Source organism: Bradyrhizobium sp., assembly GCF_004799445.1.
GTDB lineage: Bacteria > Pseudomonadota > Alphaproteobacteria > Rhizobiales > Xanthobacteraceae > Bradyrhizobium.
The window spans coordinates 1-44,128 of sequence record NZ_SSNA01000108.1 but is presented as its reverse complement, the minus strand read 5'-3'; the positions used below and the strand labels follow the sequence as shown (position 1 = coordinate 44,128).

Annotated in this window: 41 protein-coding genes and 3 pseudogenes; 16 read left to right on the top strand and 28 right to left on the bottom strand. The window is 64.0% G+C overall.

Features of this window, described 5'->3' with window-relative positions; genetic code table 11:
- Both E8A46_RS15005 and E8A46_RS15000 read left to right on the top strand, forming a co-directional pair.
- Positions 1–517: tetratricopeptide repeat protein (locus tag E8A46_RS15005; protein WP_291561961.1), on the top strand; the 517-nt coding region annotated here is incomplete at its 5' end.
- A 110-nt stretch (positions 518–627) separates the two neighbouring features.
- Positions 628–852, top strand: a pseudogene (locus E8A46_RS15000) (phosphoribosylglycinamide synthetase C domain-containing protein); the annotation flags it as partial.
- 226 nt (positions 853–1,078) lie between these two features.
- Here the strand turns inward: E8A46_RS15000 and E8A46_RS14995 are convergent.
- Entirely contained in the window at positions 1,079–1,819 is a 741-nt protein-coding gene (locus E8A46_RS14995) for a 3-oxoacyl-ACP reductase family protein (RefSeq protein ID WP_291561958.1), read from the bottom strand.
- A gap of 67 nt (positions 1,820–1,886) precedes the next feature.
- A complete protein-coding gene (locus E8A46_RS14990) occupies positions 1,887–2,471 on the bottom strand; it encodes a TetR/AcrR family transcriptional regulator (protein WP_291561955.1) in 585 nt (194 codons plus the stop codon).
- A gap of 944 nt (positions 2,472–3,415) precedes the next feature.
- On the opposite strand from E8A46_RS14990, the gene E8A46_RS14985 reads away from it, so the two are divergent.
- Positions 3,416–4,321 carry an alpha/beta hydrolase gene (locus E8A46_RS14985; protein WP_291561952.1) on the top strand — a complete coding sequence of 302 codons (906 nt, stop codon included), beginning with the start codon at positions 3,416–3,418 and terminating at the stop codon, positions 4,319–4,321.
- Positions 4,322–4,495: 174 nt separating this feature from the next.
- Here E8A46_RS14985 and E8A46_RS14980 read toward each other — a convergent pair whose 3' ends face one another.
- Entirely contained in the window at positions 4,496–4,942 is a 447-nt protein-coding gene (locus E8A46_RS14980; RefSeq protein WP_291561950.1) for a nucleoside deaminase, read from the bottom strand.
- A 164-nt stretch (positions 4,943–5,106) separates the two neighbouring features.
- Here E8A46_RS14980 and E8A46_RS14975 point away from each other — a divergent pair, with 164 nt between their 5' ends.
- Positions 5,107–7,266, top strand: coding sequence for a pseudouridine synthase (locus E8A46_RS14975; protein ID WP_291561947.1), 2,160 nt, complete (start codon positions 5,107–5,109; stop codon positions 7,264–7,266).
- Positions 7,267–7,459: 193 nt separating this feature from the next.
- Positions 7,460–8,023 carry a 16S rRNA (guanine(966)-N(2))-methyltransferase RsmD gene (gene rsmD / locus E8A46_RS14970; RefSeq protein WP_291561944.1) on the top strand — a complete coding sequence of 188 codons (564 nt, stop codon included), beginning with the start codon at positions 7,460–7,462 and terminating at the stop codon, positions 8,021–8,023.
- A gap of 213 nt (positions 8,024–8,236) precedes the next feature.
- Here the strand turns inward: rsmD and mutL are convergent, their stop codons facing one another.
- From mutL to E8A46_RS14930, 8 genes are all read right to left on the bottom strand, one after another.
- A complete protein-coding gene (mutL, locus tag E8A46_RS14965) occupies positions 8,237–10,045 on the bottom strand; it encodes a DNA mismatch repair endonuclease MutL (protein ID WP_291561943.1) in 1,809 nt (602 codons plus the stop codon).
- Positions 10,046–10,203: 158 nt separating this feature from the next.
- Positions 10,204–10,623, bottom strand: coding sequence for an alternative ribosome rescue aminoacyl-tRNA hydrolase ArfB (arfB, locus tag E8A46_RS14960; protein ID WP_291561940.1), 420 nt, complete (start codon positions 10,621–10,623; stop codon positions 10,204–10,206).
- A gap of 237 nt (positions 10,624–10,860) precedes the next feature.
- The gene (locus E8A46_RS14955; protein ID WP_291561937.1) at positions 10,861–12,171 is read right to left on the bottom strand and encodes a pitrilysin family protein; all 1,311 of its coding nucleotides are present in this window, start codon (positions 12,169–12,171) and stop codon (positions 10,861–10,863) included.
- 65 nt (positions 12,172–12,236) lie between these two features.
- Entirely contained in the window at positions 12,237–13,625 is a 1,389-nt protein-coding gene (locus E8A46_RS14950) for a pitrilysin family protein (RefSeq protein WP_291561968.1), read from the bottom strand.
- Positions 13,626–13,727: 102 nt separating this feature from the next.
- Entirely contained in the window at positions 13,728–14,552 is an 825-nt protein-coding gene (locus tag E8A46_RS14945) for a hypothetical protein (RefSeq protein ID WP_291561934.1), read from the bottom strand.
- A gap of 100 nt (positions 14,553–14,652) precedes the next feature.
- Complete coding sequence (gene lspA / locus E8A46_RS14940) at positions 14,653–15,150, bottom strand: signal peptidase II (RefSeq protein ID WP_291561931.1); 498 nt, start codon at positions 15,148–15,150, stop codon at positions 14,653–14,655.
- 156 nt (positions 15,151–15,306) lie between these two features.
- Complete coding sequence (ileS, locus tag E8A46_RS14935) at positions 15,307–18,306, bottom strand: isoleucine--tRNA ligase (protein ID WP_291561928.1); 3,000 nt, start codon at positions 18,304–18,306, stop codon at positions 15,307–15,309.
- Positions 18,307–18,532: 226 nt separating this feature from the next.
- The gene (locus E8A46_RS14930; RefSeq protein WP_291561926.1) at positions 18,533–19,510 is read right to left on the bottom strand and encodes a bifunctional riboflavin kinase/FAD synthetase; all 978 of its coding nucleotides are present in this window, start codon (positions 19,508–19,510) and stop codon (positions 18,533–18,535) included.
- A 238-nt stretch (positions 19,511–19,748) separates the two neighbouring features.
- Between E8A46_RS14930 and E8A46_RS14925 the strand changes: the two genes are divergently transcribed.
- Positions 19,749–20,144, top strand: a complete 396-nt coding sequence (locus E8A46_RS14925) for a response regulator (RefSeq protein ID WP_291561924.1) — start codon at positions 19,749–19,751, stop codon at positions 20,142–20,144.
- A 200-nt stretch (positions 20,145–20,344) separates the two neighbouring features.
- On the opposite strand, the gene E8A46_RS14920 is transcribed toward E8A46_RS14925, so the two are convergent.
- From E8A46_RS14920 to uvrC, 8 genes are all read right to left on the bottom strand, one after another.
- Entirely contained in the window at positions 20,345–21,199 is an 855-nt protein-coding gene (locus E8A46_RS14920; protein WP_291561921.1) for a TIGR01459 family HAD-type hydrolase, read from the bottom strand.
- Positions 21,200–21,214: 15 nt separating this feature from the next.
- Positions 21,215–22,690 carry an EAL domain-containing protein gene (locus E8A46_RS14915; RefSeq protein ID WP_291561918.1) on the bottom strand — a complete coding sequence of 492 codons (1,476 nt, stop codon included), beginning with the start codon at positions 22,688–22,690 and terminating at the stop codon, positions 21,215–21,217.
- Between the two features lie 230 nt (positions 22,691–22,920).
- Positions 22,921–24,267, bottom strand: a complete 1,347-nt coding sequence (locus E8A46_RS14910; protein WP_291561914.1) for an aspartate aminotransferase family protein — start codon at positions 24,265–24,267, stop codon at positions 22,921–22,923.
- 134 nt (positions 24,268–24,401) lie between these two features.
- Positions 24,402–25,364 (bottom strand): 50S ribosomal protein L3 N(5)-glutamine methyltransferase, encoded by a 963-nt coding sequence (gene prmB / locus E8A46_RS14905; RefSeq protein ID WP_291561911.1) that lies wholly within the window; start codon positions 25,362–25,364, stop codon positions 24,402–24,404.
- On the bottom strand, positions 25,364–25,831 hold the full coding sequence (locus tag E8A46_RS14900) for a molybdenum cofactor biosynthesis protein MoaE (protein ID WP_291561909.1): 468 nt from the start codon (positions 25,829–25,831) through the stop codon (positions 25,364–25,366). The genes prmB and E8A46_RS14900 overlap by 1 nt, the downstream gene beginning before the upstream one ends.
- 27 nt (positions 25,832–25,858) lie before the next feature.
- Entirely contained in the window at positions 25,859–26,110 is a 252-nt protein-coding gene (gene moaD, locus E8A46_RS14895; protein ID WP_291561907.1) for a molybdopterin converting factor subunit 1, read from the bottom strand.
- Positions 26,107–26,724 (bottom strand): CDP-diacylglycerol--glycerol-3-phosphate 3-phosphatidyltransferase, encoded by a 618-nt coding sequence (gene pgsA, locus E8A46_RS14890; RefSeq protein WP_291561904.1) that lies wholly within the window; start codon positions 26,722–26,724, stop codon positions 26,107–26,109. The genes moaD and pgsA overlap by 4 nt, the downstream gene beginning before the upstream one ends.
- Before the next feature lie 91 nt (positions 26,725–26,815).
- Positions 26,816–28,966 carry an excinuclease ABC subunit UvrC gene (gene uvrC / locus E8A46_RS14885; RefSeq protein ID WP_291561902.1) on the bottom strand — a complete coding sequence of 717 codons (2,151 nt, stop codon included), beginning with the start codon at positions 28,964–28,966 and terminating at the stop codon, positions 26,816–26,818.
- A 261-nt stretch (positions 28,967–29,227) separates the two neighbouring features.
- Here uvrC and E8A46_RS14880 point away from each other — a divergent pair, with 261 nt between their 5' ends.
- Entirely contained in the window at positions 29,228–29,851 is a 624-nt protein-coding gene (locus tag E8A46_RS14880) for an outer membrane protein (protein ID WP_291561900.1), read from the top strand.
- Between the two features lie 194 nt (positions 29,852–30,045).
- Complete coding sequence (locus E8A46_RS14875; RefSeq protein WP_291561898.1) at positions 30,046–30,855, top strand: class I SAM-dependent methyltransferase; 810 nt, start codon at positions 30,046–30,048, stop codon at positions 30,853–30,855.
- A gap of 70 nt (positions 30,856–30,925) precedes the next feature.
- Here E8A46_RS14875 and E8A46_RS14870 read toward each other — a convergent pair whose 3' ends face one another.
- The 4 genes from E8A46_RS14870 to E8A46_RS14855 form a co-directional block, all read right to left on the bottom strand.
- A complete protein-coding gene (locus tag E8A46_RS14870) occupies positions 30,926–31,141 on the bottom strand; it encodes a cold-shock protein (protein WP_291561896.1) in 216 nt (71 codons plus the stop codon).
- Positions 31,142–31,401: 260 nt separating this feature from the next.
- Complete coding sequence (gene rlmJ / locus E8A46_RS14865) at positions 31,402–32,262, bottom strand: 23S rRNA (adenine(2030)-N(6))-methyltransferase RlmJ (protein ID WP_291561894.1); 861 nt, start codon at positions 32,260–32,262, stop codon at positions 31,402–31,404.
- A 229-nt stretch (positions 32,263–32,491) separates the two neighbouring features.
- On the bottom strand, positions 32,492–33,217 hold the full coding sequence (locus tag E8A46_RS14860; RefSeq protein WP_291561893.1) for a ribonuclease T2: 726 nt from the start codon (positions 33,215–33,217) through the stop codon (positions 32,492–32,494).
- A 140-nt stretch (positions 33,218–33,357) separates the two neighbouring features.
- Positions 33,358–33,846 carry a hypothetical protein gene (locus tag E8A46_RS14855; protein WP_291561890.1) on the bottom strand — a complete coding sequence of 163 codons (489 nt, stop codon included), beginning with the start codon at positions 33,844–33,846 and terminating at the stop codon, positions 33,358–33,360.
- Positions 33,847–34,012: 166 nt separating this feature from the next.
- Here E8A46_RS14855 and E8A46_RS14850 point away from each other — a divergent pair, with 166 nt between their 5' ends.
- A complete protein-coding gene (locus E8A46_RS14850) occupies positions 34,013–34,303 on the top strand; it encodes a hypothetical protein (RefSeq protein ID WP_291561888.1) in 291 nt (96 codons plus the stop codon).
- Between the two features lie 43 nt (positions 34,304–34,346).
- Entirely contained in the window at positions 34,347–34,880 is a 534-nt protein-coding gene (locus tag E8A46_RS14845) for a DUF3617 family protein (RefSeq protein ID WP_291561886.1), read from the top strand.
- A gap of 161 nt (positions 34,881–35,041) precedes the next feature.
- Here E8A46_RS14845 and E8A46_RS14840 read toward each other — a convergent pair whose 3' ends face one another.
- The 3 genes from E8A46_RS14840 to E8A46_RS14830 are packed head-to-tail and all read right to left on the bottom strand — an operon-like array spanning position 35,042 to position 37,762.
- Positions 35,042–36,430 (bottom strand): ATP-binding protein, encoded by a 1,389-nt coding sequence (locus tag E8A46_RS14840; protein ID WP_291561884.1) that lies wholly within the window; start codon positions 36,428–36,430, stop codon positions 35,042–35,044.
- Between the two features lie 46 nt (positions 36,431–36,476).
- On the bottom strand, positions 36,477–37,205 hold the full coding sequence (locus E8A46_RS14835; RefSeq protein ID WP_291561882.1) for a response regulator transcription factor: 729 nt from the start codon (positions 37,203–37,205) through the stop codon (positions 36,477–36,479).
- Positions 37,202–37,762: a MarR family transcriptional regulator gene (locus E8A46_RS14830; RefSeq protein ID WP_291561880.1), complete on the bottom strand. Its 561-nt coding sequence runs from the start codon at positions 37,760–37,762 to the stop codon at positions 37,202–37,204. The genes E8A46_RS14835 and E8A46_RS14830 overlap by 4 nt, the downstream gene beginning before the upstream one ends.
- A 384-nt stretch (positions 37,763–38,146) precedes the next feature.
- Here E8A46_RS14830 and E8A46_RS14825 point away from each other — a divergent pair, with 384 nt between their 5' ends.
- The 6 genes and pseudogenes from E8A46_RS14825 to E8A46_RS14805 all read left to right on the top strand — a co-directional run bounded on the left by E8A46_RS14825 (position 38,147) and on the right by E8A46_RS14805 (position 42,650).
- The gene (locus tag E8A46_RS14825; RefSeq protein WP_291561964.1) at positions 38,147–39,226 is read left to right on the top strand and encodes a branched-chain amino acid aminotransferase; all 1,080 of its coding nucleotides are present in this window, start codon (positions 38,147–38,149) and stop codon (positions 39,224–39,226) included.
- A 229-nt stretch (positions 39,227–39,455) separates the two neighbouring features.
- Positions 39,456–40,214: pseudogene (locus tag E8A46_RS30455) on the top strand (HisS family protein); the annotation flags it as partial.
- 204 nt (positions 40,215–40,418) lie between these two features.
- A pseudogene (locus tag E8A46_RS30450) lies at positions 40,419–41,114 on the top strand (ATP phosphoribosyltransferase regulatory subunit); the annotation flags it as partial.
- Positions 41,115–41,233: 119 nt separating this feature from the next.
- Complete coding sequence (locus E8A46_RS14815) at positions 41,234–41,437, top strand: tautomerase family protein (RefSeq protein ID WP_025590867.1); 204 nt, start codon at positions 41,234–41,236, stop codon at positions 41,435–41,437.
- 177 nt (positions 41,438–41,614) lie between these two features.
- Positions 41,615–42,010, top strand: coding sequence for a thioesterase family protein (locus E8A46_RS14810; protein ID WP_291561873.1), 396 nt, complete (start codon positions 41,615–41,617; stop codon positions 42,008–42,010).
- A gap of 376 nt (positions 42,011–42,386) precedes the next feature.
- Entirely contained in the window at positions 42,387–42,650 is a 264-nt protein-coding gene (locus E8A46_RS14805) for a hypothetical protein (RefSeq protein WP_291561872.1), read from the top strand.
- A 146-nt stretch (positions 42,651–42,796) separates the two neighbouring features.
- Here the strand turns inward: E8A46_RS14805 and proC are convergent, their stop codons facing one another.
- Complete coding sequence (gene proC / locus E8A46_RS14800) at positions 42,797–43,624, bottom strand: pyrroline-5-carboxylate reductase (RefSeq protein WP_291561870.1); 828 nt, start codon at positions 43,622–43,624, stop codon at positions 42,797–42,799.
- 177 nt (positions 43,625–43,801) lie between these two features.
- A partial coding sequence (locus tag E8A46_RS14795) for a YbjN domain-containing protein (protein WP_291561868.1) occupies positions 43,802–44,128 on the bottom strand: 327 nt, incomplete at its 5' end.

Here is a 44,128-nt window from a genome sequence, read left to right as displayed (position 1 = left end):
GGGTGACTTCGAGCGCGCTATCGCCGACTACGATGAGGCGATCCGGCTCAATCCGAAATCCGCCTTGGCCTACTTTGCCCGCGGGCGTTCATATCTCTTTGCTGGCTCGGTCGAAAAGGCGCTGGCCGATTTTAACCAGGCAAGTGCGCAGGACCCGGAGAATGCCTATCTGGCGCTTTGGGTCGATATCGTCAGTCAGCGGAACAAACGCCCGAGCCGTCTGGCGCAAACCAGTTCCCGGATCGACATGACCGTCTGGCCGGCGCCGGTCATCAGATTGTTCATGGACCAGATGACGCCTGCTGCTGTACTCGCTGCCGCTGACGATCCGGATCCCACCAAGAAGAAGGGCCAAGTCTGCGAGGCGAATTTCTATAGCGGGGAGCTTTCGTTGACCAAGGGGTTGAAAGATGAAGCAACTCGCCTTTTCCGTCTGGCGGCAAGCGATTGCCCGCACGGTTTCAACGAGTGGGATGCCGCCAATGCTGAACTGAAGGCGCTTGGCGTAGTCCCATAAGCAAGTTTCGGTCGTAGCCGCAGAGCGTAGCCCGGATGAGCGAAGCGATATCCGGGGTCTGGCTATGGTTGCCGCATGTCGCTGCGCTCATGCGGGCTAGTTGACCGAAGGAGGCCGGCAAGATCGAGGGCGTTGAAATCTTCCATGCCGGCACGCTCGCGAAGGACGGCGACATTCTCGCCAATGGCGGGCGTGTGCTGAATGTCTGCGCGTCAGGCCAGACGGTCGCGCAAGCGCAAGCGCGCGCCTATGCGGCGGTCGACCGGATCAAATGGCTCGAAGGTTTCTGCCGGCGCGATATCGGCTGGCAGGCGGTGGAGCGGGAGCGCAATTGATGCGGCTGAACCCGGCGGGATAGGCCGGAAGTCCAGGTTTGGCCGGTTGGTCCTTATTGCCAGGATGTTCCGGAGATGCCCGCTAAAGGGACGTCGACGGAAATACCAACATTCGACGCGAATGACCCAAAGCGGCCGTCGGCGCCCGATCGCGCGTGTACTCAACGTAACGATTTCCCGACCGAATTAGAACCTTGCGGAGATCATTGGTGTCCAGACTTGTACGTCATGCAACATAACCGCCGTCGATCGTTTGGCTGGAGCCGGTAATGAATCCGGCCTCGGGGCGTGCGAGATAGGCCACCAGCCCCGCAATTTCTTCAGGCTTGCCCAAGCGTCCGAGAGGTACCAGTGGCTTCACCATCTCGGCGTGAGCAGCTGTCATGTCTGTCTCGGTGGGTCCGGGCTGGACGTTATTGACCGTAATCCCGCGCGGCGCGAGGTCGATAGCGATGCCTCGGACCAGCGAGGCAACCGCGCCCTTCGTCATTGAATAAACGCTTGCTCCCGGGAATGCAGTTCGAACTGCAGTATTGCTGCCGATGGTGATAATCCGTCCGCCTTCCCTGAGATGAGGGGTCGATGCCTGGATCGCGACGAAGACACCGCGCACATTCGTCGCCACCATTCGATCAAAGTCTGCAAGGTCATACATGTCAACCGTGCCGAGTATTAAAATGCCGGCATTGACAACTAGAATGTCGAGATGGCCAAAGTGTGCGATGGTCTGCGCCACGGCATCCACGACGGCTTTGGGATCGGCGCTGTCCGCTTTAATTGTGATCGCTGGCTGGCCATGCGCCTCTGCCGCACGGGCGGTTTCGGCCGCCTTTTCCGCCGAGTTGGCGTAGGTCAGGGCGACCATCGCACCGTCCGCGGCAAGCCGTCTCGCTATCGCCGCGCCAATACCCCGAGAGCCTCCCAAGACAAGTGCGACCTTATCGACTAGCGCAGGTTGGTTACTCATGCATTCTCTCCATTATTGACAGATAAGTCCATAATTGTTCAGGCCCTGTTTGCAGACTGCTGCGCGACTACAGCTTTCTTAAGCTTGCGACCGCAAAGGCGGCCGTGTCGCGCAGAGATTGAAGAGAAGCTCCTGCCTTTGCTGAGACCTGGAGTCCGAACATCATCGTTTCCACGAAGCGCGCGGCACGCTCGATATCGACATTCGCCCCTATTTCATTTGCCGCTTGCGCGTGCCGCAGACGCTCGATCAGAGCCCTGTGTTGCGCGCCGCCGCTCCTGGCGCGCAGTGTTACCAGGTCGGCATCGGTGTTTCCGAATTCGCAGATAGAGCCAACACCCATGCAGCCCCTCTCGCGAACGGATTTATCGGAAGCAATGATGCCGATAACAAACGCTTCAATTCCGGCCAGGGGCGAAGCGGTTGATCGCAGCCGCCTGATGTTCTCGGCAACGCTGTCTCGCTGATATTTCTCAAGCGCTTCCAGATAAAGCCGGTGTTTGTCGTCGAACGTGTCGTACATGCTCTGTCGGCCGATATTCATCGCACGCAGCAGATCGTCTGTAGAAGTTGCAGCATAACCCTTTCGCCAGAAAACGGACATCGCCCGTTCTACGGCCTCATCACGATCAAATTCCCTCGGTCTTGCCATGGATGTGAACTAGTAAATTTGGACTGATCTGTCAATAACCGCGCAATCGTAAAGATAGAAGCATTCTTGTTTGATGGCCGTTGTTGGCAATTTTCGGTCCTCACGCGATCTCCGACTTGAGTCCGAGATACGCCGGGAAGCGGACATGGCTTATCCGCAGAACCGCTAACCGATAAGAATCTCGACCGTTCGCATGCCCGGTGTCTCACTCGCCGCCAGGCCTCGTACAGGATACCCGGGTCAAGTCCGTCCAAGGCGGGTGTGCGGAAAAACGACCCGACGGGCAAATCACCTGGACGATTTCTCGCCCCCTCTGTCCAGCCCCTTCTGAAAAAATATTCTGATTTTCAGAAATGCCAAATCAGTTCTATATGGTCGCCGTCTCGTGCCCACAAGAGGGGGCGCTTCGCGGTCGTCACGGACGTTGGGTGCGGGATGCGGTGGACGTGGACGTGCCCCTGACGAACGGCACCGACGCGGACGGCGAAGTCGTGTGGTCCTGACGCCTCGACGCTGGCGTCAAGTTCTTGAGAAGCAAGCTTCTCAGGGATGACGGTGACAAAAAAGCCCGATCACCGGGGAGAGCTCGAAGTAAGCCGTAAACCACTGCGCAGGGAAGGCCGGACTGCTTCCGCTGAACCTGTATGCTCGTGTGCGCTTTTCTTTGTGTATTTTGCACGCGAGACCGCGGGTGCAGCGCGCACCCGGCTTTCCCTGCGCCCTCTGACTATCGGGGGCGGCACGTTTCCTCTCAAAACTCGCGCGAAATGCGCGGCGAGATCGCGAAGCTGTGTCCTGGACCGCCGTCATTGCCTGCGACAAACGCGAAGCGTTTGCGCACGGGAGCGTATGCGACGAAGCAGTCCATCCTTAGCTCCATGGATTGCTTCGCTTCGCTCGCAATGACGGTTAAACTGAATCGCAGCTTCGAAATGAGCCTCCCCATGCCCGATCTCGCCGACCTCTACCCCGGTTATTCTTCCGAATGGATCAACACCCAATCCGGGCGCATCTTTGCCCGCGTCGGCGGCAAGGGGCCGCCGCTGTTGTTGCTGCACGGCTTTTCCGAGACCCATGTGATGTGGCATCGCGTCGCGCCGCAGCTGGCCGACGCCTTCACGCTGATCATCGCGGACCTGCCCGGGTACGGCTGGTCGGATATGCCGGAGAGCGACCAGGATCATACGCCCTACACCAAGCGCGCGATGGCGCTGACCATGATCGAGGCGATGGAGCAGCTCGGCCATGTGCATTTTGCGCTCGCCGGGCACGATCGCGGCGGCCGTGTGGCGTATCGCCTCGCGCTCGATCATCCCGGCCGGCTGTCGCGGCTGGCGGTGCTGGATATCCTGCCGACCTATGACTACTGGGCGCGCATGGACCGGCTCTATGCGCTGAAGATCTATCACTGGACGTTTCTGGCGCAGCCTTTCCCGCTGCCGGAAACGCTGATCGGTGGCCATCCCGACTTCTTCCTCAGGCAGAAAATGGCGAGCCAGACCAAGGCAAAGAATCTCGACGCGATCCATCCGCGCGCGCTGGCGCATTACCTCGCGGCGTTCCGCGATCCCTCGCGGGTGCATGCGATGTGCGAGGATTACCGCGCCGGCGCCTACGCCGATGTCGAGATCGACAAGGCCGATCGTGACGCGGGCAAGAAGATCACGATCCCGATGCTGGCGCTGTGGGGCGATGCCGGCATCGCGCGTGCCGCGGCGACGCCGCTCGACACCTGGAAGACATGGGCGACCAACGTCTCGGGCATACCGGTCGATTGCGGACATTTCCTGACCGAAGAAAATCCGGACGCCACCGCGAAGGCGCTGCGGGGGTTTTTTATGGCGGGGTAGTTTTCGGCGCGTCATACCCGCGAAAGCGGGTATCCAGTACGCCGCGGCCTATCGGTCAATCACCGGCGTCTCCGGGATACTGGATCATCCGCTGGAGCCTGTCATCGGGCTCGCCGGAGGCGAGACCCGGTGGCGGATGATGACAGCAGTGGGGGGAGTTGCACCGCGACCCGATCACCTTCTTGCCTTGAAAAAATCCCGCAACAGCGTCGCGGCCTCGGTCTCGCCGACGGCGGAATAGACTTCCGGGACATGATGGCAGGTCTTTGATGCAAAGAACCTCACGCCCGATTCCACGGCACCCCCCTTGGGATCGGCCGCGCCGTAATAGAGCCGCCTGATCCTCGCCAACGAGATCGCGCCCGCGCACATCGTGCATGGCTCCAGCGTGACATAGAGGTCGCAATCGATCAGCCGCTCGCTGCCGACGGCCGATGTGGCCTGCCTGATCGCGAGAATTTCGGCGTGGGCCGTGGGATCCCGGTCGGTCAGGGTGCGGTTTCCGGCCGTGGCGACCACCTCGTTGTTAAGCACGATCACGCATCCGATCGGCACTTCCCCCGATTTTCCTGCCATTTCGGCCGCTTTCAGCGCCAAATCCATGAAAGATGGTGCGGTCATGTCTCGTATCGCCGGGAGAACTCTGCTATGAGATACGCCTTCAGCAAAAGTGGATGCCGGTTTTGCGTGAGAATGCGCCTTGAGCCAAGTGCGCGCGCGTGATCGCTATGACAGCCTATCCACATCCGCCTGATTGCCAATTCATTCCTGCCGAGAGACCATTCATGCCCCGCGACAACGACAAAAACAACGATTCCCGTGGCCGGCGTGACCGTCCATCGGGCGGCAAGGGCCGCTCCGGCGCCGCCAGGGGACCCGAGAAGAAATTCGCCAAGCGCGGTTTCGCCGGCAAGAGCGAGGGTGAGAAGCGCCCCTACGCCGGCAAGCCCGAGGGCGAGCGATCGTATGCCAAGAAGCCGTATGCGGGCGCGGGCAAACCCTACGCCGGCAAACGCGAGGGCCGCAGCGACGACCGCGGCGGCGACAAGCGCCCCTATACCCCGCGCGGCGATCGCCCGAATTACAACCGCGATGCCGGCGATCGCAAGGGCGACCGGGGCGATCGCAAGCGCGACGCCGGCGATGCGCGCCCGGCGGCGCGTTTTTCCGACAAGAAGTTCGGCGACCGGAAACCCTACACGCCCCGCGAAGGCGGCGGCGAGAAGCGTCCCTACACCCCGCGTGGCGAAGGTTTTCGGAAAGACGGCGACCGGCCGCGCGGAGACCGTCCGTATAGCGCAAGGCCGCCGCGCGATGCCGACCGGCCCCGCGGCGATCGTCCCGAAAGAAAATTTGGCGGCGACAAGAAATTCTCACGCGGAGCGCCCGACCGCGGGCCCCGCAAGGATTTTGGCAGCCGCCCGGATCGGGGCAAGGATTTCGGGGCGGATCGCGGCGATTCCAAGCCGTGGCAGAAGCGCGACGCCTCTTCCCCCGACCATGCCGGCCGCAATTCGCGGCCCCCGCGCGACGGCGCACGAAATTTCGACAAGCCGCGTGAGGACCGCGGCGGCGAGGAACGTCCGCGTTTCTCGCGCCCGCGTGAGGATCGCCCCCAGGGTAACCGTCCACAGGGCGATCGCCCATTTCGCGAGCGGCCGAAGTTTGACCGTCCGCGCGGCGACAGGCCTCAAGGCGAGCGACCGAAGTTCGATCGGCCGCGGGAAGCCCGCGACGATCGTCCCAAATTCGATCGGCCGCGTCAGGACCGTGAAGGTTCCTGGCAGGAGCATCCCCGCAGCGAGGCGCGTGAGGAGCGGCCGCGCCGCGCCAACGAGGATGACAGCAAGATATTTGCCAAACGTCCGGCCTTCGGCGGCCGCGGCGCCTATCGCGAGCACAAGCCTGAGTTCGACAAGCGCGCGCCGCGTCCGCCGCGCGAGAAGAAATCCGGCGAGCGCATCGCCAAGGTGGTGTCGCGAGCGGGACTGGCCTCGCGCCGCGACGCCGAGGAATGGATCGTGCAAGGCCGCGTCACGGTGAACGGCCGCGTCATCAATTCGCCGGCGCTCGATGTCACCGCCAACGACGTCATCACCGTCGACGGCAAGCCGTTGCCAGCGCGCGAGCGCACCCGGCTGTTCTTGTTTCACAAGCCGCGCGGCTTGATGACCACCCATGCCGACCCCGAGGGGCGGCCGACGGTGTTCGACAATCTGCCGGAGGGCCTGCCGCGGCTGATCTCGATCGGCCGGCTCGATTTCAACACCGAAGGCCTCCTGCTCCTGACCAATGACGGCGGGCTGGCGCGCGCGCTCGAACTGCCCGACACCGGCTGGCTGCGGCGCTATCGCGTCCGGGCCCATGGCGAAGTGACCCAGGCGCAGCTCGACGCGTTGAAAAAGGGCGTCGAGATCGACGGCGTCAAATACGGTCCGATCGATGCCACGCTGGAGCGCGACCAGGGCGCCAATGTCTGGCTGGTGTTTGCGATCCGCGAAGGCAAGAACCGTGAAGTGCGCAACGTGATGGCGCATCTCGGCCTCGAAGTGAACCGGCTGATCCGGGTGTCCTACGGTCCGTTCCAGCTCGCCGAACTCGGCGAGGGCGAGGTCGAGGAGGTCAAGACGCGGGTGCTGCGCGAGCAGCTCGGCGAAAAGATCGCCGCCCTTGCGGGCGCGGATTTCAACCGGCCGATGCCGGGCGAGCCTCAGGCGGGGGTCGAGACCGAAGATGGAGACGCACCGCGCGGCAAGAAGCCGTTCAAGCCGGCCGGCAAGAGCGGCCTGATCGCCGACCGCAAGGGCCGCCGCGTGCTGGTGCAGCGTACCGGCAGCGAGGAGGCGCGCGCCCGCAACGAGGCCGAGGCCAGCGGCTATGGCCCGCCGCGGCGTCCGCAGCGCGGCTATCACGGCAAGCGCGACCTGAAGCCGCGGGACGAGTAGGGGCGGAGTTCATGCGATTTGGAATTTCGTTCTCGTCTCGCTTCCTCACCACCACGCGCGAGGCCGTCCAACTCCCTCCCCCCTTGCGGGGGAGGGTTGGGGAGGGGGGTACCCCACGGGGACTCCGCGTGTGCGGCACCCCCACCCCCGACCCCTCCCCGCAAGGGGGAGGGGAGCGCAGCTCGGTGTTCTAATGCGTGTCGTCGGCGGACGATTGAAGGGCCGCAATCTGGCGTCGCCGTCCTCGCGCGACATCCGCCCGACCGCGGACCGCTTGCGCGAGTCGGTGTTCAACATCCTGATTCACGCCTATGACGATCCGATTCAAGACGCGCGCGTGCTCGACTTGTTTGCCGGCACCGGCGCGCTCGGCATCGAGGCGGTATCGCGCGGCGCCAAATTCGCGCTGTTCGTCGACAACGGCGCCGAGGCCCGCGCGCTATTGCGCAACAATGTCGAGGCGCTCGGCCTCGGCGGCGTCACCAAGGTCTATCGCCGCGACGCCACCGATCTCGGTCCGGCGCATCCGGTGGAACCGTTCTCGCTGGTGTTCCTCGATCCGCCCTACCGGATGAAGCTCGCGGAAAAGGCGCTGGCCTCGCTGCGCGATGGCGGCTGGCTCACGCCGAACGCGCTGTTGGTGGTTGAAGAAGCCAAGGCGGCGGAGTTCACGGCGCCTGAAGGCTTCGAAGAACTGGAGCGGCGGGTGTACGACGATACCGAGTTTGTATTTTTGCGGGCTCGCACTGGCTCGTAGGGTGGGCAAAGCGTCGGCGTGCCCACCAGCCCAACAAACGCGCGAGGACGGACTAAAATGGTGGGCACGGCGCGAAGCGCCTTTGCCCACCCTACGGCTCAACTCGATCGTCGGGTGTATGACGATACGGAAAACAATCTCGAACGGCGCGGCGTACTGGGTCGCCCGGTCAAGCCGGGCGATGACAGTTGTATGCGCCGATGCAGGTCGCTTCTACTTCCGCCCGAACAGCTTCTCGATATCCGATAGCTTCAACTCGACATAGGTCGGCCGGCCGTGGTTGCACTGCCCGGAATTCGGCGTGTCTTCCATCTCGCGCAGCAGCGCGTTCATCTCCTCGGGCTTGAGACGGCGGCCGGCGCGCACCGAGCCATGGCAGGCCATGGTGGCCGCGACGTGCATCAGCCGGCGTTCCAAGGGCAATGCCTCGTCCCATTCCGCCATGTGTTCGGCGAGATCGCGCAATAGCGCGCCGGCATCGGTCTTGCCGAGCAGCGACGGCGTCTCGCGCACGGCGAGCGCGCCCGGGCCGAAGGATTCGATCGCAAGCCCGAAGGAAGCAAGTTCCTCGGTTCGCGCCAGCAGCCGCTCCACTGTGGCCTCGTCCAGTTCGACGATCTCCGGAATCAGCAGGATCTGCCGCTGCACGCCGTTCTTCGCCAGTGAGGCCTTCAGCCGTTCATAGACGATGCGCTCGTGCGCGGCGTGCTGGTCCACGACGATGAGGCCGTCACGGGTCTGCGACACGATGTAGGTTTCATGAATCTGCGTCCGCGCCGCGCCAAGCGGACGATCGAGCAGATCGGCCGAAGGCTGTTCCTGAAAGCGTACGTCGGCGGTCGGCGTACCGACGTCGAACGCGGCCTGTCCGGGTTCGGCAAAGGCGGTCGCCGCCGCGCCTTCGAAAGCCGGCCACGGCCCGACCGGGTGGGCCGGCGAGCGCCGCCAATCCCAGTTCGCCCGTGGGGCAAACGATGGACGAAACGAGGCGATGGCCGCACCATCGCTGTTGGCCGCGGTGCGCTTGCCCTCGCGGGCAAGCCCGTCCTTTAGCGCGTGCACGATCAGCGCGCGGACCAGGCCGGCATTGCGGAACCGGACCTCGGTTTTGGCGGGATGCACGTTGGCATCGACCTCCTGCGGATCCAGCGTCACGAACAGCGCCACGACGGGATGGCGGTCGCGCGGCAGATAGTCGGAATAGGCCGCGCGCACCGCGCCCAAAATGAGCTTGTCACGCACCGGGCGGCCATTGACGAACAGATATTGCCCGAGCGCGTTGGCCCGGGTCAGCGAGGGTGCTGCGGCAAAGCCTTCGACCGCGACGCCGTCGCGTTCGGCGCGCACTTCGATCGCGGATGCTCGAAAATCCGCGCCCAGAATATCGCCAAGCCGCGTCAGCCGGCCCGCGCCACCGGGCAGCGCCGCCGCCCAGGTGACGGGCGCGCGTTCCTCGCCGGCCAGCGTGAAGGCGATATCGGGCCGCGCCATCGCCAGCCGGCGCACCACCTCGCGGATCGCTTCGGCCTCGGTGCGGTCGGTCTTGAGAAATTTCAGGCGCGCCGGCGTCGCATAAAAGAGATCGCTGACCTCGACGCGGCTGCCTTGCGAAAGGGCCGCCGGCATGTTGGCCGATTTCACCCCGCCTTCGACCGACAGCGACCAGGCATGCGGCTCGCTGATATGACGCGTGGTGATGCCGAGCTTCGCCACGGCGCCAATCGAGGGCAGCGCCTCACCACGGAACCCCAGCGTGCGGATTTGCAGCAGGTCCTCGTCGTCGAGCTTGGAGGTGGCATGACGGTCGACGGCCAGCGCAAGATCGCTCGCCGTCATGCCGCTGCCGTCGTCGGTGATGCCGATCCGCCGCCGCCCGCCGCCATCGCTGAAGATGTCGATCCGGCTGGCGCCGGCGTCGATGGCGTTCTCGACCAGTTCCTTGACCACGCTCGCGGGACGTTCGACCACTTCGCCGGCGGCGATGCGGTTGACGATCTGTTCGGGAAGCTGGCGAACGGGCATGGTCTTGGGCGACTCGTGGAATGGACCCGCAATCTAGGGGCTTTTGCCGCCCGGCGGGAGGGCGGAGGCACCGTCTCTCCCCACTCTTCATGGCGAAAGATGCCGTTCCCCGAGGTGCGGCGCCGCGTCCGGGACACCAAGACCGGGGATACGTGGTCTCAATCCTCGAAGCCGCCCGAACCGCGCTTGGCCTTGACGTCGCTGCGGCGCTTTTTGCCCTCGAGCCGGCGCTTTTTCGATCCCAGTGTCGGTTTGGTCGGCCGTCGCGGAATCGGGCGTGTCATGGCCTCGCGCAACAGCTCGACCAGACGGTCGATCGCGTCGGCACGGTTGCGCTCCTGGGTGCGGAAGCGCTGCGCATGGATCACGATCACGCCGTCCTTGGTCATGCGCTGACCGGCGAGCCGGGCGAGCCGCGCCTCGGCATCGGGCGGCAGCGCGATCCGGCGGGTGTCGAAACGCAATTGCGCGGCGGTGGAGAGCTTGTTGACGTTCTGGCCGCCCGGTCCCGAGGCGCGCACGAACGAGATATCGATGTCGTTGTCGTCGATCATGAGGTCGCGCGAGATCCGCAGCATGGCGTCACCGAACCGGGAAATGATTCCCGTTGGGAATCGGGTTCGCGGAGGATAGCGGTTTTGTGAGGGGTTGGCGTTGCCGCGCTCTAACCGTTCCCTCCCCCCTTGTGGGGGAGGGGCAGGGAGGAGGGTGAGCCGCAAATGCCGGACTTCGCGATACCCCCCTCTCTAGCTCTCCCCCACAAGGGGGGAGAGAACAGCGTGTCTCGTGCGGAGGGACCCGTCGCCAGAAGGGCTTCAGTTCGCCCTGGTGGCGGCGGCGGGCTGGGCGGCGGGCTGGGCGGCGACCAGCGGAGGGCGGCCGACGATCACGGTGAGAAGGCCACGCTGCCACAACCTTTGGGCGGCCTGCCTGGCGTCGTCGAGGGTGACCGCTTCGACGATGGCATTTCGCTTCTCGATATAGTCGATCGGAAGATCGTCCAGCTGGTATTGCAGCAGGGCCGCGGCCAGCTTCGAAGAGGTATCGAGCGACAGCATCCGCGAGCCCTTGAGATAGGATTTGGCCTCATCCAGCTCCTGCTGGGTCGGCCCGTCCTCGGCCATGCGGCGGATTTCCTTGTTGACGGCATCGACCGTTTCGCCGGCGCGATCGGACCGGGTTCCGGTATTTCCGACGAACAGCGCGGAGTGATCCATCCACATGAGCGAATCGGAGACCGAATAGGCCAGGCCGCGCTTCTCGCGGACTTCGCGGTAGAGCCGCGACGACAGGCTGCCGCCGCCGAGAATATGGTTGACGACATAGGCCGCCATGAAATTCGGGTCGTTGCGCTTGATGCCGGGGCCGCCGAACGTCACCACGGTCTGCGGCACGTCGAGCGGAATGAAGGCGCGTTGCGGCGGCCTTGCAGCTTCAACATCGGCCACCGGCGTAAGGCTCGCTTTGGCCGGCAACCCGCCGAACGTCTGGTCGAGCAATTTGCCGAGCGAGGCCGCATCGATATCGCCGACCACCGCAATCCTCAGGGTGTCCCTGGCCAGCACGCGGCGGACGTAGTCCTTCAGATCGGCGATCGTGATCCTTGGAACGCTGTCCAGGGTGCCGCCGGCCTGCCGGCCATAGGGGTGGTCGCCAAAGGCGATTTCCAGGAATTTGCGGCTGGCCAGCGCGCCGGGATTGGACGTATCACGCTTCAGCCCCGAGATCAGCTGCGTGCGAATGCGTTCGACGTCGGCGCTTTCGAAATGCGGCGAGGTCAGCGACATCCGAAGCAGGTCGAAGGCCTCGTCCTTGTTGTCCTTGAGCATGCGCAGGCTGCCGCGGAAATAATCCCGCGTTACGCTGAAACTCAACTCGATGGCGCGGCGGTCAAGGCGCTCATGGAATGTCCTGGAATCCAGATCGCCCGAGCCTTCATCGATGAGATCGGCGACCATATTGCCGACGCCGGATTTGTCGACCGGGTCCTGTGCCGCGCCGCCGCTGATGCCAAATTCCATCGCGACCAACGGCACCGTGGCGTCCTGCACGAACCAGGCCTCGATACCCCCGGGCGAAATCAGATGCTGGATCTTGGCTGCGGCGAGCGAGGGGGTCGACGTCATGGCCGTCATTGCCATGCATGCGGCAAAAAGCAACCCAACGCGCCGCGTGCCAGCCCTGGAATGAGTCACGATCGCTTCTCCTCGTGTTTCGGCTTGCCATCCTTGATCAGATAGCCGGTCACCGAGCGCTTCTTTTCGAGCCATTTTTGCGCAGCCGCGCGGACCTGCTCGGCGGTGACGGCGCGAATGCGATCCGGCCAGCTTCGGATGTCTTCGATGCTGAGCCCAGTGGTCAGCGCGCCACCGTACCAGCGGGCCAGCGTGGCCTGGTTGTCCTGGGCATAGATGGCTTCGGCGATAAGCTGGGTCTTGACGCGCTCAAGATCTTCGGCGCGAACCGGGTTCTGCCCGATATCCGATATCACCTCGTCGACTGCCTGCTCGATTTGCGCGAACTCGACGCCGGATCTCGGCGAGACCGATATGGCGAACTGCGTCGCGTCGAGCGAGGTACCCTGATACGAGGCGTTGGCGTTGACCGCGAGCGGCCGGTCGACCACCAGCGCGCGATAGAGATACGAGTTGCTGCCGCCACCCATCAGTTGCGCGAGCACGTCGAGGGCCGGGCTTTCGCCGGCGGCGGCCGTGGTGGCGGACGGAACCAGATAATAGCGCCGCAGGCTGGGTTGTTCGACCCTGGCGTCCGACAGCGTCACGGTGCGCGGCGCGGCCGGCTCGGGTTCCTGGGGGCGAAGCCGCCGCGCCGCTATCGCCGGCTGCGCGGCGATGGGGCCGAATGTGCGCTCCGCCATCGGGCGAACATCGGTGGCATCGACATCGCCGGCGATCACCAGGATTGCATTGTTCGGCGCATAGAAGCGCCGGTAGAACGCCAGCGCATCCTCGCGATCGAGCTGCTCGATTTCCTGATGCCAGCCGATCACGGGGCGACCATAGGGATGATTGAGATAAAGTGCGGCCATGATCTGCTCGGTCAGCCGCGCTTCCGGGTTGTTGGCCACCCGCATGTTGTATTCCTCAAGCACGACGTCGCGCTCGGGCAGCACGTTTTCGTCCTTGAGGATCAGGCCGGTCATGCGATCGGCCTCGAACGCCATCATCTTGCCGAGCTCTTCGCTCGGCACCCGCTGGAAATAGCCTGTATAGTCGGTCGAGGTGAAGGCATTCTCGTTGCCGCCGATCCGCAGCACGGTCTGGGAAAATTCGCCGGCCGGATGCTTGCTGGTACCCTTGAACATCAGGTGTTCGAGAAAGTGCGCCAGCCCGGATTTGCCCGGCGTCTCGTCGGCCGAGCCGACCTTGTACCAGATCATCTGTGTGACGACCGGCGTGCGGTGGTCCGGAATCACCACCACCTGAAGGCCATTGCCGAGGGTAAATGTGGCTGGCGGCGCCGAGGTCACCGTGGTCTGGGCAAGAGCGCCGCCGCCGATGACGGCGAGCCCCGACAGCACAGCGGCGAACAGAGAAACCCTAAAGCGGTTTGGCGGCATCATGGCCTGTCTGGGTGCCCGAAAATCGCTTCGGGGAGAAATCATGACGCCGCACATTGCGCGGCAGCCGATAAGCGTCGGGAAGCCGGGAGACAGATGGCTCTATTTTTCCATGCTGGTTGCGCTGGACCTTGAGGCGAGCGGGTTACGATCGGGGTTAGCCTGTCCGCCGAACAATCCCTTCGACTGCTGGGCGTAGGGGTAATTCGGGGAGGGCGTCTGGTACCCGGATGGCGGCTGCGTCAGGGCTTCTCGCGTCGGCTCACTGCCGGGCGCCACCGCTGCCGCATCGGCATTCTTGCCGCCGAACCAGCTATTGATGCCCAAGGTCTCGCCGACGCTCGTTGAGCCCAGGGCCGCAGCTCCGCCCGAGAACAAATCGCCCGGCTGGTCGTAAACCGGATCGGTTCGGGCCGTGCCGTTGTTATCGTTCGCGTAAGCGGGGCGTTTGGTGCCGGGGATGGGTGGGTCTTCTGGCGGAGGAGCGATGTTGATCGGGCGAGGCGTGCCGGCGGCAGCGACTTCGCTGGGGGCCTGGACACGGGCCACGGGTGGCGCGTTCTTCTTCTTGGCCGCGATGATAGCCTTGCGCTGGCGTTCATCGGGATCTTGCGGCCAGTTCGCCACCTTTGCAGCGTCGGTGGAGGCGGCCGGCGGCGGCAAATCGAGCTTCGGCGGCACCACCAGCGGAGACCGCTCGCGATAGTCGATGCCGCGATTGTCCATATTGGTGCCGCGGATCGCGGACTTGAAACCGTCGGTGATCTTTTCCGTGATGGATCTGTCATCCTGGTCGTCGCCGGCGCGCGCGGCGCCGGCCGTCATGACCAGAACGATGCCCAATGGGACGACGGCGAGCCGCAGGGCACGCATCGTCGCTGCCGACGAATTCCGTACAATCCAACCGCTAGCTTTGGTCTGGCGCATCGCGCTGTTCCTGTCCAAAATTTCCCGCAGGCCACCGATTTGGGCGCACAACCCTAACACACCCGCGAGCTATAGCTCAGGGGCTCGTATTCTCCCGGGATCAGGGCGCTTTTGCGGCGGGTATCCCTAGGAATGAATCATACAACAGGGCCGCAACGCCGGCAACAATCGCCACGTCGGCAAGGTTAAACACGTACCAATTGAAGGTATTTCCGCCGATCTGGACGTGGAACAGGGCGAAATCGACCACCGCGCCATAGGCAAAGCGGTCGATGGCGTTGCCGATGGCGCCGCCGATGATCAGGCCGAGCGCTATGGTCGCGATCAGGGTGCGCGACCGCGCCATCCAGACCGCCAGTATTATCACGGCCACGGCCTTGACCGCGAGCAGGACCGCCTGGCCGGCCGCGCCTTCGTTCTGAAACCAGCCGTAGCTGATGCCTGTGTTCCAGGCCAGCACCAGATCGAAGAACGGCGTGACCTTCACCGCGCCGCGGTGACCGATGTCGAACACGCGCAGCAGCCAGAGTTTCGAGGCCTGGTCGAGCGCAAGCACAGTGATCGCTGCAAAGAGGCCGGCGCGGAGCTGGGCGGTCATCTGACGCCCGATACAGAACGCGACGTCGTCCCGGCGAAAGCCGGGACCCATGCGGCGTGTCGGATATTGTTTGAAAAATTCTGGGACATCGTCCTTTTGCTTGTCTCGAAGGCCGGTGGTTATGGGTCCCCGCGTTCGCGGGGACGACGATCGATACTAAACCACCATCCCCAGCTTCTTCCATTCGCGCAGCGCCTCGGCGTCGCGCGGCGACACGTCGGGATATTCGGGGTCGTCGCCGACGGTGGGGAGGATCTTCCAGGAGCGCGCGCATTTGGTGCCGGCGGCCTTCTCGACCACGACGGCGACGTCGGGCACGTCGCTCAGCCGGAACGCATCGGCCGGCGCATCCTCGTTGCTCACCATCGCATTCGAGGTGATGCAGACTTCGGCCAGATCGATATCGAACAGCGTGCTGAAGATCGTCTTGTCCGAGACATAGACCAGCGGCGAGGCCTCCAGCGAAGAGCCGATGCGCTTGGCCGCGCGCTCGAGTTCGAGCGCGCCGGTAACGACACGGCGCACGCGGCGGATGGTCTCCCACTTCCTGGCCAGCGTCTCGTCACGGAAGGCCTCGATCCCGTCGGGAAACAGCGTCAGATGCACCGACGGTTCCGCGCCGGGCCTGTAGAGCTGCCAGGCTTCCTCGCAGGTGAAGCTCAGCACCGGAGCGAACCAGCGCAGGATCGCGTCGCAGATCATGTCGATGGCGGTCAGCGCGGCTTTGCGCGCCAGCGACGACGGCGGATCGCAGTACAGCGTGTCCTTGCGGACATCGAAATAGAACGCCGACAGCTCGGTGTTCATGAATGCCGACAGGCTGGCCACCACGGTTTTGTAGTCGAACTCGGCATAGGCCTTGCGCACGATGCTCGCCTGCTCGGCGAGCTGATGCAGCATCAGCCGCTCCAGCTCCGGCATATCGGCATGCGCCACCGCGTCATCGCGGTTGAAATGGTGCAAGGTGCCGAGCATCCAGCGGATCGAGTTGCGCAGCTTGCGGTAGGTCTCGATGGTGTTCTTGAGGATCTCCGGGCCGATGCGCTGGTCGTCGGCATAGTCGGTGGCGCAGACCCACAGCCGCAAGATATCGGCGCCGGATTGCGCCATGACCTTTTGCGGCTCGACGGTGTTGCCGAGCGATTTCGACATCTTGCGGCCGTTCTCGTCGAGCGTGAAACCGTGGGTCAGCACGACGTCATAGGGCGCCCGGCCACGGGTGCCGCAGCTTTCCAGCAGCGAGGAATGAAACCAGCCGCGGTGCTGGTCGGAACCTTCCAGATACATCACGGTGTCGGCGCCGCCATCGACCTTGCGCCTGATGCCGGCGAGACCGGGGAAGTGCACGGGATCTTCCAGCACGAAGGCATGGGTCGAGCCGGAATCGAACCAGACGTCGCAGATGTCGTCGATCTTCTTCCAGTCCTCGTTGGCAAGCGAACCGAGGAAGCGCTCGCGCGCGCCGTCCATGTACCAGGCATCGGCGCCTTCCCGCTCGAATGCATCCGCGATGCGCTTGTTGACGGCGTCATCCTGCAGGATTTCGGCGGAGCCATCGGCTTTCTCGCGCACGAACACCGCGATCGGAACGCCCCAGGCGCGCTGGCGCGAGATCACCCAGTCAGGCCTCCCTGCGATCATGCCATTGATGCGGTTTTGGCCGGCGGGCGGCACCCATTGGGTGACCGAGATCGCGCGCAGCGCGCGGGCGCGGAGGGTATCGCCGGACTTGGCCTTGCCGCCGTCGGCAATGTCCTTGTCCATGGCGATGAACCATTGCGGCGTGTTGCGGAAGATCACCGGCTTCTTCGAACGCCAGGAATGCGGGTACTGATGCTTCAGCCGGCCGCGCGCCAGCAGCATGCCGGCATCGACCAGCGCCTTGATCACCGCCTCGTTGGCATCGCCCTTCTCGCCCTTGTCGTTGATCACGCGCTTGCCGGTGAAGCCGGGGGCGTGATCGGTCAATGCGCCGTTCTCGTCGACGGTGTAGGGGATGGCGGTCGAGATGCCGCGGCCTTCCAGCTCGCGCGCATTCGCCATCCAGACATCGAAGTCCTCGCGGCCGTGGCCGGGTGCGGTGTGCACGAAGCCGGTACCGGTGTCGTCGGTGACGTGATCGCCGGCAAGCAGCGGGACCGTGAACCCGTAGCCTCCGCCATAACCTTGCAACGGATGGGCGCATTCCACCACGTCGAGGGTCTCGGCCGGCAATGCGCGGACTTTCTCATATGCCGTGACGCGCGCCTGCTTGAATACGCTTTCTGCCAGCGCATCCGCGAGGATCAGGAGGTCGCCGTTTTTGGCCCAGTTGTCGGCGGGCGCATCGGTGACCTTGTAAAGGCCGTAGGCAATTTTCGGCGAGAAACTGATGGCGCGGTTGCCGGGCAGTGTCCATGGCGTCGTGGTCCAGATCACGATGCTGGCCTGGGCCAGCGCGCCATGCGCGGGCGAGGTGACCGGAAACTTCACCCACACCGTATCTGAGGTGTAATCCTCGTACTCGACCTCGGCTTCGGCGAGCGCGGTTTTCTCCACCACGCTCCACATCACCGGCTTGGAGCCGCGATACAAGGTGCCGTTGGCGGCGAATTTCATCAGCTCGCGGGCGATCTGCGCTTCGGCGAAATAATCCATCGTGGCGTAGGGGTGATCCCAGTCGCCGATGATGCCGAGCCGCTTGAATTCCTCGCGCTGCACGTTGAGCCAGTGCGTGGCGTAGGCGCGGCACTCTTTCCGGAACGCCACCATCGCGGCGGAATCCCGAAAATCCGGCTTCGCCTTGCCCTTGGAGCGGTAATTTTCTTCCTCGATCTTCCATTCGATCGGCAGGCCGTGGCAGTCCCAGCCCGGCACGTAATTGGAATCGAAGCCGAGCATCTGCTGGCTCTTGGTGACGACGTCCTTGAGGATCTTGTTGAGCGCGTGCCCGATATGGATGTTGCCGTTGGCATAGGGCGGGCCGTCATGCAGCACGAATTTCGCCCGCCCGGCGCTGGCTTGGCGCAAGCGCTGGTAGAGGCCGATCTCGTTCCAGTTTTTAAGGATTTCCGGCTCGCGCTGGGGCAGGCCGGCGCGCATCGGGAATTCCGTCTGCGGCAGGAACAGGGTCTTGGAATAGTCTGATGTTTCGGACTTTTGCGGCTTTTCGGACATGAATGCTCGGTTTGGCTCAAGGGGCGCGAGATACGCGATCAATCGCGGGAAGGACGAAAATCCCGGTCTTGCGCCAAGCTTGAGAAGCTCAGGCGGAAGCCGGGCCGCTAATGCTGATGGTGCGCCGCGCAAACATGGGGCTTTCCATAGCAGCCAGCAGGCGAAATCGCAAAGCCCTGCCTTATGCCGGCGCCAGCCTTCGAGGCTTGCCGGAGAGGCTCCCGCCTCAGGATGACGTTAACGTGCCGAGCCTGGGGAAGGCGCCGGGTGCGGCGGCCAGCCGCTCGCGGGCGCGGGCTGAGTCGTCGTCCATCTGGCGGATCAGCGCTGGGATGCCGTCGAACTTCAATTCGTCGCGAATGAAGCCGATGAAGGCGACGTCCAGGCTTTTTCCGTACAGGTCAGCCTTGAAATCGAACAGGAATACCTCCAGCAGCGCCGCGCCATTGTCGAAGGTCGGGCGGCGCCCGAAGCTGGCGACGCCATCGAAATGCGCCCCATCATGGCTGACCCGCACCGCATAGATGCCGTGCTTCAGTCCGCAATTCTTGTCGAGGCGGATATTGGCGGTGGGGTAGCCGAGGTCGCGGCCGCGTTTCTCGCCATGGATCACCTCGCCGTTGATGAACCACGGGCCACCCAGCATCGCGGTGGCATCCTCGATCTGTCCCTCCGCCAGCGCCATCCGGATCGCTGAGGAGGAGACCGGCCGCTCGGCGAAGTCGACATGGGGCTGCACATCCACTTCGATGCCAAGCCGGGGCGCTTCGCCGACCAGCAGGCTTGGCGATCCGACCCGGCCCTTGCCGAAATGAAAGTCGTAGCCGACCGCGATGCCGCTGATTCCGAGTCGTTCGATCAGATCATGGTGAATGAAATCTTGCGCCGTGGTCCCGGCACGGCGTTGGTCGAAAGTCATCACCACGGCCCCGGCGAGCCCGGTTCCGGCCAATAGCCGTAGTTTTCCGGCCTCGTCGGTGAGCCGGAATTGCGGGGTGTTCGGGCTGAAAAAGCTGCGCGGGTGGGGTTCGAAGGTTACCGCCATCGCAGGCCGGCGATGTGCCCGTCCCATCTGCAGCGCCGCATCAATAACAGCGCGATGGCCGAGGTGGACGCCGTCGAAATTGCCCATCGCTACCACCATTCCCCTGGGGATCGCGGCGGCAGGAGTGGTATCGCGGATCACGGTAAAGTCGGACGCCATTTCAGCAATTCTTTAACTTGTTCGGAGCGCGGGACGGTGGCGCGGGGGCCGCGAGGAAGTCAAGCCGGACCCGATCCGTGTCCCCCGCGCATGGCTGGGCCATTTTTCCGGCGGCGGTCGGTTAACGGGCTGTTTAATGGCTGATGGTAGTGCTTGAGGTGGACTGCGGGGCGTCTTTCGCCTTGGCCGGTTCGCTGACGGTTTTCGTGGCGTTTTGGTGTTGCGCGGGGGATTGAAGATGGCGGTTGATTTGTCGATGTCGGTTCTGGTGGTGGATGACTACAACACCATGATTCGCATCATCAGAAATCTCCTCAAGCAGCTTGGCTTCGAGAATATCGATGACGCCAGTGACGGATCGGCGGCGCTGAACAAGATGCGCACCAAGAAGTATGGGCTGGTGATCTCCGACTGGAACATGGAGCCGATGACCGGCTACGACCTGCTGCGGGAGGTCCGGGCCGACCCCAACCTCGCCACCACGCCGTTCATCATGATCACGGCCGAATCCAAGACCGAAAACGTGATCGCCGCCAAGAAGGCCGGCGTCAACAACTACATCGTCAAGCCCTTCAATGCCGCGACGCTGAAGACCAAGATCGAAGCGGTATTTCCGGACATGGCGAGCGCGTAAGCTCAGATCGCCCCGCTCGCGGCCTTTCTTAACCTCGCCCCGCTCCACACCCTCGTGTCGTCCCTGCGAAAGCAGGGACCCATAACCACAACTTTTTGCTGTTACGTGGGATGGGACTCCAGCCCGCTCATATCGATCCGCCGATGGTTATGGACCCCGGCGTTCGCCGGGGCGACGCATAGAAGGAGCGGCTGAGCATCCTACCACCTCAGTTCCCGCGTCAGCGCCCGGGGCGGATGGCCGAACAATTCCTTGACCGAGGCGGGGTCCAGCTGATCGATGCCTTCGAAGTCCTCGGCGTGGATGCCCCGGGTCACGAACAGGCAATCGATCCCAAAGCCGTGGGCGCCGGCCAGATCGGTCCGCACGGAATCCCCGATCGCAAGGACGCGGCTGAGTGGCGCCGTTTGGCCGCGGCGCTCGGCGGCAAGCGCGATCGCGCGCTCATAGATCGGCCGGTGCGGCTTGCCGTAGAAGATCACTTCCCCGCCGAGTTCGAGATAGAGTTCGGCGATGGCGCCCGCGCAATAGATCAGCCGGTCGCCGCGTTCGACGACGATGTCCGGGTTGGCGCAGACCAGCGTCAGCTTGCGCTCACGCGCCTGCAGCATCATCGCGCGATAATTTTCAGCCGATTCGGTTTCATCGTCGAACAGCCCGGTGCAGACGATGTAGTCGGCCTGTTCCAGCGGTGCAAGCACCGCATCAAGTCCGCGATAGATCGAATTGTCGCGCTCCGGGCCGAGCCAGAACATTTTCTGCCCCGGGTGGTCGGCGACGAAATGCCGGGTCAGATCGCCTGAACTGACGATGGCGTCATAGGTTTCGTCGGCGACGCCAAGCTTGCGCAATTGCCGCTGCACCGAATCCGCCGGCCGCGGCGCATTGGTAATGAGGATCACGGTGCCGCCTTGGCCGCGAAAGCTGTGAAGGGCTTCACAGGCTTCGGGGAACGCGACCAGACCGTTGTGAACCACGCCCCAGATATCGCTGAGCAGGACGTCCACACCACCGACAAGATCGCGCAGCCTCTCGGCAAACCTCAGCGTCGTCATGGCATGGCCTGCCGGTCAGCCCGGACCGGCGGCGCGGCGCGCCAGTGCGGCGTTGCCGCTGGCTGCCCGCGAGGGTTCGATGGCCGGGGCATCCACGGAAGCCGGTTTGCCAGAGCCATTGGATGGGCCAGTGGCTTGCTGGGATTCTTGCGTCTTGTTCGGGGAAGCCCCGCCGGTGGCCGACGCTCCCTCAGGCCGCAACGGCCGGGGTGGCGCAAACAGAAAGCCCTGTCCGAACCGCACGTCGTAATCGAGCAGATCGACGACGGCACGCTCGCCCTCAATCCGCTCGGCGATCAGGTCGATGCCGAAGCGGCCGAGCAGATCCGAAAGGTCCGAGGGGTGAATGTCCGCCGTCGAGGACTGCCGCGGATCGAGCAACAGCGCGGCGGGCACCTTGATGAAGCGGACCCCGCGGTCGGCCAATTCGCGCGGCTCGATCCGCAGATCGGTGACGTGATCTATGGAGAAACGGTAGCCGCGCTGCGCCAGCGCCGCGAGATGTTCGCTCTCCGCCGGGCCGAGATTGCGAAACACCGCCTGCTTGAACTCGAGTACGAATGTCGGCGCCAGCGCGCGATTGGCTTCGAGGAAATCCAGGCATTGCGCGAAGGTGACTGGATTGCCGAGCGTCGCCGCGGCCATGTTGCAGAAGATTCCGACATCCTTGTTGCGAACCATCAGCCGGCGCAGCACCTGAACGCTGCGCAGCATCACCATGTGATCGATCCGCCCGATCAGCCCGGCAGCCTCCGCGATCCCGATAAAATCGTCGGCCGTGAGAACCTGATCGTTCTCGTCGCGCAGCCGCGTCACCGCTTCGTAGAAGCGTACCTTGCGTTGCGGCAGGGTCACCATCGGCTGCAGATAGATGTCCAGTCGATTTTCCTCGACCGCGGTTCTGACGGCGGCGAGGATTTGCGCATCGCTGCGGGAGGGTGCGGGCTTGGCGGTGGCGACGACGGATGGCGCGGCGACGACAGAAGGCGCCGCCACCACGTTGCTGCCCTCCGCCAGCGCGGGGAATGGCAGCTCGTTCTGCGGCTGGCTCTCCGGCCTGCTCGCGGGTGCGGGGATCGGCACGCCCGCGGACAGGATGTCGTCATGGTTGGCGACGGAGACGGCGAGCTGCTTGACCAGCACGCCAAGTTCGCCGATCTCGCCGACCACCGCCTGAATGCGGTCGGCGCCGGTGGAATTGACCGAGGCCAGCCGGCCCTCGACCGCGGCGAGACGGCGGCCGAATTCAGCGACCTGGCGCGCGAGATCGGCCGTGCCGCGCGACAAATCCGCGATCTGGCCGCCGACGTCGGTGCGGTCGCGCAGCCGCATCGACACCGCGTTGTAGAGGATCAGGAAGGTCAGCGCGGTCAGGGCGACGATCGCGGATTCCGATCCGCTGATACCTGCAACGGAATACAGCACCAGTCCGAGCGACGCTGCGACCAGCACCATGCAAATGGCAATGAAAATCGTGGAAATGCGGATCATGTTGCGCGCAAGGCCCTCAAGTCCTCTATCCCCTGGTCCGGGAGCGCCCGCACAGACATCTCGCGCGTCCCAAAGCGCCGCAAGCTTAGCATTAATGTTGATTCGGAAAGCTAGTGTTCTTTGGGCGCGCCGGGAACGCGAAGAGCGCACCGGGAACGCCAGGTTCCATCGTGTCCCGGAAGCGGTGCAGCGCCTCTTCAGCGCTGCCCCGCAGAGCCGGGCCCCATTCCCTATGCCACCGCGCGGATCACCTTGGCGACCTTCTCGACGATTTCGCCGATCTGGTCTTCGCTGACGATCAGGGGCGGGGTCAGCGCCAGGGTATCGCCGGCGACGCGCAGCATCAGGTCATTGTCGTGGAACGCGCTGTTCAGCCCGTCGAAGCCCCGCTTGCCCGGCAGGTCCGGACGCGAGGCAAGGTCGATGCCGGCGGTCAGTCCGATGGTGCGGATGTCGAGCACGTTCGGCTCACCCTTCAGCGACATCACGGCGTCGGCGAATTTGGGTTCGAGCGCGCGGGCGCGCTCGAACAGCTTTTCGTCGCGGTAGATGTCCAGCGTTGCCAGACCCGCCGCGCAGGCCAGCGGATGTGCCGAATAGGTATAGCCATGGGTTAGCTCGACGACATGCTCCGGGCCGCTCATGAAGGCGTCGTGGATGGTATCGCGCACCAGAACACCCCCCATCGGGGCCGCGCCGTTGGTGACGCCCTTGGCGAAGGTGATCATGTCCGGCAGCACGCCGTAACGCTCCGCCGCAAAGGCAAAACCCAGCCGGCCAAAGCCGGTGATGACCTCGTCGAAAATCAGGAGAATGCCGTGCTTCTGGGTGATCTCGCGCAGCCGCTTGAGATAGCCCTTGGGCGCCGGCAGAACGCCGGTCGATCCGGCCATCGGTTCGACGATGACGGCGGCCATGGTGTTGGCGCCGTGCAGGTTGACCAGCCTCTCCAGTTCGTCGGCAAAATGTGCGCCGTATTCCGGCTCGCCCCTGGTGAAGGCCTGCTTGTCGCGGTCATAGGTATGGGGCAGATGGTCGACGCCGGTGAGCAGCGTTCCGAACATCTTGCGGTTGTTGACGATGCCGCCGACCGAGGTGCCGCCGAAGCCGACGCCATGATAGCCGCGCTCGCGGCCGATCAGGCGGATGCGGCTGCCTTGGCCCGCGATCTGGTGATAGGCCAGCGCGATCTTGAGCGCGGTGTCGGCGGCTTCCGAGCCGGAATTGCAGAAGAACACGTGATCGAGACCGGCCGGAGCCAGATCGGCGATGCGGCTGGCGAGCTCAAAGGCCTGCGGGATGCCGAACTGGAACGGGGGCGCATAGTCCAGCGCGGCGGCCTGCTTGGCGATGGCCTCGGAAATCTGGGGGCGGCCGTGGCCGGCATTGGTGCACCACATGCCCGCGGCGGCATCGATGATCTTTCGGCCATCGACCGTGATGTAATGCATGTCCTTGGCGCCGGCGAGCAGCCGCGGCGCCTTCTTGAAGGCGCGGTTGGCGGTAAACGGCATCCAGTGCGCGGCAAGGTCGTTGGGGACGTTGACGGCGGCGGGGCGTGGGCTCTTGTCCAGCATGGGGGGCCTCTTCAAGTTTTGGGCGGGGCGGCTTTCCCGCAAAGTAGCAGCTTCGGCGCGGGACTGGAACGCTGCGGGCCGGACTATTTCCGCCCAATCGGGCGGTTTTCAGGATGAACCGCTCCCGTTCCGGCTCACAGATCGGCGGCGCCGATCCAGAACACTTCGCCTTGCGAATCCTCGGTGTCGAGCCAGAGGAAATCGGTCTGCGGATAGGCAGCCTCGAGCGCCGGCCGGCAGCGGCCAATCTCGCACAACAGCCCGCCTTTGGGCGTCAGGTGCCGCCCGGCCTCGTCCAGTATGCGGCGGATGACGGCAAGTCCGTCGGCGCCGCCGTCGAAGGCGAGCTTCGGCTCGGCGCGGCATTCGCGCGGCAATCCGGCCATGCCTTCGGCATCGACATAAGGCGGGTTGGAAATGATCAGGTTGTAGCGTCGGCTGCCGATCGGCCCAAACAGGTCGCCGCAGTGCAGCATCACCCGGTCTTCAAGGCCGAAATCGGCGACGTTGCGGGCGGCGACGTCGAGCGCGTCGCTGGAGATGTCGACCGCGTCTACCTGGGCGTTCGGAAAGTTCCGGCTGGCCAGAATGGCGAGACAGCCGGAGCCGGTGCAGAGGTCGAGCACGTTTTCCACCGCGCCGGGATCGTCGATCAGCGCGCCGGCTGCTTCCTCGCCCTGACTGAAATGAGAATCCAGCAATTCGCCGATGAAGGAGCGCGGCACGATCACCCGCTCGTCGACATAGAAGGGCAGGCCGCGCATGTAGATCTTGTTGACGAGGTAGGCGGCGGGTTTTCGCGAAGCGACGCGGCGGGCGATCAATTCGAGGATCGATTTGGCTTCGCGCGCGGTAACGCGCGCGGTCGCGAACGTCTCGAACCGGTCGGGATGAAGATGCAGCGCCTCGCAGACCAGGAATGCCGCCTCCGCCACCGGGTCGGAGGTGCCGTGGGCGAATGTCAGTTTGGCCTCGGTGAAGCGGCTTACCGCGTAGCGGACGAAATCGAGCAGCGTCACCAGTTCGCCGGGCGCCACCTTCGGAAGCTTCGATGCGACGCGGGGGAGCTTCGCCCTGGGTTTGGCACGCTTGGCCATCAGGGTTTGGTCCAGCGCGCCGCCGCGTCGTCGTCGTGATGGCGGGCCTCGACCCAGCTGGTCCCGCCGGCATTTTCCTCGCGTTTCCAGAACGGTGCGTTGGCCTTCAGATAATCCATCAGGAACTCCGCGGCGGCAAAAGCCGCCTGCCGATGCTGCGATGCCGTCAGGACCAGCACGATATTTTCGCCGGGAGTGATGCGGCCGACGCGGTGGATGATGCTCACGCCGGTCAGCGGCCAGCGCGACATCGCGGTGTCGGCGTGGCGCGCGATTTCGGCTTCCGCCATGCCGGGATAGTGCTCGAGCGTCAAGGCCGCGATGGTCTCGCCGCCTTCGCTGCCCCGGCAGATGCCGCTGAAACTCACGACCGCGCCGACATCGGTGCGTCCCTCCGTCAGCGCGGAGATCTCCTGCGCGATGTCGAAATCGGCTTGCTGGATACGGATGGTCACATTGGCGGTCATAAGAGCATCGCGACGCTTTGCAATGAATTAGCCGCCGGTCATCGGCGGGAAGAAGGCGATCTCGCGGGCGCCGGCGATTGCCGCATCCGATTTGACGTGGGTGTGGTCGATCGCGGCGCGAATCACCCGCGGCGTCTCGAAGGCATAGGCATAGGTTTCACCGCGCTTGGCCAGCCACGCCATCAGGTCTTCGATGGTTCGAACGCCCGGCGGCGGCTCGACGGTTTCCTCCGCCTTGCCGATCCGTTCGCGCACCCAGGCGAAATATTTGACCTTCATGCCTCATCCTCCTTGATGAGGTGATGAATGCCGGCCCGGAAATAGTCCCAGCCGGTGTAGATCGTGAAGATCGCCGAGATCCACAGCAGCACGATGCCGATCAGGGTGGTCATGGGGATGATCTGCTCGCCGGCTTCGCCGGCGATCAGAAAGCCGATCGCGACCAGCTGAATGGTGGTCTTCCACTTCGCAAGCTTGGTCACGGGTACGCTGACCCGCAGGCCGGCAAGATATTCGCGCAGACCCGAGACCAGGATCTCGCGGCACAGGATCACAATGGCGGCCCACAGCGTCCAGCCATGGATGCTGTTGTCGGCTGCCAGCATCAACAGGCAGGACGCCACCAAAAGCTTGTCGGCGATCGGGTCGAGCATCCGGCCGAAGGCGGATTGCTGGTCCCAGATTCGCGCATAATAGCCGTCGAGATAGTCGGTCACGCCGGCGGCGATGAATACCGCCAGCGCCACCCAGCGCAGCCACATCGGACCGTCCAGGATGGATTCCCAGAACACGCAGCCGACCACCACCGGGATGGCGGCAATTCTGGCGTAGGTCAGGATATTCGGCAGGGACAGCGAGCTTTTCGCCGCCCCTCTTGTCGTTGCGATGTTCATTCCTCTTACCAATACCGCTGCAGCATGAAGGTCAACCGGGTGGCGCACATGATCTGGTGGAGGCGACGCCAGGGTGAGTCGAAACCTTCCTTTACCCCGGCCGGGCATGGAAAAACTCGAAAATCTTGCGTGCGCTTTCCGCGCTGACGCCTGGAACCTTGCCGAGATCGGCGATCGACGCCCGCTCGATCTCCTTCAGGGTTCCGAAATGGTGCAGCAAGGCACGTTTGCGTGAGGGGCCGATGCCGGGAATCTCCTGCAATCCGGCTTCGCGAATGTCCTTTTTGCGCAGCTTGCGGTGCGAGCCGATGACGAAGCGATGCGCCTCGTCGCGCAGCCGCTGGATGAAGTACAGCACCGGGTCGCGCGGCTCGAGCTTGATGGCCTCGCGCCCCGGCATGAACAGGGTCTCGCGGCCGGCGTCGCGGTCCGGCCCTTTTGCCACGGCCAGCAACGCGACCTGGCTCAATCCGAGCCCCTCGAAAATCTCCCGCGCCGCGTTGAGCTGGCCGCGGCCGCCATCGATAATGACGAGATCGGGCCATTGGGGAAACGAATCGTCGTCGGGCTGCGGCTTGGCGGCGTCGCCTTCCGCCGGGGGGGCCGTCAGCCGCTTGAAGCGCCGCTGCAGCACCTCGCGCATCATCGCATAATCGTCACCCGGCGTGAGCCCTTCGGACTTGATGTTGAACTTGCGATACTGGTTTTTGCTGAAGCCGTCGGGGCCGGCCACGATCATGGCGCCGACCGCGTTGCTGCCCTGAATGTGGCTGTTGTCGTAGACCTCGATCCGCTTCGGCGCATGCGATAGCCCGAGCGTGGTGACGAGCCCGGCCAGCAGCCGGCCTTGCGTCGCGGTATCGGCGAGCTTGCGCCCCAGCGCCTCCCGCGCGTTGGTCAGCGCGTGGGCGACCAGTTCCTTCTTTTCGCCGCGCCGCGGGGTGACGATTTCGACCTTGCCGCCGGCCTTGATCGACAGCGCATTGGCCATCAGCTCGCATTCCTCGATGGCATGCGAGAGCAGAATGAGCTTCGGCGGCGGCTTGTCGTCGTAAAACTGCGCGAGGAACGAGGCCAGCACTTCCTCGGGGGTGAACGATTTCTCCGCGCGCGGAAAATAGGCGCGGTTGCCCCAGTTCTGCCCGGTGCGAAAGAAGAACACCTCGACGCAGGAATAGCCGCCCTCCTGATGGATGGCGAACACGTCGGCTTCCTCGACCGTGCGCGGATTGATGCCCTGCTGCGACTGGATCGCCGACAGCGCGGCGAGGCGGTCGCGGTAGAGCGCGGCGGTTTCAAATTCGAGCTCGACGGAGGCCTTTTCCATCTCGCCCGCCAGTTCCTGCTTCACGGCCCGGCTGCGGCCGGACAGGAAATCCCGGGCTTCGCGCACGAGCTCGGTATAGCCGGGAAAATCGATCTCGCCGGTGCAAGGCCCCGAACAGCGACGGATTTGATAGAGCAGGCAGGGCCGCGTGCGGCTTTCGAAAAACGCGTCGGTGCAGGAACGCACCAGGAAGGCGCGCTGCAGCGCCGTGATGGTGCGATTGACCGCGCCGGCGGACGCGAACGGCCCGAAATACTGCCCGGGCCGGGTTTGGGCGCCGCGGTGCTTGAGGATCTGCGGCGCCCAGTGATCGCCCGTGATCAGAATATAGGGAAATGACTTGTCGTCGCGCAGCTGCACGTTGAAGCGCGGGCGCAATTGCTTGATCAGGTTGGCCTCGAGCAACAGAGCCTCGGTCTCGGTCGAGGTCGATATGATCTCGACCGAAACGGTTGCCGCGATCATGCGCAGGATGCGCGCCGGCTGCGGCGCGCTCACCCGGGCATAGGAGGAAAGCCGCTTTTTGACATTCTTCGCCTTGCCGACATAGAGCACGTCGCTGGCCGCATTCAGCATGCGATAGACGCCGGGCGAGGTCGGCGCCAGGCGCACCGCGTTTTCGATCGCGGCGTGGCCGACCGCGAGCCGGCCTTCGGCCAGCGGCTCGCCGCTTTCCTCGGCAACCTCCGGCAGCCGCGCCTCGTCGTCCTCCTCGGCATTGACCGTGGCGGGGTCGATATCATCGGCGGCCAGCCCGTCTCCAGCCAAGCCTTGTCCAGCCAAGCCTTGTCCAGCCAAGTCTGTTCCAGACAGGTCTTGCGGCGGCAAATCCGGCTGCAGGCGGGCCGGCTCGGAACCGGGCCGTGCCTTGCGGCGGCGTGACGCCTTCGGGTTGTCGGTAGAATCGTGATCCATCGTCCCAAACTTAAGCGCCGGCATCGCGCATCGCTAGCGCTGCCTCCCTGCCAGCAGCCGGCATGCGGCGGATCGCCTGCAACGCTTTCTTAACAATGCTGAGCGGGCGGTAACCGCCCTTAACAACCCTTTAACTTAAAAGTCTCGATAAATCTGATCAGTAAAGAGTGGAATTCCGTAACCATGCCGGTCCACGTCGCCGCGGGTCTTTGATGCCTGTGAAACGAACGATCATGGCAGTTGTGTTGGGGAGAGTGAGTGATGAGCAGGATCGTTTTGGGCGCCGTGGCGGTGATCGCCGCGGGTTGGACGGCGTCGGCGCAGGCAGCCGACCTTCCCTACGGATCGCGCGCGCCTTACACCGTCAACCAGCCGTTGAATGCCTATAGCTGGGCCGGTCCCTATCTCGGCGGCAATCTCGGCTATGCCTGGGGCTCCGTCGACAACAATCTGACCCAGCCATCGGGTCTCGTGGGTGGCGTGCAGGGCGGCTACAACTGGCAATCGGGTCCGTGGGTGTTCGGTATTGAAGGCGACCTCGATGCCACCGGCGCCTCGAATACATTCGCGCCGTGGAAGTTCTCCAATCCATGGTTCGGCACGGTGCGCGGCCGCGCCGGCTATGCGTTCAACAATGTCTTGTTCTACGGCACCGCGGGTTTGGCCTTCGGCGAATTGAAGGGTGAGACATTCGGGCTGTCGGAAACCCACACCAACGCCGGCTGGACCGCGGGCGTCGGCGCCGAATTCGGCCTTGCGACGAACTGGAGCGCCAAGGTCGAATATCTCTATGTCGATCTCGCCGACAGCACCTTCACCATCACCGGCCTGCCGAACGGCTACCGGTTTGGGACAGTTCGCGCCGGCGTGAATTATCACTTCTGAGAGCAACAAGAAAATATCCGGACACCAACTCCCGGCCGCATCGCGGCCGGGATTTTTTTGCCTCGTGCGGACGTGGTTTGGGCATGATCCCTCGGGTCGGGCCCGAGGGCAGGCTTTTCGGAAAGCCGGTATCCAGTCTCTGGATCATGCCCTAGAATTGAAGGATGCAGCCGGGACAGCCAAGTCTGACCGCGTTGGGCGCTGCCCGCTTGCGCGCGGCGCATCAGGTGCTGGACAGCGCCTCGATCCTCGTCGACCCGCTCGCCGCGCGTATTCTCGGCTCCGACAACGAGGCTTCGCTTGACCATGCGCGTGCGCATCCGTCGGGCCCGCGGCTGCGCTGGTTCATCGCGGCGCGCTCGCGCATTGCCGAGGACGCGTTGAACGTCGCGGTCGAAAACGGCGCGCGGCAGCTTGTCGTGCTCGGAGCCGGGCTTGATACGCTCGCCTATCGCATCGGTCTTGCTGGGCGCCTGCGGATCTTCGAGATCGATCATCCCGCCACGCAGGCGTGGAAGCGCGACAAGCTCAGCGCCGCCGCGATTGCGGTGCCCGATACGCTTGCCTTCGTACCCGTTGATTTCGAACGGCAGACATTGGCTGACGCGCTTGGCGCTGCAGGCTTCGATCGTGACGCGCGAACCTTCTTCAGCTGGCTTGGCGTCGTGCCCTATCTCACCGAACAAGCCGTCTTATCGACGCTTGCGCTGATTGCCGGGCTGCCCGGCGGCGGCGAAGTGGTGTTCGACTACGTCAACCCGCCGGCCTCGATCGCGCCGGCCGGTCGCATGGCGCACCAGGCGCTTGCCGAACGGGTCGCAGCCCTTGGCGAGCGGATCCAGTGCTATTTCGATACCGAGCGGCTGCGCGCCGAACTGAGCGCGATCGGCTTTGGTCACGTCGATGATATCGGGCCGGAGCGCCTGGCCGCGCGCTTCTTCCCGGAAGCCGAACGATCGGCGCCCGCCAGGGGTGGCCACATCATGCACGCCGCGACCGTCTGAGCCGCAACGCCGGCCCAGGGCCTTGATTTCCCACGCAGGAATTCATTCCGTTTCGCCGTGTGCCTTGAGCTCACGAGGAAATCACGAGGTTGACCGCCTTGGGGCCTTTGCCCTTCTTGTCCGGTTCGACCTCGAATGTGATGCGCTGTCCTTCGGTCAGATCCTTCAAGCCGGCCTGCTCGACCGCCGTGATGTGGACGAATACATCGCGACCGCCGTCATCCGGCTTGATGAAGCCATAGCCACGTTCTCCGTTGAAGAACTTGACCGTTCCAGTCATGGCCATCGGGAAACTCCTCCCCCGCATTGCTCCGCCGCTACGCCCCCCGCGTATCGGCCGACCGGACATTCGCTGCCGGAAACCTTGGCCATCCGGGCGGATCGGGCGATGAGCTGCGATCCGCCTTTAAAATATCTGAGGCCTTGTCACTCCGCCGCTACCATTTGCGGAAGCGGAACGTAAAGCCGATCAATGGGCCCAAGCTTAATACGGTTTCCGGCACATTGCCTATTGGACTTTTCACGGCGCACCGCGCGGGACCGGGCCTAAGGCTTGGGCGTCTCGAGCCTGAACCGGCCGGCGCCGCCCTGGCCGAGCGGCTTTTCGAGTTCGGGAAGGATCGCCTTGAGTTCGCCCATCAGCTTCCACGGTGGATTGACGATCAGGAGCCCTGCCGAGACCAGGCCGGCCTCGGCGGCCCGCGGCGCGACGCTGAACTCCAGTCGCAGGCACGTCCCCGGCGGCGTGCCGGCCGCAACTGCCTGCGCGACCTGCCGCGCCAGGTCGTCCGTGGCGCGCCGGCTCTTGACCGGGTACCACATGAGGTAGCTGCCGGTCGGCCATTTCGCGAAGGCTTCCGCAAAGCCCGAGGCCAGGCGCCCAAACTCGTCCTTTTTTTCGAACGGCGGATCGATCAGGACCAGGCCGCGCCGCTCCTTCGGGGGCACGAAGGCGGGCAACGCCGTCCAGCCATCGAGGTCGACCACGCGGGCCTGGGTGTCGCGGCGCAGCGCCTCGATCAGCCGTTTGCGCGCTTTCGGCTCGACCTCGCAGGCGGTCAGGCGATCCTGTGGCCGCAGCAACGCCCGCGCGATCAGCGGCGATCCCGGATAGGTCTTGAGCGGGCTTTCCGGATTGAAGGCCCTGACGATGTCGAGATAGGGCTGTAGCAGCGGCAGCGCGGTTTCCGAGAATCGCGCCTGCATGATGCGCGCAATGCCCGTCAGCCATTCGCCGCCACGGCGCGCCTCCTCGCCGGTGAGATCGTAGACCCCGGCGCCGGCATGGGTGTCGATGACGCGAAACGCGGCCTGCTTGTCCTGCAGATAGGTGAGCATGCGCACCAGCACGATGTGCTTGATGACATCGGCGAAGCCGCCGGCATGAAAGGCGTGACGATAGTTCATGCCGCCAGCAGTACGCCACGGTGGGCTAATGAGCAAAGAGGCGTTGGTTTACGTGTCCCGGACGCGGTGCAGCGTTCTTTACGCTGCTCCGCGGAGCCGGGACCCACACGTTTGGCGGCGGGGCAGGGCCCCCGGACCAGCAGCGCACCACGCCGAAAGACATAGCGCGTCGAAGACGCGCGTGAACGCGCTGATGACGCTGCGCAGCATCCGGGGAACGTACTGCTGCTTACCCGCCGCGGACGGGCGGCATCACCACCTGCTCACGTCGGCAGCCGCGGCGATCGATCTCTTCGCAGGCGCGGAACTGGAGATCCTTGCTCATGCAGATGCGCACTTCGCTGAGCCGTGTCCGGTTGCAGGTGACCGCAATCGCGGCGTCAGACAGGCCGGGATTGGCCTTGATGAAGGCGTCCTCGATTTCCGACGGCGCGACGGTCTTCGGATCGGAAAGTTCAAGAAATTCGGGGGGAATCTTCACCGCGGAGCGCGCCTTGCGGATGGTCTCGAAATAGGCCCGCGGCGACAGCCCCGAGCAGGTGCCGTGCTTGTCCCACTCGTTGAAGATCAGCCCGGGCGCTGGCATCAGATCCAGCATCGACGACATGATGTTGCGATCGAGCCGCGGGGAGGGCCGCTCGCAATAATCGGGAAAGCCATGTTCGTATTGCGGCCACAGGCCATGGACCACGAAGGAAAATGGCCGTGCCCCGCATTGGGCTTGTGAACGCCCGCTGCTGCCGCGCTCCGAGGCCTCCTCGCAGAAGGAGGGCGACCACGACAGCGACAGCACGTAGAAATCGAACTCACCGGGCGTGTTCTGCCGGCGATCCTGCGCCGAAGCGGTTCCGACCCAGGAGAAGGAGACCCCGGCGATGCCGATCAGCGCCACGAAGATGAACCGGCTGAAGCCGACGGGAATCCGCGCCATCCAACCCGACTGAAAACCAAACATGGTGATGCCCTCATGCCAGACGATGCCGGAAGCCTAGCAGTTGGCCGGAACATTTCAAGAACAAAAGTGGAAATAAGGTGAACCGGTAGAAGCACCGGGGTCAAGACCTAGAAAAAGTTGGGGAGAAACCCGCCCTGGAATCAGGGCTGTGCGGCCCTGCAGCCGGGATTATAGGCCCAGTTGCGATCAAGCCCGGTCACGCACCATTCGACGCCTTCATTGTAGCCGGCAAAACCGCCATCCTCGATGATCGAGTAATGGACGGCGCGCAGCTTGCCGTCGCTCAGCATCACGTCGCCGCTGCAGTAGCGGCGCGGAATATTGTCCGATTGCCATGGCCGGTAGGCGGTCTCGTGGATCCGGCCATAGGCTGTGATCTGCAGCGACGAATTCCAGAAGGTGCTCTCTTTTTCCTGGAACTGCGAGGTGATCGTCCCCAGCGCGGCCTCACAAGACTTGATCCGCCCCTCATATTTCGGACCGGACAGCCAGAAATTCAGCTCCAGCGGATTGGCTGCTTCGGCCGCCTGGCCGAACGCCAACAGGCCGAGCAGGGCGCCCAGCGCCGCGCCAAAGCCTGTTTTCCGAGAAAGCCAGGTTTTCGGAGAGAATGTGAAGAAGTCGTGCATGGACGGTCCGCCGGATGATCGAACGAACGAACCGTGCCGCGCCGCGCGCACGAGGTCAAGTGCAACGCGGCAACACCTGCCAAGAAGTCCGCAGCAAACCCTTTGCCGTTCTTTTCATGGCCACCGAGGCGCTCTAAGGTAGTCCCCAAGAAAAACGGAGTCTGCGATGCGAATCATTGGGGCCGCGAGCCTGGTTACCGTCTGCGCAATGCTGGCGTCCGCGCCGGCGCTGGCCGATTGGGTGCCACCCTTCAAGGGCAACGATACCGGCGGCATTATCGCCTATGAGATGGCGACGACGACGGATGCCCGCCAGATCGCGGTCGATCACTGCGCCAAATACGGCAAGGTGGTGAAATTCCTGGCCGTGGACCCGCAATATGGCGGCTACGTTTCCTTTGCCTGCCGCTGGGTGCCCTACGGCGCCGACCAGCAGCCGCTACGCACCAAATACTGAATCCAATTAATCCGTCTTCGGCATTTCACCGGGAGTGCGGAGCATGACGCGACAGCTTCTTTCAATTTGCCTGGGGCCCTGTCTGCTGGCGTTGTTGCCGGCGCTCGACGCCGGCGCGGTGGAAATGCCGCTTCGCAAGGCGGGTCTGTGGGAAATGAAGATGGTACGGACCGGCTCGCCGCTGCCCGAAATGACGATGCAGCACTGCACCGACGAGACCACCGACAAGGAGATGGCTACCTCGTTCTCGCCGATGTCGAAGGAAGTTTGCTCCAAGCGCGATATCCAGCGGACCGCGACCGGCTATGTCACCGATTCCGAGTGCAGCGTGGCGGGCATGTCGATGACCTCGCATGCGGAGATATCCGGCGATTTCAATTCCGCCTACACCATCAAGACCACCGCGCACAGCGAACATGGCCCCGCCGGCGTGCCGCGCGACACCACCATGACGGTCGAGGCGAAGTGGCTGGGGGCCTGCAAGCCCGACCAGAAACCGGGCGACATCGTGATGCCCGGCGGCTTCAAGCTCAACATCAAGGACGCCGAAAAGCTCAAGGGCCTGGTGCCGAAGTAGCGGCTCCCATTATTCCCTCCCCCCTTGCGGGGGAGGGTTAGGGAGAGGGGTAAGCCGCAAGCTCGGTGCTCGTGGTTACCCCCCTCTCCAACTCTCCCCCGCAAGGGGGGAGAGGGCACAGCGCGCCGTACTGCAGCAGCGCTACCCACCACAATTGTCGCTCACACCGGGATCCGCACCGCGGCGCGAAGCCCGCCCATCGGGCTGTCGCCAAGCGTGATGTCGCCGCCATGCGAGCGGGCGATGTCGCGGGCGATCGCCAGACCGAGGCCGGTGCCGCCCTCATCCTGGTTGCGGGCGTCATCGAGCCGCAGGAACGGCTTGAACACTTCCTCGCGCATGGTCTGCGGAATGCCCGGCCCGTCGTCGTCGACGGTGATCGTCAGATAGCGGTGATCGCGATAACCGGTGATTGAAATCGTGTTGGCGTGCCGTGCCGCATTCGACACGAGATTGGCAAGGCAGCGCTTGAACGCCGCCGGCTTCACCGTCACCACCGGCAGGCCGTGAAACGCCACGGTGGCGATGTGGCCGTTGCGCTCGGCATCGCCGCGCAACTCCTCCAGCGCCAGAGTCATGTCGGTCGGCTGCGCCTGCTCGCCGCTGTCGCCGCGCGCGAAGGCGAGATAATCCTCCAGCATGCCGGCCATCTCGTCGACATCCTTGCGCATGCCGTCGACCTCGGGACTGTCGCCGATCAACTCCAGTTCGAGCTTGAAGCGGGTCAGGATGGTGCGCAGATCGTGGCTGACGCCGGCCAGCATCGCGGTGCGCTGCTCGATCGAGCGCTCGATGCGCCCCTTCATCTCCAGGAAGGCGTGCGCGGCGCGGCGCACTTCGCGCGCCCCGCGGGGCCGGAAGTGGGGCGCCTCGCGGCCCTTGCCGAAGCTCTCGGCGGCATCCGCAAGCCGCAGGATCGGCTTGATCTGGTTGCGCAGGAACAGCACCGCGACAATCAGCAGGATCGACGAGGTGCCGACCATCCAGAACAGGAAGATCTCCGAATTCGAGGCATAGGCCGCGCTGCGCTGGGCGAAGATGCGCATTACCGCGTCGTCGAGCTGAATGCGGATTTCGACCAGGTTGGAGCGGCCGACGGTATCGATCCAGAACGGCTTTGCGATTTGCCGGCCCAACTGGACCGAGAGCGTCTGGTCGAGCAGCGAGAAGAACGGCTTCGGGCCGGGCGGCGGCATGTCGCCGACCGGGAGGAAATCCACCACCAGCCCCAGCCGCTGCTGGGCGATGCGCCGCAACTGCGCGCGGTCCTTGTCCTGCGGATAGCCCTTGTAGACGTCGATCAAGGCGGCGATATCCTGCACCACCGCCGCGGACAGATGCCGCGTGACCGTATTCCAGTGCCGCTCCATGAACACGAACGCCACCACCGATTGCAGCACCACCATCGGCACGATCATGATCAGCAGCGCGCGGGCGTAAAGCCCGGTCGGCATCCAGCTCTTGAACGCGTTGCCCATCCAGCCATTGGCCGCGGAGACACGGCCGGCGGCGGTGCGGATCAGCGTGAGGCCGGTGTCGAGCGTGCTCATTGGGCAGGATTCACAACATTGATCCGACAGGATTCACTGGAACCGCTCAAGGTGATGCGACCAGGCGATAGCCGATACCGCGCACCGCCTGCAGGAACAGCGGATTGGCGGGGTCGCGCTCGATCTTGCGCCGCAGGCGGTTGATCTGGACGTCGACCGCGCGTTCGTTGACGGTGCCGTCGCCGGTCAGCGCGCTGCGCGGCACGGTCTCGCCCCGCGCCAAAGCGAGAATGCGCAGCATGTCGCGCTCGCGGTCGGTAAGATGGATGGTCTCGTCGCCTTGGCGAAGCTCGCCGCGATCCAGATGATAGACGTAGGGCCCGAACGCGATCTGCTCCAGCGTCTCCACCGGCGGCGGCGCGGTGCGCTTGAGGATATTGCCGATCCGCAACACCAGCTCGCGCGGTTCGAACGGCTTGGCGACATAATCGTCGGCGCCGATCTGCAGGCCCTCGATCCGGCTTTCGGCCTCGTGGCGCGCCGTCAGCATCACGATCGGTACCGATGACGAGGTGCGAATGAACCGGGCCAGATCGAAGCCGGTTTCGCCGGGCATCATCACGTCGAGGATCAACAGGTCGAAATGCAGGCCGAGCAGCTTGGCGCGGGCATCCTTGGCGCTCATCGCGGTGGTGACGCGGTAGCCCTCGCCGCAAAGAAAACGCGACAGCAGATCGCGGATGCGGCGGTCGTCATCGACCAGCAGCAGATGCGGGGCGTCGTCGGCCGGTCGCGGCGGCGTTCGTGCGACGGTTGTTGCCAGAGCCACCATCATTCTTTTGCCTTTGCGGTCGGATTGCCGGCTCCAAAAATGGCCTCCAGCACCTTGTCGGGATCGTCGCGATCGATCATCGCGCGCAGGAACTGACGGACCGCATCCGCGCCAGACGGGCCGATGTCGCGCAACGCGCGGTTGAGCCGGTCGGTCTGCAGACCTGCGAGCTTCGCCACCAGCGCCTCGCCCTTGGCGGTGGCGAAAAGAAGGCGCTGCCGGCGGTCGTTATTGCCGGCCTTCTGCACGATATAGCCTTCGTCGAGCAGTTGCTTGAGCACCCGACCCAGCGATTGCTTGGTGATCCGCAGCACGTCGAGCAGATCGGCCACCTTCAGCCCGGGGTAGCGATAGACGAAATGCAGCACGCGGTGATGCGCCCGCCCGAAGCCGAAGGCCTCGAGCTCATGGTCGGCATCGCCGACGAAATCCCGGTAGGCGAAGAACAAGAGCTCGATGATGTCCCAGCGCAAACCGGCCGGCGCCGTGGCCGAAGAACGCCCCTCGTTCGCCCTCGAATCAGGGGCGCCGGATGGGTTTGAGAAATTTAAGTCAGCCATATTGACATATCTTGGGTTCAATGTTACAAAACAGCCAGCCACCGCGAAATATTAAGTCGTTTCGATCGTGGCGATGTTCAAGGCCCAGAGGTAGCGGCGAGAAGCCGCGAATTTGTTGACCGTACGATTGTCGAGCGGCATTTCGGCAAACATACTGGACTTCCGCGTCCCACAAAAGCATGTCCTAACGGCCGTGCCGGCGTGGACACCGGCTGCAAGGCCGGTCGCACACGGGGGCCAGGCGTAACAACAGCGCCAAGGCGCAAGGCGCGTGGGGTAGCGCGTCGATCCGGGAGAGAGCCCATGGCAGTTTCGTTCGAACAGGCGCGGCGGGACAGGCCGGCTCCGGAAATCGCGCCGGTTCCGGCGTCGGGAAACAAGGGGGTGGGTTTGCCATTCGAAATCCACCCTGCGGCCAATCCGGCGTCCGAGAAGGAGCGCGCGGCAAGGCTGGTGGATCCGGGCTTCGGGCGGATTTTCACCGATCACATGGCTGTGGTCCGCTACAATCAAGCGAAGGGCTGGCATGGCGCGCGCGTCGAGTCCCGCGCCAATTTCCCGCTCGATCCGGCCACCGCCGTCCTGCACTACGCGCAGGAGATTTTCGAAGGCCTCAAGGCCTACAAGCGCGACGACGGCGGCGTGAACCTGTTTCGTCCCGACGCCAATGCCCGGCGCTTCCACAATTCGGCTGAGCGCATGGCGATGGCGCCGCTGCCCGAGCCCGTGTTCATCGAAGCGGTCGAGCAGCTGGTGCGCGTCGATCGCGCCTGGGTGCCGGGCGGCGAGGGCAGTCTTTACCTCCGCCCCTTCATGATCGCGAGCGAGGTGTTCCTCGGCGTCAAGCCTTCGGCGGAATACATCTTCGCCGTCATCGCCTCGCCGGTCGGCTCCTATTTCAAGGGCGGACCTGCGCCGGTGTCGATCTGGGTGTCGGAGAACTACACGCGCGCGGCGATCGGCGGCACCGGCGCCGTCAAATGCGGTGGTAACTACGCCGCCAGCCTGCGCGCGCAGGCCGAGGCCATCGATCACGGCTGCGATCAGGTGGTTTTCCTCGATGCAATCGAGCGCCGCTATATCGAGGAACTCGGCGGCATGAATGTCTTCTTCGTGTTCGACGACGGTTCGCTCGCGACGCCGCCGCTCGGCACCATCCTGCCGGGCATCACCCGCGATTCGATCCTCGCGCTGGCAAAGGATTCCGGCACGCGCGTGCGCGAGGAGGCCTACACGATCGACCAGTGGCGCACCGATGCCGCCAGCGGAAAGCTGAAGGAGGCCTTCGCCTGCGGCACCGCGGCGGTGATCTCGCCGATCGGCAAGGTGTGTTCGGCAAGCGGCGATTTTCTCATCAGCGGCGGCGCGGCCGGCCCCGTCGCCATGGGGCTGCGCAAGAAGCTGATCGACATCCAGTACGGCCGGGCAGCCGACCCGCATAACTGGATCAGAAAGGTGCTGTGACCGGCGGTGGAATTTCTTCTCCCTCGCCCCGCTTGCGGGGCCGAGACGAGCGAAGCTCGCTCTTAGGGGTCGGGGTGAGGGGGACTCTCCACGCATTCGGACTCACGGATGGTCCCCCTCACCCGAAATTCGGGCATTGCCCGAATTTCGACCTCTCCCCGCAAGCGGGGGGAGGTTAGGCAGTAACCCCGGTTGCCGCATCGCGCCGGCGCTGATACCAACGCCGCCGATGGCCGATAAACCCAAAAAAACCCAAAAACTCAAAGCCCGCCTGCCGCGCGGGCTGGCCGATCGCGGCCCCGCCGAGATCGCGGCGACCCGCGCCATGGTCGAGAAAATCCGCGAAGTCTATGAGCGCTACGGTTTTGAGCCGGTGGAAACCCCGGCGATGGAATACACCGACGCGCTCGGCAAATTCCTGCCCGATCAGGACCGGCCCAACGAGGGCGTGTTCTCGTTCCAGGACGACGACGAGCAGTGGATCTCGCTGCGCTACGACCTGACCGCGCCGCTGGCGCGCTACGTGGCGGAGAGATACGGAACAGAAAACATCGTTTTGCCCTACCGCAGCTACCGGTTCGGTTACGTCTATCGCAATGAAAAACCGGGCCCCGGCCGCTTCCGCCAGTTCATGCAGTTCGACGCCGATACCGTGGGCACGGCATCCGGCGGCCAGTCCGCCGCTGCCGCCGACGCCGAGATGTGCATGATGGCGGCGGACACCATGGAAGCGCTCGGCATCCCGCGCGGCAGTTATCGCGTCAAAGTGAACAATCGCAAAATTCTTGACGGATTGATGGAGAGTATCGGGCTTGGTGGAGACAGCCACGCAAAACGTAGGCTCACCGTGTTCAGGGCGATCGACAAGCTCGATCGATTGGGCGTGCCCGGAGTACGACAGCTACTAGGCCCTGGTAGGTGGGATGGCGGTGAACCGGAAAAGGGGGATTTCACCGAAGGTGCCGGTCTAGCTGACAGTGACATCGTAAAGGTGCTCAATATCATTGGTGGAGCAGCCGAAGCGTGGATATCGCCAAAGCCCGATTCTTCCCCGCCAACAGATGACGAAACTTATATTTCGGGAGAGTTGCTATTCGCAAACAAGGGCCCAGAGTACGATAAAGGGCGAGGCGAACAATTTTATCCGGACCAAGATAAGCTGCTCAATATGTTGTTCGATAGCGTCCGCGATTCTAAGGTTGGAGTGGAAGGCGTTGCGGAGCTTAGAACTCTGCTGGACCTTTGCCGAGCCTGTGGATACGGATCGAAAAGGATCGAGATCTCTTCGTCTGTTGTTCGCGGCCTCGAATACTACACTGGGCCTGTTTACGAAGTGGAGGTGTCTGCGATCGACGACAACAATCGCCCGATATCATTCGGCTCGGTTGGTGGTGGCGGGCGTTATGATGGCCTGGTGTCGCGCTTTCGCGGGGAGCCCGTTCCCGCGACAGGTTTTTCGATCGGCGTGTCGCGGCTGCAGGCCCTCCTCAAGACTATCGGGATGCTCGACACAAAACCTGAATTCGGCCCCGTCGTGGTCACCGTGTTCGACCGCGACCGCGTCGCCGATTATCAGAAGATGGTCGCCGTGTTGCGCGCGGCAAAAATCCGCGCCGAACTCTATCTCGGCAATCCCAAGAACATGGGCAACCAGCTCAAATATGCCGACCGGCGCAACTCGCCTTGCGTGATCATTCAGGGCAGTGACGAGAAGGCGCGCGGCGAGGTTCAGATCAAGGATCTGATCGAGGGCGCCAGGGCTGCGGCCGCGATTGCCTCCAACCAGGAGTGGCGCGAGAGCCGGCCCGCGCAGTTTTCGTGCAAGGAGGACGAGCTTGTCGCCAGGGTGCGTGAAGTGCTGGCGCGGCATGAGGTGAAATGGGGTTAGCCCATCCAAGCCGTCATGCCCGGCCTTGTGCCGGGCATCCACGTCTTGTTTGATAGGAAGATCGTGGATGGCCGGGACAAGCCCGGCCATGACGAAAAGAAGAAGAATAGGAGACAAGAATGCCTGAAATTACCGTCAGCATGGCCGCGGGCCGCACCGACGAACAGAAGGCCGGCATGATGCGCGACATCACCCAGGCGCTGGTGAAGAATCTCGGCGTCGATGCCGACGCGGTGGTAATCCAGATCAACGAAGCCCCGCTGGCCCACAAGATGAAAGGCGGCAAGACTTTTGTTGAGCGCGCCGCGGCGGCGAAGAAGTAAGGCGTCGGCCAACCCCCTAGCATTGTCATTCCGGGATGGTCCGAAGGACCAGACCCGGAATCTCGAGATTCCGGGTTCGCGCCATCCAAGTCGGCTATTGCCGACTTGGACATTGAAATTGCCGAACTCGCGTAAACCCGAGTTCGGTGCGCGCCCCGGAATGACGGATTGAATCCCATGGATGCACGCGACGTCATCAAGATCGGCATGAGCGCCGAGCGCAGGCTGGTGGTGCCGCCGGAGCGCACGGTCGGGCATTTCGTTCCTGATATGCCGATGGTCTATGCGACGCCGATGATGATCCTGGAGATGGAGCTCGCCTCCGCCGACGCGATCAAGTCGTGTCTCGAACCGGGCTGGATCACGGTCGGCACCGAGGTCGATATCAGGCATCTCGCCGCCACCCCGGTCGGCGCCTTGGTGCGCACCACGGCGCGGGTGATCGCGGTGGAACGCCGGATCATCCGCTTCGAAGTTGAAGCCTTCGACGACAAGCGCCGCATCGGCGAGGGCCGCCATGCCCGTGGCCTCGTCAATGTCGAGGCGTTCACCAAGCGGCTGGGGGCGGGCTGAAGCCGCCACAACCACGGACCTCATCCCAGCGTAACGGCTTCGCCGTTATCGCTGGAGGAGTGCGCACTTGCGCGTGTCTCGAAGGATGGAGATACGCCGTGGCCCATCCTTCGAGACCCGGCCAAGGGCCGCTCTTCAGGATGAGGACCGGTGATTTACTTCGCCAGTTCTTTCGATCGCTTGGTCGCGACCGCAACGGTGCGCGTCAGCAGCGACGCCCGATTGGCTGTCAAGACTTCGTGAAATGTGGGATGGACCACACGCACTCCGGGCGCGCCACGTCATGGTGGCAGCGTTTGATGAGGCGCATTGTCTCATCATGACACACGCAAAGCGAGGCAGTTGCCTCAACCTATGTCAACCAACGGAGGCGAGCATGCGGAAGACAGCAATTACTATTTTCGGCGCGCTGCTGATTTCTGGATTGGCAGTGCAAGTGGCCGCGGCGTCCGAGCATCACGGGCGCAAGGCGTACGACCGAGGCTATGATCGGTCCGATCTTCGCCGAGCCTATAATCAGGTGCTTGGGCCGATCGATACCGCTCCACGAATGCTGGACACCAACGGCTTTGGCTTTGGTGGAAGGGATCCGTCCTGGGTAGGCGGCAAAGATCCGTCGCTCAACCCCTCTGGAAGCTAGTTTTCTGATGAGACTTCCGGGATAATCCCGGAAGCCGCCATCAAGCTGGTTTTGCAGAGGTCGATTTTTCTACTGCTTAAGGTGCAATGCTGCCCACCCTCAAGACGGCGGGTGGCATTGCACCCCTGCTGCGGGCCTGACGTGACTTACTTCGCCAGTTCCTTCGATCGCTTGGTCGCGGCCGCAACGGCGCGGGTCAGCAGCGACTGCATTCCGTCGGGGCCCATCAGCACTTGCAGCGCCGCCGCCGTGGTGCCGCCGGGCGAGGTGACGTTGTGGCGCAGCGTCGCGGAAGACAGTTCAGAGCGATGCAATAATTCGCCCGAGCCGGCGACGGTTTCGCGCGCCAGTTTGGTGGCGAGCGCTTCAGGGAGCCCGGCTGCGACTCCGGCGCGTGCCAGTTCTTCGGCCAACAGAAACACATAGGCCGGGCCGGAGCCGGAGACCGCGGTCACTGCGTCGATCAAGCCCTCGTCCTCGACCCACTCGACCGAGCCAGTGGCGCGCAACAGGCTATCGGCGACCGCGCGCTGCGCGGCGCCGACATTGTTCGCCGCCACCGCCACAGTGATGCCGCGGCCGATCGCGGCCGGCGTATTGGGCATCGCGCGCACCACGTTTCCCCCGCAGACCTCGGCAATCCCCGCGATCGTGGTCCCCGCCATGATCGACACGACAAGCGTGGTCGGTCCGGCGAACGGTTTCAGGCTCGGTGCGGCCTCGCGGAAGGCCTGCGGCTTCAGCGCCACCACGAGGGCTGCGATCTGGCCGACATCGTTGGGTGGCGGATTGAGGCGCACGCCTTTGGCCACGAGTGCGCGGATCTCGTCGGTGGCATGCGGCTCGATCACCACGACGCTGTTTGCGTCGAGGCCCTGCGCCAGCCAGCCCGACAGCATCGCGCCGCCCATCTTCCCCGCGCCGGCGAGGACGACGGTGCCCTGGATATGTGTGAGCGGTTGAGCGGCGTTCATTGTGACATCCCGGAACGGTATCTTCCCGACAACATATTCGTCATGGCCGGGCTTGTCCCGGCCATCCACGTCTTTCTTTGGTTATTTGAGGCAAAGACGTGGATGCCCGGATCAAGTCCGGGCATGACGTGGATAAATGCGTTGTCGTTCCCTCTGACGTTTTGGCTGCGCAGCGCCTTACGCCTCGCCTTCGGTGTCGAACATCGCCGCGCTCATGGCCTCGGCCGCCGATTTGCCGGCCCAGACCACGAACTGGAATGCCGGATAATAGCGTTCGCAGGCGTGGATGGCGCTGACCAGCATGGTCTCGCATTGCGCGGTCGAGGCGGTGAGCCCGCCCGGCAGCACCAGCGCCTGGCGGTACATGATCATGCCGGTGTGGGTCCAGATATCGAAATGCCCGACCCATAATTGCTCGTTGATGGCCGCGATCAGCCGCTGCACCTCGGCGCGGCGGGCTAAAGGAATCTTCATGTCGAAGGCGCAGGCCAGATGCAGCGCCTC

What these genes read in the sequence shown, in the direction of transcription:
- E8A46_RS14995 (WP_291561958.1), bottom strand. Translation starts at nt 1,819, where the DNA reads ATGAGTAACCAACCTGCGCTAGTCGATAAGGTCGCACTTGTCTTGGGA.
- E8A46_RS14990 (WP_291561955.1), bottom strand. Translation starts at nt 2,471, where the DNA reads ATGGCAAGACCGAGGGAATTTGATCGTGATGAGGCCGTAGAACGGGCG.
- E8A46_RS14985 (WP_291561952.1), top strand. Translation starts at nt 3,416, where the DNA reads ATGCCCGATCTCGCCGACCTCTACCCCGGTTATTCTTCCGAATGGATC.
- E8A46_RS14980 (WP_291561950.1), bottom strand. Translation starts at nt 4,942, where the DNA reads ATGACCGCACCATCTTTCATGGATTTGGCGCTGAAAGCGGCCGAAATG.
- E8A46_RS14975 (WP_291561947.1), top strand. Translation starts at nt 5,107, where the DNA reads ATGCCCCGCGACAACGACAAAAACAACGATTCCCGTGGCCGGCGTGAC.
- rsmD (WP_291561944.1), top strand. Translation starts at nt 7,460, where the DNA reads ATGCGTGTCGTCGGCGGACGATTGAAGGGCCGCAATCTGGCGTCGCCG.
- mutL (WP_291561943.1), bottom strand. Translation starts at nt 10,045, where the DNA reads ATGCCCGTTCGCCAGCTTCCCGAACAGATCGTCAACCGCATCGCCGCC.
- arfB (WP_291561940.1), bottom strand. Translation starts at nt 10,623, where the DNA reads ATGCTGCGGATCTCGCGCGACCTCATGATCGACGACAACGACATCGAT.
- E8A46_RS14955 (WP_291561937.1), bottom strand. Translation starts at nt 12,171, where the DNA reads ATGACGTCGACCCCCTCGCTCGCCGCAGCCAAGATCCAGCATCTGATT.
- E8A46_RS14950 (WP_291561968.1), bottom strand. Translation starts at nt 13,625, where the DNA reads ATGCCGCCAAACCGCTTTAGGGTTTCTCTGTTCGCCGCTGTGCTGTCG.
- E8A46_RS14945 (WP_291561934.1), bottom strand. Translation starts at nt 14,552, where the DNA reads ATGCGCCAGACCAAAGCTAGCGGTTGGATTGTACGGAATTCGTCGGCA.
- lspA (WP_291561931.1), bottom strand. Translation starts at nt 15,150, where the DNA reads ATGACCGCCCAGCTCCGCGCCGGCCTCTTTGCAGCGATCACTGTGCTT.
- ileS (WP_291561928.1), bottom strand. Translation starts at nt 18,306, where the DNA reads ATGTCCGAAAAGCCGCAAAAGTCCGAAACATCAGACTATTCCAAGACC.
- E8A46_RS14930 (WP_291561926.1), bottom strand. Translation starts at nt 19,510, where the DNA reads ATGGCGTCCGACTTTACCGTGATCCGCGATACCACTCCTGCCGCCGCG.
- E8A46_RS14925 (WP_291561924.1), top strand. Translation starts at nt 19,749, where the DNA reads ATGGCGGTTGATTTGTCGATGTCGGTTCTGGTGGTGGATGACTACAAC.
- E8A46_RS14920 (WP_291561921.1), bottom strand. Translation starts at nt 21,199, where the DNA reads ATGACGACGCTGAGGTTTGCCGAGAGGCTGCGCGATCTTGTCGGTGGT.
- E8A46_RS14915 (WP_291561918.1), bottom strand. Translation starts at nt 22,690, where the DNA reads ATGATCCGCATTTCCACGATTTTCATTGCCATTTGCATGGTGCTGGTC.
- E8A46_RS14910 (WP_291561914.1), bottom strand. Translation starts at nt 24,267, where the DNA reads ATGCTGGACAAGAGCCCACGCCCCGCCGCCGTCAACGTCCCCAACGAC.
- prmB (WP_291561911.1), bottom strand. Translation starts at nt 25,364, where the DNA reads ATGGCCAAGCGTGCCAAACCCAGGGCGAAGCTCCCCCGCGTCGCATCG.
- E8A46_RS14900 (WP_291561909.1), bottom strand. Translation starts at nt 25,831, where the DNA reads ATGACCGCCAATGTGACCATCCGTATCCAGCAAGCCGATTTCGACATC.
- moaD (WP_291561907.1), bottom strand. Translation starts at nt 26,110, where the DNA reads ATGAAGGTCAAATATTTCGCCTGGGTGCGCGAACGGATCGGCAAGGCG.
- pgsA (WP_291561904.1), bottom strand. Translation starts at nt 26,724, where the DNA reads ATGAACATCGCAACGACAAGAGGGGCGGCGAAAAGCTCGCTGTCCCTG.
- uvrC (WP_291561902.1), bottom strand. Translation starts at nt 28,966, where the DNA reads ATGGATCACGATTCTACCGACAACCCGAAGGCGTCACGCCGCCGCAAG.
- E8A46_RS14880 (WP_291561900.1), top strand. Translation starts at nt 29,228, where the DNA reads ATGAGCAGGATCGTTTTGGGCGCCGTGGCGGTGATCGCCGCGGGTTGG.
- E8A46_RS14870 (WP_291561896.1), bottom strand. Translation starts at nt 31,141, where the DNA reads ATGGCCATGACTGGAACGGTCAAGTTCTTCAACGGAGAACGTGGCTAT.
- rlmJ (WP_291561894.1), bottom strand. Translation starts at nt 32,262, where the DNA reads ATGAACTATCGTCACGCCTTTCATGCCGGCGGCTTCGCCGATGTCATC.
- E8A46_RS14860 (WP_291561893.1), bottom strand. Translation starts at nt 33,217, where the DNA reads ATGTTTGGTTTTCAGTCGGGTTGGATGGCGCGGATTCCCGTCGGCTTC.
- E8A46_RS14855 (WP_291561890.1), bottom strand. Translation starts at nt 33,846, where the DNA reads ATGCACGACTTCTTCACATTCTCTCCGAAAACCTGGCTTTCTCGGAAA.
- E8A46_RS14850 (WP_291561888.1), top strand. Translation starts at nt 34,013, where the DNA reads ATGCGAATCATTGGGGCCGCGAGCCTGGTTACCGTCTGCGCAATGCTG.
- E8A46_RS14845 (WP_291561886.1), top strand. Translation starts at nt 34,347, where the DNA reads ATGACGCGACAGCTTCTTTCAATTTGCCTGGGGCCCTGTCTGCTGGCG.
- E8A46_RS14840 (WP_291561884.1), bottom strand. Translation starts at nt 36,430, where the DNA reads ATGAGCACGCTCGACACCGGCCTCACGCTGATCCGCACCGCCGCCGGC.
- E8A46_RS14835 (WP_291561882.1), bottom strand. Translation starts at nt 37,205, where the DNA reads ATGATGGTGGCTCTGGCAACAACCGTCGCACGAACGCCGCCGCGACCG.
- E8A46_RS14830 (WP_291561880.1), bottom strand. Translation starts at nt 37,762, where the DNA reads ATGGCTGACTTAAATTTCTCAAACCCATCCGGCGCCCCTGATTCGAGG.
- E8A46_RS14815 (WP_025590867.1), top strand. Translation starts at nt 41,234, where the DNA reads ATGCCTGAAATTACCGTCAGCATGGCCGCGGGCCGCACCGACGAACAG.
- E8A46_RS14810 (WP_291561873.1), top strand. Translation starts at nt 41,615, where the DNA reads ATGGATGCACGCGACGTCATCAAGATCGGCATGAGCGCCGAGCGCAGG.
- E8A46_RS14805 (WP_291561872.1), top strand. Translation starts at nt 42,387, where the DNA reads ATGCGGAAGACAGCAATTACTATTTTCGGCGCGCTGCTGATTTCTGGA.
- proC (WP_291561870.1), bottom strand. Translation starts at nt 43,624, where the DNA reads ATGAACGCCGCTCAACCGCTCACACATATCCAGGGCACCGTCGTCCTC.